At 53.6% G+C, this 49,537-nt stretch carries 45 protein-coding genes and 1 tRNA gene (1 of these 46 cut by a window edge); 15 read left to right on the forward strand and 31 right to left on the reverse strand.

The annotated features are described in order from the left end of the window. Nucleotides 1–327 carry the final stretch of a DsbA family protein gene (locus ABLV08_RS19660; protein WP_015704089.1) on the forward strand. 465 nt of this gene lie to the left of the window's left edge, so only the last 327 of its 792 coding nucleotides appear in the window; the start codon falls outside the window, past its left edge; the stop codon is at nt 325–327. Between the two features lie 57 nt (nt 328–384). On the opposite strand, the gene pgaD is transcribed toward ABLV08_RS19660, so the two are convergent. From pgaD to pgaA, 4 genes are read right to left on the reverse strand one after another with little or no spacing between them, the layout of a single operon-like run. After that, nucleotides 385–819 carry a poly-beta-1,6-N-acetyl-D-glucosamine biosynthesis protein PgaD gene (pgaD, locus tag ABLV08_RS19665; RefSeq protein WP_015704090.1) on the reverse strand — a complete coding sequence of 145 codons (435 nt, stop codon included), beginning with the start codon at nt 817–819 and terminating at the stop codon, nt 385–387. Beyond that, nucleotides 816–2,147, reverse strand: a complete 1,332-nt coding sequence (gene pgaC / locus ABLV08_RS19670) for a poly-beta-1,6-N-acetyl-D-glucosamine synthase (protein WP_015368679.1) — start codon at nt 2,145–2,147, stop codon at nt 816–818. Before pgaC ends, pgaD begins: the two co-directional genes overlap by 4 nt. After that, nucleotides 2,140–4,155, reverse strand: coding sequence for a poly-beta-1,6-N-acetyl-D-glucosamine N-deacetylase PgaB (gene pgaB, locus ABLV08_RS19675; RefSeq protein ID WP_047054346.1), 2,016 nt, complete (start codon nt 4,153–4,155; stop codon nt 2,140–2,142). Before pgaB ends, pgaC begins: the two co-directional genes overlap by 8 nt. An 8-nt stretch (nt 4,156–4,163) precedes the next feature. Then, nucleotides 4,164–6,611, reverse strand: a complete 2,448-nt coding sequence (pgaA, locus tag ABLV08_RS19680) for a poly-beta-1,6 N-acetyl-D-glucosamine export porin PgaA (RefSeq protein WP_058675929.1) — start codon at nt 6,609–6,611, stop codon at nt 4,164–4,166. Nucleotides 6,612–7,261: 650 nt separating this feature from the next. Here pgaA and ABLV08_RS19685 point away from each other — a divergent pair. Both ABLV08_RS19685 and ABLV08_RS19690 read left to right on the forward strand, forming a co-directional pair. After that, nucleotides 7,262–7,828: a LuxR family transcriptional regulator gene (locus ABLV08_RS19685; RefSeq protein WP_020079840.1), complete on the forward strand. Its 567-nt coding sequence runs from the start codon at nt 7,262–7,264 to the stop codon at nt 7,826–7,828. A 330-nt stretch (nt 7,829–8,158) separates the two neighbouring features. Next, nucleotides 8,159–8,446 (forward strand): PerC family transcriptional regulator, encoded by a 288-nt coding sequence (locus ABLV08_RS19690; RefSeq protein WP_020079839.1) that lies wholly within the window; start codon nt 8,159–8,161, stop codon nt 8,444–8,446. Nucleotides 8,447–8,816: 370 nt separating this feature from the next. On the opposite strand, the gene ABLV08_RS19695 is transcribed toward ABLV08_RS19690, so the two are convergent. From ABLV08_RS19695 to aspA, 7 genes are all read right to left on the reverse strand, one after another. Further along, nucleotides 8,817–8,892 (reverse strand) — tRNA-Phe (locus tag ABLV08_RS19695). A gap of 114 nt (nt 8,893–9,006) precedes the next feature. Then, a complete protein-coding gene (locus ABLV08_RS19700; RefSeq protein ID WP_348856189.1) occupies nt 9,007–11,094 on the reverse strand; it encodes a DUF1176 domain-containing protein in 2,088 nt (695 codons plus the stop codon). 65 nt (nt 11,095–11,159) lie between these two features. Beyond that, nucleotides 11,160–11,735 carry a transcriptional regulator gene (locus ABLV08_RS19705; RefSeq protein WP_015704143.1) on the reverse strand — a complete coding sequence of 192 codons (576 nt, stop codon included), beginning with the start codon at nt 11,733–11,735 and terminating at the stop codon, nt 11,160–11,162. Between the two features lie 35 nt (nt 11,736–11,770). Then, on the reverse strand, nt 11,771–13,492 hold the full coding sequence (locus ABLV08_RS19710) for a protein-disulfide reductase DsbD (protein ID WP_348856190.1): 1,722 nt from the start codon (nt 13,490–13,492) through the stop codon (nt 11,771–11,773). Then, nucleotides 13,468–13,791, reverse strand: a complete 324-nt coding sequence (cutA, locus tag ABLV08_RS19715) for a divalent cation tolerance protein CutA (protein WP_032715456.1) — start codon at nt 13,789–13,791, stop codon at nt 13,468–13,470. The genes ABLV08_RS19710 and cutA overlap by 25 nt, the downstream gene beginning before the upstream one ends. A 99-nt stretch (nt 13,792–13,890) precedes the next feature. Then, on the reverse strand, nt 13,891–15,192 hold the full coding sequence (locus ABLV08_RS19720) for an anaerobic C4-dicarboxylate transporter (RefSeq protein WP_015368669.1): 1,302 nt from the start codon (nt 15,190–15,192) through the stop codon (nt 13,891–13,893). Nucleotides 15,193–15,308: 116 nt separating this feature from the next. Then, the gene (gene aspA / locus ABLV08_RS19725; RefSeq protein ID WP_015368668.1) at nt 15,309–16,745 is read right to left on the reverse strand and encodes an aspartate ammonia-lyase; all 1,437 of its coding nucleotides are present in this window, start codon (nt 16,743–16,745) and stop codon (nt 15,309–15,311) included. A gap of 335 nt (nt 16,746–17,080) precedes the next feature. Between aspA and ABLV08_RS19730 the strand changes: the two genes are divergently transcribed. Then, nucleotides 17,081–17,551 (forward strand): FxsA family protein, encoded by a 471-nt coding sequence (locus tag ABLV08_RS19730; RefSeq protein ID WP_015368667.1) that lies wholly within the window; start codon nt 17,081–17,083, stop codon nt 17,549–17,551. A 31-nt stretch (nt 17,552–17,582) separates the two neighbouring features. Here ABLV08_RS19730 and yjeH read toward each other — a convergent pair whose 3' ends face one another. After that, complete coding sequence (yjeH, locus tag ABLV08_RS19735; RefSeq protein ID WP_015368666.1) at nt 17,583–18,830, reverse strand: L-methionine/branched-chain amino acid transporter; 1,248 nt, start codon at nt 18,828–18,830, stop codon at nt 17,583–17,585. 231 nt (nt 18,831–19,061) lie between these two features. Between yjeH and ABLV08_RS19740 the strand changes: the two genes are divergently transcribed. The 3 genes from ABLV08_RS19740 (at nt 19,062) to ABLV08_RS19750 (ending at nt 21,520) form a co-directional block, all read left to right on the forward strand. Then, complete coding sequence (locus ABLV08_RS19740; protein WP_003855929.1) at nt 19,062–19,355, forward strand: co-chaperone GroES; 294 nt, start codon at nt 19,062–19,064, stop codon at nt 19,353–19,355. A 37-nt stretch (nt 19,356–19,392) separates the two neighbouring features. Further along, the gene (gene groL / locus ABLV08_RS19745; protein WP_015368665.1) at nt 19,393–21,039 is read left to right on the forward strand and encodes a chaperonin GroEL; all 1,647 of its coding nucleotides are present in this window, start codon (nt 19,393–19,395) and stop codon (nt 21,037–21,039) included. Nucleotides 21,040–21,166: 127 nt separating this feature from the next. After that, a complete protein-coding gene (locus tag ABLV08_RS19750) occupies nt 21,167–21,520 on the forward strand; it encodes a DUF4156 domain-containing protein (protein ID WP_015368664.1) in 354 nt (117 codons plus the stop codon). Nucleotides 21,521–21,562: 42 nt separating this feature from the next. Here ABLV08_RS19750 and yjeJ read toward each other — a convergent pair whose 3' ends face one another. From yjeJ to ABLV08_RS19790, 8 genes are all read right to left on the reverse strand, one after another. Next, a complete protein-coding gene (yjeJ, locus tag ABLV08_RS19755; RefSeq protein ID WP_348856193.1) occupies nt 21,563–22,432 on the reverse strand; it encodes a YjeJ family protein in 870 nt (289 codons plus the stop codon). A 10-nt stretch (nt 22,433–22,442) separates the two neighbouring features. Further along, nucleotides 22,443–24,566 carry a peptidase domain-containing ABC transporter gene (locus tag ABLV08_RS19760; protein ID WP_048229749.1) on the reverse strand — a complete coding sequence of 708 codons (2,124 nt, stop codon included), beginning with the start codon at nt 24,564–24,566 and terminating at the stop codon, nt 22,443–22,445. Next, the gene (locus ABLV08_RS19765; protein ID WP_032713484.1) at nt 24,559–25,848 is read right to left on the reverse strand and encodes an HlyD family secretion protein; all 1,290 of its coding nucleotides are present in this window, start codon (nt 25,846–25,848) and stop codon (nt 24,559–24,561) included. Before ABLV08_RS19765 ends, ABLV08_RS19760 begins: the two co-directional genes overlap by 8 nt. Before the next feature lie 84 nt (nt 25,849–25,932). Continuing rightward, nucleotides 25,933–26,295, reverse strand: coding sequence for a hypothetical protein (locus tag ABLV08_RS19770; RefSeq protein WP_032713485.1), 363 nt, complete (start codon nt 26,293–26,295; stop codon nt 25,933–25,935). 265 nt (nt 26,296–26,560) lie between these two features. Continuing rightward, complete coding sequence (locus ABLV08_RS19775) at nt 26,561–27,577, reverse strand: fimbrial protein (protein WP_032713488.1); 1,017 nt, start codon at nt 27,575–27,577, stop codon at nt 26,561–26,563. 23 nt (nt 27,578–27,600) lie between these two features. Then, nucleotides 27,601–30,147 (reverse strand): fimbria/pilus outer membrane usher protein, encoded by a 2,547-nt coding sequence (locus tag ABLV08_RS19780; RefSeq protein WP_348856195.1) that lies wholly within the window; start codon nt 30,145–30,147, stop codon nt 27,601–27,603. Nucleotides 30,148–30,182: 35 nt separating this feature from the next. After that, entirely contained in the window at nt 30,183–30,869 is a 687-nt protein-coding gene (locus ABLV08_RS19785; protein WP_032713490.1) for a molecular chaperone, read from the reverse strand. Nucleotides 30,870–30,925: 56 nt separating this feature from the next. Beyond that, nucleotides 30,926–31,498, reverse strand: a complete 573-nt coding sequence (locus ABLV08_RS19790; RefSeq protein ID WP_032713493.1) for a fimbrial protein — start codon at nt 31,496–31,498, stop codon at nt 30,926–30,928. Between the two features lie 500 nt (nt 31,499–31,998). Between ABLV08_RS19790 and ABLV08_RS19795 the strand changes: the two genes are divergently transcribed. After that, nucleotides 31,999–32,550 carry a winged helix-turn-helix domain-containing protein gene (locus ABLV08_RS19795; RefSeq protein ID WP_032713494.1) on the forward strand — a complete coding sequence of 184 codons (552 nt, stop codon included), beginning with the start codon at nt 31,999–32,001 and terminating at the stop codon, nt 32,548–32,550. A 166-nt stretch (nt 32,551–32,716) separates the two neighbouring features. Here ABLV08_RS19795 and epmB read toward each other — a convergent pair whose 3' ends face one another. Continuing rightward, nucleotides 32,717–33,748 carry an EF-P beta-lysylation protein EpmB gene (gene epmB / locus ABLV08_RS19800; protein WP_032713495.1) on the reverse strand — a complete coding sequence of 344 codons (1,032 nt, stop codon included), beginning with the start codon at nt 33,746–33,748 and terminating at the stop codon, nt 32,717–32,719. 42 nt (nt 33,749–33,790) lie between these two features. Here epmB and efp point away from each other — a divergent pair, with 42 nt between their 5' ends. The 4 genes from efp to sugE all read left to right on the forward strand — a co-directional run bounded on the left by efp (nt 33,791) and on the right by sugE (nt 35,314). Beyond that, the gene (gene efp / locus ABLV08_RS19805; protein WP_003855940.1) at nt 33,791–34,357 is read left to right on the forward strand and encodes an elongation factor P; all 567 of its coding nucleotides are present in this window, start codon (nt 33,791–33,793) and stop codon (nt 34,355–34,357) included. A gap of 64 nt (nt 34,358–34,421) precedes the next feature. Further along, the gene (locus ABLV08_RS19810; protein WP_015368654.1) at nt 34,422–34,553 is read left to right on the forward strand and encodes an entericidin A/B family lipoprotein; all 132 of its coding nucleotides are present in this window, start codon (nt 34,422–34,424) and stop codon (nt 34,551–34,553) included. 158 nt (nt 34,554–34,711) lie between these two features. Further along, on the forward strand, nt 34,712–34,858 hold the full coding sequence (gene ecnB / locus ABLV08_RS19815; protein WP_015368653.1) for a lipoprotein toxin entericidin B: 147 nt from the start codon (nt 34,712–34,714) through the stop codon (nt 34,856–34,858). Nucleotides 34,859–34,996: 138 nt separating this feature from the next. Further along, nucleotides 34,997–35,314, forward strand: coding sequence for a quaternary ammonium compound efflux SMR transporter SugE (gene sugE, locus ABLV08_RS19820; RefSeq protein WP_015704154.1), 318 nt, complete (start codon nt 34,997–34,999; stop codon nt 35,312–35,314). Here sugE and ABLV08_RS19825 read toward each other — a convergent pair. The 5 genes from ABLV08_RS19825 to frdA all read right to left on the reverse strand — a co-directional run bounded on the left by ABLV08_RS19825 (nt 35,311) and on the right by frdA (nt 39,248). Beyond that, entirely contained in the window at nt 35,311–35,841 is a 531-nt protein-coding gene (locus ABLV08_RS19825; RefSeq protein ID WP_015368651.1) for a lipocalin family protein, read from the reverse strand. The two genes, sugE and ABLV08_RS19825, sit on opposite strands and share 4 nt — an antisense overlap. A 113-nt stretch (nt 35,842–35,954) precedes the next feature. Further along, nucleotides 35,955–36,314, reverse strand: a complete 360-nt coding sequence (gene frdD, locus ABLV08_RS19830; protein ID WP_015368650.1) for a fumarate reductase subunit FrdD — start codon at nt 36,312–36,314, stop codon at nt 35,955–35,957. A gap of 10 nt (nt 36,315–36,324) precedes the next feature. Next, on the reverse strand, nt 36,325–36,720 hold the full coding sequence (gene frdC, locus ABLV08_RS19835; protein ID WP_015368649.1) for a fumarate reductase subunit FrdC: 396 nt from the start codon (nt 36,718–36,720) through the stop codon (nt 36,325–36,327). 10 nt (nt 36,721–36,730) lie between these two features. After that, complete coding sequence (gene frdB, locus ABLV08_RS19840) at nt 36,731–37,465, reverse strand: fumarate reductase iron-sulfur protein (RefSeq protein ID WP_015368648.1); 735 nt, start codon at nt 37,463–37,465, stop codon at nt 36,731–36,733. Continuing rightward, nucleotides 37,458–39,248, reverse strand: coding sequence for a fumarate reductase (quinol) flavoprotein subunit (gene frdA, locus ABLV08_RS19845; RefSeq protein WP_032713498.1), 1,791 nt, complete (start codon nt 39,246–39,248; stop codon nt 37,458–37,460). Before frdA ends, frdB begins: the two co-directional genes overlap by 8 nt. A 277-nt stretch (nt 39,249–39,525) precedes the next feature. On the opposite strand from frdA, the gene epmA reads away from it, so the two are divergent. Further along, nucleotides 39,526–40,503, forward strand: coding sequence for an elongation factor P--(R)-beta-lysine ligase (gene epmA, locus ABLV08_RS19850; RefSeq protein WP_015368646.1), 978 nt, complete (start codon nt 39,526–39,528; stop codon nt 40,501–40,503). Between the two features lie 202 nt (nt 40,504–40,705). Beyond that, nucleotides 40,706–42,208: a glutamate/gamma-aminobutyrate family transporter YjeM gene (gene yjeM / locus ABLV08_RS19855; RefSeq protein ID WP_047057365.1), complete on the forward strand. Its 1,503-nt coding sequence runs from the start codon at nt 40,706–40,708 to the stop codon at nt 42,206–42,208. A 43-nt stretch (nt 42,209–42,251) separates the two neighbouring features. Here yjeM and mscM read toward each other — a convergent pair whose 3' ends face one another. The 3 genes from mscM to rsgA all read right to left on the reverse strand — a co-directional run bounded on the left by mscM (nt 42,252) and on the right by rsgA (nt 47,777). After that, nucleotides 42,252–45,578 carry a miniconductance mechanosensitive channel MscM gene (gene mscM / locus ABLV08_RS19860; RefSeq protein ID WP_032715465.1) on the reverse strand — a complete coding sequence of 1,109 codons (3,327 nt, stop codon included), beginning with the start codon at nt 45,576–45,578 and terminating at the stop codon, nt 42,252–42,254. Nucleotides 45,579–45,602: 24 nt separating this feature from the next. Beyond that, the gene (gene asd, locus ABLV08_RS19865) at nt 45,603–46,565 is read right to left on the reverse strand and encodes an archaetidylserine decarboxylase (protein ID WP_015368643.1); all 963 of its coding nucleotides are present in this window, start codon (nt 46,563–46,565) and stop codon (nt 45,603–45,605) included. 150 nt (nt 46,566–46,715) lie between these two features. Next, a complete protein-coding gene (gene rsgA, locus ABLV08_RS19870) occupies nt 46,716–47,777 on the reverse strand; it encodes a small ribosomal subunit biogenesis GTPase RsgA (RefSeq protein WP_015704160.1) in 1,062 nt (353 codons plus the stop codon). Nucleotides 47,778–47,871: 94 nt separating this feature from the next. Between rsgA and orn the strand changes: the two genes are divergently transcribed. After that, nucleotides 47,872–48,417, forward strand: a complete 546-nt coding sequence (gene orn, locus ABLV08_RS19875; RefSeq protein WP_015704162.1) for an oligoribonuclease — start codon at nt 47,872–47,874, stop codon at nt 48,415–48,417. A 41-nt stretch (nt 48,418–48,458) separates the two neighbouring features. Here the strand turns inward: orn and ABLV08_RS19880 are convergent, their stop codons facing one another. Next, nucleotides 48,459–49,190 (reverse strand): arginine ABC transporter substrate-binding protein, encoded by a 732-nt coding sequence (locus tag ABLV08_RS19880; protein ID WP_348856196.1) that lies wholly within the window; start codon nt 49,188–49,190, stop codon nt 48,459–48,461. Between the two features lie 130 nt (nt 49,191–49,320). Further along, on the reverse strand, nt 49,321–49,537 hold a 217-nt coding region (locus ABLV08_RS19885), incomplete at its 5' end, for a hypothetical protein (RefSeq protein WP_348856197.1).

Raw genomic sequence — 49,537 nt, forward strand, 5'->3', positions numbered from 1 at the left:
CTGCAGATTTATCAGCAGAAAGGGGCCGAGGCCTACCTGACTTACCACAACGGCGTTTACGCCACCGGGCATAACGAAGGTAAACTGACGGCGGCGGATATTCAGCAGCAGGCGAAGAAGGTGAACTTTGACGCCAAAAAAGCGGCGGATGTCGAACCGGCGCTGGAAAACATTAACCAGCTGGCGCAGGAGATTGGCTTAAGCGGTACGCCTGGCGTGATTGTCATGCCGACTACCGGCGCGACCGAAGCGACCATTACCGTCTTCCCGGGACTGGCTGACAAAGCCTCGCTGGATGCGGCGATTAAGAAAGCCGGCGGTCAGTAATCTCACCGGGCTGAAAGAGGAAAGGCCGCATGTGATGCGGCCTTTTTGGTGGTCCCGTTAGCGTTCGTCTTCCTCGTTCTGATTGATTTTTAAATCAATGATTCTGCCAATCTGGTCGTGGTATACCGTCAGCAGGTTATATTGGCTCATCTCGGAAATGATCTGCGGCGCGATATTAAAGCTCTCTGCCAGCTCTTCATGGCGCAGCGAGGCCATGCTGCCGTGCCGCCGGGCGTTATAACGGCGTAGATTGTACTGATACCACAAAATCAGCAGCCAGCCGTTAATTGCCGCCACCAGTAAATAGACCAGCACGGTATTAAACGACGCCATAATCGCGTCCCAGCTGTCGTTACCGCGCTCGGTAAACTGCATCAGCAGGTTGGCATACAGAAAAAAGGCGAAGCCGGCCCACGCGATAGCGGTTAATACGCCGTCAAAGATGCGCGGCAGCATACGATGCTCGGTTAAGATCAGGGTTTGTTCATTCATGACATTCTTCCTTTACCTCTATCGGGGCTGACCCAGCGAGCCCTGGCGCGTTTACGTTTCAACATGACTTTGGGGAAGGCGACGATGGTGGTTAACAGGCCGATCATCCAGTAAACCATCGGAAACCAGATCACCCAGAACAGCGAGCCGGCGACGCCGCGTTCATAGCGCCGTTCGATGTACAGGCTGGCGATAAACTGCAGCAGACACATCACCCCCAGCAGTAGCCCGGTAAATTCCGGCGGAAAAAGGCTGCGGACGGTCAGGTTTTCCGGCAGCGGGGCAAAATGGCTGGCGATGAACAGAAAAATGGTGACCGCATAGGCGAAGGCCCACAGCGTGGAGAGGGCATATTCGAGGAACAGCGGCCACATCCGGTGATGCTCCCAGCGAAACAGGCGGCGCAGATTGACCAGGAAAACCTCGGCGCCGCCCTGCGCCCAGCGTAACCGCTGTTTCCACAGCCCCTTCAGCGTCTCCGGCATCAGGATCCAGCACAGCGCCCGCGGCTCGAAGAAAATCGCCCAATGGCGTAGCTGCAGCTTCCAACTGATATCGATATCTTCGGTGATCATATCCGGGCTCCAGTAGCCGACGTCCGCCAGCGCCTGGCGACGAAAAGCGGCAATCACCCCGGACACGGTAAACACCCGGCCGTAAATACGCTGGGTACGCTTAATCAGCCCGATTATCGAAGAGAACTCGCCGACCTGAATGCGGCCAATCAGCGTCGAGCGGGTACGAATACGCGGATTACCGGTCACCGCGCCGACGTGGGGATACTGAATCAGCGGCGCCACAAGGTAGGCGGCGGTATCGCGATCGAGCAGGGCATCGCCGTCGATGCACACCAGCAAGTCCCCGCGCGCGGCGGCGGCGCCGGCTTTCAGCGCTACCGCTTTCCCCTGATTTTCGGCCAGATGAATCACCCGCAGCAGAGCGTACTCTTCCGCCAGTTGATTCAGCACCCTGGCGGTATCATCGGAGGAGCCGTCGTTGATGGCGATCACCTCAATGTTGCGATAGCGCTGCGCCAGCGCGGCTTCGATGGTCTCGCGGGCATTTTTCTCCTCGTTAAAGCAGGGAATCAAAATGGAGATCAACGGATTACCTGCCAGCTCCGGCGGCGGGGTCTCTTTACCCCACGGCCAGTGGCGCTCCAGTTGAAACCAAAAGTAGAGCCCGCCGGTTATCCACAGCACCGACATAAACAGCGGCCAAAAAAAGACGAAATCCAGTATCAACTCGCCGGTGAAAACGGCGGCCACGCCCAGAGGCAGCCCGAAAACCAGGCATAAAATCGAAAATGCGATAATGCGATCAGTCATTGTTGGGATACCAGTACGATGAAAACAGGGGCCTGATTTTCGAGATATCAGGCTGATTATTAAGGAAATCGTCGGGGTAGTAGCCGTAATTGTTGACGCCGTTGAGCTGTAATGTCCGCATCCAGTCGACCAGCTGTTGGTCAGGGATGGCGTTCTGCTGCGGGAGATTCCAGTCTTTAGCCTGCAGCTCAAAAATGGTTTTATTCAGTGCGCCTGGCCTGGCGCTGACGGCGCGCACCAGGCGAGCCAGCCACGCATCGCTTTCCGCGACCGGAACGGATTCCATCAGCGGCATCGCCATCGGCACCGTCCAGTCGTAGGCCGCCAGAAAATCATCCAGATTCTGCGCGAACCAGGCCTCGCTTTCCGGCTGCAGGATCGGCAGGGCGAAGATATTGCGCGCGGTTCTCACCTGCGGGCCGCGAATCGCTTTCACGCTCTGGCTGAGCGTGCGGGTGAAGTCGATAAGCGCCTGACTTTTAAACCGCGTCCAGGCGTGCAGCGCGGCGGGGTTTTGGCGGATCTGCGCGATATCCTCCCGATGGCCCGCCGCCCGCCAGGCGGCCATCGCCCCGGCGCCGGCATCTTCGTAATCCGTCAGCACCGCGTCGTCGTGGAACAGCACGCCGTCAAAGGTCGCGTAGCGGGCAAGGTCCTGATAAATATCGCGGATCTCATCGCGCACCTGGCTATTCCATGGCGACAGACGTACATAGGGGCGAGTGGCCTGGCGCAGCGTGTTGCTCTGTGCATCCCAGCGCTGTACGCGCGGTAGCGAACCGTCCAGATCGAACGCCAGCACCGGCATCCACGCATACACTTTGACGCCGCCGCGCGTCTGCAATTGCCAGGCGACGAAATTAAACAGATCGGCGCGCATCGGCAGGCGGCGGTTGGGGAAGTAGAGCGCTTTCACCGTGCCGTCGCCGAGCGGATCGGAAAAGGCCTGTAGGAAAACGTGAGTGATTTTCATGTCGTAGACGCGCTGGATCAGCTTATCGATATTTTTGCGCTGCTGAGCCGGGTCTTTATCGTAGACATAATCAAGATCGATGTGCATCACCCGAACCGGTTCACGCTCCTGGATTTGCGTCACCTGGCTGGCGAAAGCCTTGATCGACGGATTACCGGAGATAAGCAGACGGGGAATATTATCCAGATCGCGCACGTCGCCCAGACCATCGCCGAGGGTAAACGCCAGTTGATAGCCGCGATTTTTGGCGATAGCCAGCGATGTGCCGTTGGCGGCGCCGTAGGGCCATACCCAGGCGCGCGGCGCTTTGCCGGTGACGTCGGCGATTTTGTCGCTCACTTTGCGCACGTCGGTATCGATGCGTTGGTGAAACTGCTGGTCGCTTTCGTAGCGTCCGCTGGCTTTATCATAAAAGCGGTTGGCAACCGCCGGTTCGCGGCTGCCCTGCGGATTGGCCTGAATACCGTAGTGTGAAGCCCAGGTATGCGCACCGATTTCAACCAGCGGCGATTGCGCGAGCTCGCGCACCATCTCCCAGGTGGCGAAACGCTCGCGCGGAGTCATCAGACCGCCGAAATCGACTTTTTTCTGTCCCGGCGTATCGACCCAGCTGCCTACCGGCGCCCACAGAGCCGGTACATTCCAGGCTTTTAACAGCGGCCAGACCCGGGTGTAAAAACTGCTGTAGCCATCATCGAAACTCAGCAGAAATGCCTTCGGCGGCAGGGTGATTAACCCCGCGTTAGCGTCGAGAATATTTTGTACACTGACAGCTTTATAGCCATTGTGCAGCAGCCAGCCGATTTGATCGTTGAGCGCGCTGGTACGCACCGCCAGATAACGCTGATCGGCGGCATCGTCTTCTACATCGTGATAGGCCAGTACCAGAAACTTATTCTGCGGCCAGGGCTTATTCGCCTCCGGCTGCGGCCGCGCCTCCGGCGGCAGAAAAGGAATCGTCTCTGCGCGAAGCGCGCAGGTCATCAGGAGCCAGCCGATAACCATCAGGCTGATGCGGATACTTTTGTTGACCATGTTTATCCTTAAAACCGTAAATTCGCATCAAGGGCAATGGAGAGATTGCTTTCGCGTTTGCCGTCGTAAGGGCGCTTGTCCCAGTTCAGCATCACGCCGGTGTCGATCACGTTGTTCCAGCGAATACGCTGGCCGTAGCCGAACATGGCGATAGCGCCGGCCGAATACGCTTTTTGCCAGTAGGCGCCGCCGCCTGCCGCAAGCTGCTGGCTCCAGACGGTATCGTAGTGCTGATACATGACGTGATCGGCGACCAGCGCCGAGGTGGCGGAGAAGTCGCGTTTCGGGTTGTAGTAGAGGGTATCCGCCCGGCTGTTGGCGCTGGCGGAGAGCCCAGGTTCCAGATCGAGCGTGATGGTTGGCGATTGCCAGAGCCGCTCTTTGCCGGAGAAGGTATATTCCTGACGACGGTTGTGGTCGGAGAAGCGGCTGGCGGCGGCGCTAAAGCGATATTCGCGTCGCTCGTTTTGATACCAGCGAACCCACCCCTCGCCGCGGTTGGCGCTGATACCATTGCGCAGCGCGCGCAGCGGCGTCTGGCGCGACAGGCGTTCGACCTCGCCGCCAATCTGCCATCGGTCGTTGAAACTTTGCCAGGCGGATAGCCGGGCGCCGGGTTTGTTGTCGCCGGCGAAACTGTTATTGGAGATTTCCAGTTCAGCCCAGGCATCACGCGGTCGCCACTCGATGCCGCCAAAGAGCTGGCGGCTGGAGCCTTTTCCTTCATCAAAATTCCCTTTGGCGAAGCGATTACCGGCGAAAAGCCGCCAGTTATCAGCGATTGGCGGGCCGTAAATCGCCGCATCCCAGCTAAAATCGTGGCTACCGCTGACCGGGTTATCCGAGTGGATCCCCTGAGTACTGTTGAGACGCAATTCCGACATATGGTGCACCTCGCGAGCGCGGACTAATTTTTGCGTGCTCAGGTCTTCAGGGCTGCGCGCCAGCAAGTCATCGGTTAATAGCTCCATCTGCCGCCACTCCTGAAGATCCATCGCTACGTAGGCCTGCTGGCGCTCGAGGGGGATATTCGAAGGCTCCAACGCTTCCGCCGCTTTCAGTTCCCGTTCGGCGGCGCGGGGTAGACCGCGCGCCTGCAGTATCGCCGCGTAGTCAATGCGCAGCCCCTGATTACCGGGTGCGGTGGCGGCCAGCCGGCGGGAGAGACGCTCGGCTTCCGGCAGCGCATTAGTACTCAGTAGATACTGTACCTTCAGCGATTGGGCGTTCAGCCACGGATCGTTTGGCTGCGGCGTCGGCGAGCCGTAGAGGCGGCGGGTGTAGGGGACACCGTTAGTCACTATGGCGAGATAGTCGCGGGCGGCCTGATACTGGCCGCTGTCCAGCAGCGCGTAAAATAACTCATGCCGATCATCTTGCGGATCGGGGCGATAAAGGGGATGTTGGCGGGCGATCGCCAGCGCGGCCTCGACGTTCTGTTGCGCAAGGTAAGAGGAGATGACCCAGCCGATGGCCCAGTCAGGAACGGGCTGCTGAGCGGCGGTCAGCGACTGATATTCTTTGATGACCTGGGGGTAATCGCCGCGGGTGTATAGCGCACCGAGGCGGTCAATACGCGCGCGGGCAAGATCCTCTGCGGCCTGCGGATCCTGACGCCAACGGGCGAACAGCGCGTCGTAGCGGTTGAGCGCCGCTTGCGCCAGGCGAAAGCGCTCCTGTTCACCGCGGGTAGGGGTGTCCGCCAGCCGTACCCACTCCGCCGCCGCGTCCATTTCCAGCTTTCGCTGCTGCGCGGGCGTTAAGGTGGTTTTGGCTGACCATTGCAGCGCGGGAGTACTGATGCGATTGCTGCTCAAGCTCTCAAGCAAGCTATTGAGCGTTTCTCTGTTTTGCGGCGCAAGCTCCTGCGCGCGCATATCGGTGAGCAACTGGTCCCAGCTTTTTCCCTGACGTAAATAGACGTAGGAGAGCGTCTGCAGGTGAGCGGTGCTGGGTGTGGTGACGGCTAAGCGCCGGGCTTCACTTAGCGCCTGCCCGTCATGACGCGCATCGGCAAGCGTTTTAATCCGGCCAATAAGATAATCGTCGTTCATCGGCTGTTGGCTGAGCGCTTGATCCCAAAGCGCCAGCGCCGAAGACCACCGTTTTTGATTACGGTAAGCCTGCGCCGCTGCTGCCGTACCACGTGCCGGTAGCGCCATATAAACCTGATAGCGCTGCCAAACCTGGATAACTTCCTCGTCACGTCCAGCCCAGGAGGCAACTTGTAGCCAGTCGGCGACTTGCTCGGGCGTCAAGGCATGTTGTTGTTGATACTGCTGAAGATAATCGAGAAAAGGGGAGTAATTACCTTCACGCGCCTGTAGCACATGCTGATCATATATCGACTCAGCCCCCTGAGCCAGAATAGGCGTTAACAACAATAAACTAATTGAAAACGAGAATGTCGTGCGGCGATAAAAGAATAACTTATTGAAACGCGTTGATCTTCCCATAACTATTTACCATATGTCCATCAAGAATCCATTGCACAACACGTCGGCCTTTTAGCTGAATGCAAAAGGATGGGTAATGAGTTTTTACCTGACGGTACGCGACTGCGATTACTTATTTAAGGTAATAAAATATCTCCTCGCGATAACGGGGTGGCGATTAATGTACACCTGATATGTTTGCCTGAAAATATGTCAAATAATAGACCTGTGGTTTTAAGATAAATCTGGAAATTGTCTTTTTATAGAATAATTAATTGTCTGATGTTACGCATAACTAACTGAATTGGAAAAAGTTAAGGTATGTCCGAAATTCTGTTTTAATGTTTTTGGTTTGCTTTTCCATGCATAATGTTAGGCTGTTCTTGTAGATATTTAAGACGATTTTTGACAAAAAATCTCAATAGTAGAAAAGCTTCTTTTTTGTGCGAGTTTTTTATTTATAATTAGCCGAAGGGCAGATAATTAGGAAATGACGTAAGAGTCGTGGAGTGGAGCGTTCACTATAGATGGAGAGGTTGGAGGTTTACTAAAACGACAAACACATGCTTTATTTTGCTCGCCATAGTCAGCATGCCACCAGGCGCTGTGCATATTCTCCCTGGAGGGGTTTTGTTGCTTTATTGTTAAAGGGATGATTTGTGGCAACGACAATGTTTTTAGTTACTCAGGATCACTATCTCTTTGAAGGGGTAAGGATTTTCTTTCCAGATATCATCCAGTTACATTCGATTGAGCATAAGCTTTTTGAGAGTGATGCCGAGGAGTTTTCGGTGCTGGTGGATAGTCGGGCGCCGCTTTGTTTTTATGATTATCTTATTCCTGGCGCAGCGGAAGCGGGTAAACGTATCTGCTGTATTATGCTTGATATGCGCCATCGGGAAGAGCATTTGCTGAGCTTAAAGTGGTTTCTCAACATGTCTTTGACGCCGACGGATATGGCTAATTTATTTAGCTTGTTTCTTGATGTGAAGAGTAAGCGGCTGACCCGAGAATGGCTCAAGAATTTCAGTCTGAAACCACAGGAACATATGACGTTGACTTTGCTCAGGGCCGGAATGACCATGGATCAAATTGCTGGGGTGCTTAATACTTCAGTGAAAAGCCTGTATCGTAAACGCATTGAGCTTTATGAACGTCTGGGGCTGGCCAACTTTAATGAGGCCTGTTTGTTTATCTTTAAAAATAGACTGCTGGAGTGTCCCGCACAGAAGCGATAAAAAGGGAAATGAATACAGAGTAAGGTATCTACGACAAGCTACTCAACAACGGTATTATGTTAATTTAATCAATCATTGATAGGTATAACCGTAGTTCAGGAATAACTCAGATGATAATCCGCGGTATATGATAAAAATGCTCTTTGGAAGTACTTACTGCTTCGGCAGTTTTAATGCACACAGCAATTAATATTATAAATGCTCTCAATATTGAGCTGGCATAGATTTATCGTGGATCAAATTATCGGGGTTTTCTTTCATTATTTCTTCGGATGGCGTGGTTATATTTATATACGCAAATTAGCTAGCATATGTGAGAGAAATTATCGAATGATCAAGGACAGTATCGCCGAGTCTCTGGAAGCCCGTGGATTGTACCGTCGGGCCGCTTCGCGCTGGGTGGATGTGATGCAGACGTGCGTCGATGATAACGACCGTGAATGGATTAGGATGCACCGCAATAAATGCCTGAAAAAAGCGAAGCTGCCGCCGGCGCGTAAAGAAGAGTTTGCTGACATCCACAAGGCAGCCAGAGAGACGCAGTATCGTATGGGAATTGCTAAGCCGAATGGCGAAGTGTTCCGCCTTCCCGCTAAAAAGAAAGCGACGCGGCGCTAGCTCTGCGTGACGGCATTCCTTTCTCTCTCACCCGTTTCAGGAGGAGAGCATCTGTGCCCTGTGTGGGGATTAAATTCTGATGCATGGCGCTCCCTCCATTCCTCCTTCAGGCTCATTTTTTTTCATTTTGAAATCATACATTGGGTAGAGGAAAGGCTATCGATACAAGCGGGGATTTCTATGCCTGCATTCCGCCTGATGGCGCTGCGCTTATCAGGCCTACGGGTTTGCAGTCGACGTTGAACAGCGCGCTTGTTGCGCTGGCCCCGAAGGGGTGAGCCGCATTGCGGCGAATAATCGAACGCAGTTCGATGGAGAGTCCGGCCGCAGAAAAGCAAAAACCCGCCTTTTGGGCGGGTTCTTTAAATAGTGGTGCCCGGACTCGGAATCGAACCAAGGACACGGGGATTTTCAATCCCCTGCTCTACCGACTGAGCTATCCGGGCAACGGGGCGCATTAAACCGTAATCCGCCCACTGCGTCAATGAAATTTCTCTATTTATTGTTTGATTGCTTATCTTTGCGGCAATTCTGCGTCAAAAGGCGCGTTTTGCTTAAAATCACATCACTCCGTTATCGCCTTCGCGAACTTTCCAGCCGCTGGTGATGGCGATGGCATGGCGTTTTCCGGAGATATCGTAATCGCCAACGAGCTCTTCGTCATCCCGTGGCGAACTGATGGTTAAGATCGCATCCACTCCATGGCGGTAAGCGCCATGATGGCTGAAAATCGTGCCGATAAAGCATTTATCGTTGAGCCATACCGGGATCCACGCCACCGTTTCGACAGTGTAGTGTCCTGCAGCGCCGCCATAGTAGCTGTCCGCATCGTCTTTCGCAGTGCCAGGCGGGATCGGGCAAATCGGCTCATCGCTATCGTCAGAAGATTTATCCTTTAGCAGGCTACCTTGCATGACGTCCAATGACTTCAATAAGCCAGCTCTATCTTTATCGTTTAAGGCGGGGGTGGGGGTCTGCTCGTTTTCCGCAGCGCTAATGATATTGAGGTTATAACGGTAGCGGATGGTGATGGCCGGCGTCAGGTCGCTCTGGTTGAACGGACGCAGCAGATAGAGATTATCTTCCCCAAACACGCCGTTAAACCACAGGGCGTAAACCTGGCCGTTGATTCTGATCCAGCGGCCCCACTGGTTCGCTCCGCGATCGTTAATAGAGTAAAGGGCGCCGGGCACGCCGGCATCGAAGTTATCGTCGTCATTGCTGTCGGCATTGTTCACCGATTCAAAGGTGTTATCGCCGCGTTTCAGCACGCCGGTATAGCTGAACAGGCCGGTGCCGCCGACGTAGCTATCGATGATGAGGTCGCGTTTGCCGTCGCCGTCGAGGTCGATAAGCGTGAAGCTGACTTTGCCGTTTTCCGAATCGGCGCTGATATCGGAATGTAAAAACGCCTGCCACTCATCGTCGCTGATATCCGCCGCTGGCTTGGTCGTCGAGACCGGCGCGTCGTCGGCATAGGTGAGGGTAAAGTGGCTGATGTGTCCGCTGAGGGGAAACTGTTCCGCAATGTTCTCTAATGCGAGTTCCGGGTTGCGTTTTTGCTCTTTTAGTACCGCATCGTGCAACGTCTTCAGCGCGAGTATGTCGGCCTCTCGTTGCTGGCGGGGGATAACTTTGCTAACAAAGGTGGGAAGCTGCCAGGTTCCGCCAGGGGTGATTTCCCGGCACATGCCGGTACTGTACTTGAGGCTTTGCACAAAGGTTTTGCCATCCCACACACGTTCTTCCCCGTTAACGCAGTCGGCGACGCCGCGTCCTTTGTTGAAGAAGGTCATTACGCCATCGTTATAGCTGGAGGCATCAGTGGTTATCAGCTGTGGCCTGGCGGCCTGTGTGTTATCGACAACCCACATCGCGTAGCCGTCGTTATAGGCGGCGCGCCAGCATAGAGTCTGCAGCAGCGAGTGATTTTTATCCAGCGGGGCGACGGTGATCTGCCGTTCGTTGGCCGGAATTTCGGCGTTTTGCCAGTCATCACACTGGCGGTTGAGCGTGCTTTCCAATTGCGGCAGCCATTTCTGCTGTTGTTTCGCATTGAGCGCAACGGGCTGGGCGTTGTGAATAAACGACGCGCTCAGGATCTCCGGTGCGGGAATGGCGCGCAGGACGGTGCTGCCGTCACCGCCACCTTTACGTAACAGCGCATCGGCGGTACCGATCCGCTGCTGGAATTCATCGATCTTGAGGAACACCGCGCTGCTGCCCGCGTTAGACAGCCGTTTGCGCTGGCCATTGAGCGCCAGCTCGATTTTAGCGTTTTGCTCCAGGGCGGTAATAAGCGCGCTGGTTTGCGTACTGTCAAAATGAAAATGGCTGTCGTCGATAGCCTCAAGCGCTCCGCGATCGTTATCGTTGATAAACAGATTTACGCTGGCATCTGGCGGAATATCGTGCTCGGTCTGCGCAAACGTGACCTGCGTGGTTGCCTGCCGCCCGGGGCCGGCGCTACGGGTCAGCAGAACGCTGACTTCGCCCATTGTCGCGCCATAGCCCGCCGCCCGGCAGGTGCCGGTATTATCGCAGGCGACTTCCCAGTCTTTGTAGGCGAAAGAGAAACCGCGAGGAGGGGCGGCCATCAGCGAGGTCGAACAGAGCCCCAGTACGGCGGCCCAGAGAAGTGGACGCATAGAAATCCCTGCCACAGAAAGTGTCAGGGAATTATATGCGCCTTGCAGGGCTTGGGAAATCCGAATTACGTGAGCGCGCCGCCCATCCGGCAGCGGGCAAAGCGCAGGATATCTTCCGCCAGACGATGGGCGGTATCGACGTCGGCCTGGCTACGTTTGATCAGCATGCGGCTCAGGCAGCCTTCGACGATTAATTCCATCTGCTTGGCGACCATTTCCGGATCATCCACCTCAAGCTGAGTGAGCAGCTCGTGCGTGTAGGCCAGCGAAGCCTGCTTCTGCTGTTCCGCTAACTGGTGAATTGGGTGCTGGGCATCCGGGTAAAAGGTACAGGCAGCGATAAACAGGCAGCCGGGATAACGGTGGTTGCTGACGCATTTGGTCAGTGCGCTATAGCGCGCCAGCAGCTTTTGTTCTGCGCTCAGCGTCTCATCCAGCAATAGCTGGCGACGCCAGGCGTCTACCTGCTGGCTTAAATAACGCAGGGCGTCATAGAGCAACGCTTCGCGGTCAGGCCAAAAACGCTTGAGGTCATCAAGCGGATATGCGACGCGGTCGGCGACCATTTCCAGCGTGGTGTTGGCGATACCCTCGATTTCGAGAATTTGTATGGCTTCACCCAGGACATCTTCACGTTGCACGGTAGTCTCCTCCATTTATCCTCCTCAAGTGTCGTTCACGGTTGCCAATCGCGCAAATGGGCGCTGAATGCCGCGGCATCCATAAACCCGGTGACGCGCTGCGCGGGCTGTTCTTCTCCCTGCGCGTTGAAGAACAGAATCGTCGGCAAGCCGAGCACCTGTAAATGCTTCAGCAGGGCCGCGTCTTGCGCGCTGTTCTTGGTGACATCCACTTGCAGCAAAACGGTCTCTTTTAGGGCCTGTCGCACTTCAGGAGCGCTAAAGGTATATTTTTCGAACTCTTTACAGGCCACGCACCAGTCGGCATACAGATCGAGCATGACCGGTTTCCCTTTGGCCTGCGCCAGCGCCTGGTTGAGTTCATCAACGGTGCTGACGCGGGTAAATTCCAGATGCGCCTGCTGCTGGACAGTCGGCGCGCCAAAGGCCCAATCCTGCAGCGGACGCGCGCTAACCAGCGCAGCGCCCAGCATGACGATTTGCACCAGCCGTAGCCACGGTTTGCTCGCGCCAAGCAAGGTAATAAACGCCCAGCTAAAGAAGGCGACGCCAAGCAGCGACCACAGGCGTAAACCCCAGGCTTCGCCAATAACGCGCTCCAGTAAAAAAACCGGCAGCGCGAGGATCACGAAGCCAAACGCGGTCTTGACATGAGCCATCCACGGCCCGCTCTTTGGTAGCAGACGATTACCGAACACAGTCACCAGGATCAGCGGCAGCCCCATTCCCAGCGCGTACAGATACAGCGTGCCGCCGCCGAGCCACAGATTACCGCTTTGAGCGATATACAACAGAATGGCGCTAAGCGGGGCCGTAGTGCAAGGGGAACAGATAAGCCCGGCGATAGCGCCCATTGCAAACACGCCGCCCGGCGAGCCCCCCTGGCGCTTGTTGCTCATTAGCGTCAGTCGGGTTTGCAGTGATGAAGGCAACTGCAGCGTAAACAGGCCGAACATCGACAGCGCCAGCGCGATAAATACCACTGACAGCCCAATTAATACGTAAGGGTGCTGCAGCGCGGCCTGGAATTGCAGACCGGCGGCGGCCACGACCAGACCCAGCGCGGTATAGGTTACCGCCATCCCCTGGACATAAATAAATGCCAGCAGCAGGGCGCGCGCCGTCGATAAGCGCTGTTTACCGCCGAGGACAATCCCGGAAATCAGCGGATACATCGGTAAAACACAAGGCGTAAAGGCGATGCCGATACCAATCAGCAGCGCCCATAGCGCCGAAAATGGCAGCGACGCGGGTTCCGCGCCGGTCTGGCTGCCGCTGGCGGGGAGCGTGGCTGAAGAAGGTTGGTCCGCCTGCGCCTTGTCGGAATCGGCGAGCACCGCGCTGAGCGGCACGACTTTGGTCTCCGGCGGATAGCAGAACCCGGCGTCGGCACAGCCCTGATAGGTGACGGTCAGCGTGGCTGCTTTGCTGGCTTGCGTGAGGGTAATCGGCAACGTCAGGCGCTGACGATAAATTTCGCTTTTGCCATAAAACTCGTCTTCATGCCATTCGCCAGGCGGTAGAGAAGGGTCGACGATCGCAGCGTCCTTTGTCGTCAGCGTAATCTGCTTACGGTAGAGGTAGTAGCCATCCTTGATGTGCCAGCTCAGGTTGAGGTCGTGTTGATTCTGCTGAAAGTCAAAGGCGAAAGCCCGATCGGCAGGCACGAAGCTTGAGCGCCCGGGGGCGTCAAACAACCCGGCGCTGGCGGATGCGCTGCACAGTAGCAGGATCAGCGTAATGATGCGTTGAGCCATGAGAGGTAATCGTTGTCTCCGTGAGTAACCGGCAGGACCAGTAGTTCGGGGGTTTGATACGGGTGATGGGACTTCAGACAGTCCAGTAACGCCTGCTGATGGGCCAGGTTGGTTTTGAGCAGCATCTGGACTTCATACTCCTGCTCAAGCTTTCCTTCCCAGTAGTAGAGCGACGTCGCTCCCGGCAGGATGGTGGCGCAGGCGGCGAGTTTTTCCCCGAGCGCTTTGGCCGCCAGATCCTGGGCGGTCGCTTCATCCGGCGCGGTACAGAGTACAACAACAGCATCAGGCGTAGTCATCGTGAACCTCGTATCAGCGAAAAGAGGCACTATAGCATGCATGATGCGGGGAGATTAACCAAAGGGGCCAGTTACTTTACTGGCCCCTTTTTAACGATCTTACAGCATGAGGCCGCCGAAGATGAATCCGAGGATCACGCAAAGCGTAATGGCGATGACGCCCGGGATCAGGAAGGCGTGGTTAAAGACATATTTGCCGATACGCGTGGAGCCGGTGTCGTCCATTTCAACCGCGGCCAGCAGGGTCGGATAGGTTGGCAGCACGAACAGCGCTGAGACCGCGGCGAATGAGGCAATTGCCGTCAGCGGGGTGACGCCGAGCAGCAGCGCGGCGGGCATCAACGCCTTAGTGGTGGCGGCCTGTGAATAGAGCAGCGTAGCGGCGAAGAACAGCACTACCGCCAGCAGCCACGGATAGTTGTGCAGCAGATCGCCCGCTACCGTCTGGATATCGGCAATGTGCGCTTTGACGAAGGTATCTCCAAGCCAGGCGACGCCGAGCACGCAGACGCAGGCGCTCATCCCGGACTTAAAGGTGCTGGCATTCAGCACTTCGCCGGTATCGATCTTACAGGTGATGCTTATCAGCGTGGCGATGGTCAGCATGAAGACTACGATCGCTTCGTTACGCGGCAGTACCGGGTTCTGGATCAGGCCGACGGTGTCGCTGATGGCAGTAGCGTAGAACATGACCGCGACGATGCCGACGAGGAACAGCAGGACGGAGCGTTTAGCGTGCGGCTTCAGTTCGAAGACCTGACTGCCGCGCAGGCTCACTTCCCCTTTTGCCAGCCGTTCCTGGTAGACCGGGTCGTCTTTCAGCTCGCAGCCGAGGAAGTTACAGACCACGGCGGTCAGCATGACGGCAATCAGGGTAACCGGCAGGCAGATCGCCAGCAGCGTCAGGTAGCTGACGCCAAGCGGTTCGAGAATACCGGCAAAGAAGACCACTGCCGCGGAGATCGGCGAGGCGGTAATCGCAATCTGCGAAGCGACAACGGCGATGGAGAGCGGGCGGGAAGGGCGAATACCCTGCTCTTTCGCCACTTCGGTAATCACTGGCAGGGTAGAGAACGCGGTATGACCGGTGCCTGCCAGCACGGTCATAAACCAGGTGACCAGCGGCGCCAGGAAGGTAATGTACTTGGGATGGCGGCGTAGCATACGTTCGGCGAGGCTGACCAGATAATCCATCCCTCCGGCGACCTGCATCGCGGCGATTGCGGCGATAACCGCCATGATGATTTCAATGACGTCAAAGGGGATTGCGCCGGGTGGAATTTGAAAAATTAAGGTTAAGACGAGGACGCCGAGGCCACCGGCAAAGCCGATACCAATGCCCCCGAGTCGGGCCCCCAAATAGATTGCCAGCAGGACAACCACGAGCTCTGCACCAAACATATATGCCTTCCTTGTTTTTTAACAAGTTGATATTGAATTGTTGTCGTTTCGTAAACCCAAAAAAGCAAAAAGGCATGTCATCACTGACATGCCTTTGGTTAGTTTACCCTGAAAGCTTACTGTTCGCTTTCATCGGTATACCGTTTTGCTTTATAAGCCGGATGCATCAGGTTTTGCGGGGAGAAAATGTCATCCAGTTCGGCTTCGGTCAGCAGCCCGCGTTCCAGTACCACTTCACGTACGCTCTTACCGGTTTCGGCGCAAATCTTGCCGACGATATCGCCATTGTGGTGGCCGATGAACGGGTTGAGGTAGGTCACGATACCGATGGAGTTGTAGACGTAGCTTTCGCATACCGCTTTGTTGGCGGTAATGCCGTTCACGCATTTTTCCAGCAGGTTGTAGCAGGCGTTAGTCAGGATATGGATAGATTCAAACATCGCCTGGCCAATCACCGGCTCCATAACGTTCAACTGCAGCTGACCGGCTTCAGAGGCCATGGTTACGGTGGTATCGTTGCCGATAACTTTGAAGCACACCTGGTTAACCACTTCCGGCACCACCGGGTTAACTTTTGCCGGCATGATAGAGGAACCGGCCTGCAGCTCTGGCAGGTTGATTTCGTTGAGGCCAGCGCGCGGCCCGGAAGAGAGCAGGCGCAGGTCGTTACAAATCTTGGACAGTTTGACCGCCAGGCGTTTCAGCGAACTGTGAACCATCACATATGCGCCGCAGTCAGAAGTCGCTTCAATCAGGTCTTCCGCCGGAACGACCGGCAGGTTGCTGACTTCCGCCAGTTTCTGTACCGCCAGCTGCTGGTAGCCGTCAGGGGTGTTCAGGCGAGTCCCGATTGCGGTCGCGCCGAGGTTCACTTCCAGCAGCAGTTCTGCAGTACGCAGAATGCTTTTGGTTTCTTCGTTCAGCAGAACGTTAAAAGCGTGGAATTCCTGGCCGAGGGTCATCGGCACCGCATCCTGTAACTGCGTGCGGCCCATTTTCAGGATGTCCTGGAACTCGACGGCTTTCGCCTGGAAGCCTTCGCCCAACTGTTTGATGGCATCGATTAATTTGAGAATCGAAGCATAGACCGCAATGCGGAAACCGGTGGGGTAGGCGTCGTTAGTGGACTGGCATTTATTGACGTGGTCATTAGGGTTGAGGAACTGGTATTCACCTTTCTGGTGGCCCATCAGTTCCAGACCGATATTCGCCAGCACTTCGTTGGTGTTCATGTTGACGGAGGTGCCCGCGCCGCCCTGGAACACATCAACCGGGAACTGGTCCATGCATTTACCGTTGTTCAGCACTTCATCGCATGCGGCGACAATGGTGTTCGCTACGCTTTTAGGAATGGTTTGCAGTTCCTTGTTAGCCAGCGCGGCGGCCTTCTTCACCATCACCATGCCCCGAACAAACTCAGGGATGTCGCTAATCTTGTTGTTGCTGATGTAGAAGTTTTCAATCGCTCTCAGAGTATGAACGCCATAGTATGCGTCAGCTGGAACTTCCCTGGTGCCCAACAGATCTTCTTCGATACGAATGTTGTTTAACATGTGAACCTTCTTTTTCAAGCTGCCAATGAATTCACCAAATACACAGAATTTATAGGATTTAGCGTATTTTCAGACCGAAGATTATTTCCTTAACCGGCCCGGTGCCCACGATCATATGCTGATGATAGCGAAGTTCAGTAACCTTGATCACTTATTATATAGCGCGGCGGATAAGAATTATTAATCTGTGAAATGAGTCACCGCTTTACTATTTTTGAAAAAAATGCCGTTACCGTTGATTGAAAAATGGCGCGCCAACCCCACATTCCTATGACGCGAATAGCAAATTTATCACTACGGGCGTCTGCGACGACGGCCGAATGAAGGAGACGCCGGTGCGTTGGATCCCATTTATTGCCTTTTTCTTATACGTTTACGTCGAGATCTCGATCTTTATTCAGGTCGCGCACGTGCTTGGCGTGCTGCTGACGCTGATTCTGGTTATCTTTAGCTCGGTGGTGGGGATGTCGCTGGTGCGCAACCAGGGCTTCAAAAACCTGATGCTGATGCAGCAGAAAATGGCGGCTGGCGAAAGCCCTGCCGCAGAAATGATCAAAAGCGTGTCGCTGATTATCGCCGGGCTGCTGCTGTTGATCCCGGGCTTCTTTACCGACTTCCTCGGCCTGCTGCTGCTGTTGCCGCCGGTGCAAAAGCTGATGACTTTAAAACTGATGCCGTATCTGCGCTTTAGCCGGATGCCGGGCGGCGGTTTTAGCGCTGGTGCCGGCAACGGAGACACCTTCGAAGGGGAGTTCCAGCGCAAAGACGACGAACGCGACCGTCTGGATCACAAAGACGACCGCTAAAACGACAAAACCGGCCTGCGCCGGTTTTTTGTTATCGGCTTGCTGAGGATGACCGTGCAGGTAAGGCGAACCACAGCACCGCCAGCATAATAATGGCGTACAAGCTCTTCCAGCCGACCATTGCCAATAGCAAAACGCAGAGCACGCTGCCCACAATGGCCAGCACGCGGTATTTACCGTGCAGGAGTCGGCATCCCGCCAGCATGCACAGCAGATAAATCATGATGAAAATGCCGTTGGCATAGACGATCAGCGCATCGAGATTAATGTTCAACCAGTAAATGCACAGCGTACTGAGTACGCAGCAGCCTAAGACCGCATTCAGCGCATTGCGTGGTACCTGACGCGGCGACAGGCGGGCCAGATAACCTTCCGGCTTGAACTGCGCCTGCGACCAGACCAGGCGGGCAAAACTTTGGATATAGATATTGAGGCTGGCGAAGCAGGCGAGATAGCCGATCACGCAGGCGACCCACAGCGCCTGCACGCCGAACAGCCGTACCACGATGTTTGGCAGCGAGGCCGCCGCCGCCATTTCCGCACCGAAGGCGCGAAAATGCAGTACCACCACGGTACAGCCCCAATAAACGGTTCCTGCCAGCAATAAGCCAATCATCAGCGCTCGGGGGAAGTCGCGCTCCGGACGTTTAAACTCTGATGCCAGATGAGCAAAGGCTTCAAGGCCGACGAAGCACCAGAACATTACCGATAGGGCAGCAAACAGCTGCGACGTGTCGACATCTTTAGGTTCCGGGAAAGGGATCTGCGCCGGGTTTATGCCGCCGCGCCACCAGATAGCGACGATCAGCGCGACAATCATTACCGCGACCAGCGTCTGTAGATTGGCGCTGGAACTGGCGCCGCGCGAGCCCACCCACCAGACGATCGCCAGCGTGCCGAGCTCGGCAAGCAGCAGTTGAGTATCGTGCCAGCCAAACAACGCCTGGCCAAACCCGGTAGCAATATGGAGGGCGGCGGGTAAACCCACCGGGATGACTGATAAAAACAGCCAACCGGTTACCCGCGCCAGACGCGGGCCAAACGCCATATCCACAAAATGAGCCACGCCGCCAGCGCTGGGAAAGTGGCGCCCAAGCACGGCAAACACGATAGCGATGGGAAAGACCAGGAGAATCAGCGCTGGCCACGCCCACAGGCTGTTATCGCCAGCGACCAGCGCCGCCAGCGCCGGTACGGCGAACACGCCGGTTCCCAGTAGTGATGTTGAAAGCAACCCGACTCCCTGACCTAACCCCAGCTCCTGTTTTAACCCACTCATGACTCAACCCTGCGCGCGGCAAAAAAACGATGTTATCACAACCCTTTGCGCCAGATAGCGCAGCCGCCGCGGGAATATTTTTGCGCGTCAGCGCACAGGCGGAAATTTTTTTTTAATTTTCCCCTTGAAGCCGTAAATGGCCATCCCCATCTCTCTCTGCACTAGTCGGAAACCGTTTACGGCCCGGCGCCATCCATAACTGATAATGACTTTCTCGAAGGAGAGCTATCAATGAGTATTCGTCCGTTACATGATCGTGTGATCGTCAAACGTAAAGAAGTTGAAACCAAATCTGCAGGCGGCATCGTTCTGACCGGTTCTGCGGCAGCTAAATCAACTCGTGGCGAAATCATCGCTGTCGGTAAAGGCCGCATCCTGGAAAACGGAACTGTGCAGCCGCTGGACGTTAAAGTTGGTGACATCGTGATTTTCAACGATGGTTACGGCGTGAAGTCTGAGAAGATCGACAACGAAGAAGTGCTGATCATGTCCGAAAGCGACATCCTGGCAATTGTTGAAGCGTAATTCGCACGACCCTGAACGAATTTGAGGAATAAAAGAAATGGCAGCAAAAGACGTAAAATTCGGTAACGACGCTCGTGTAAAAATGCTGCGCGGCGTAAACGTACTGGCAGATGCAGTTAAAGTCACCCTGGGCCCGAAAGGCCGTAACGTTGTTCTGGACAAATCCTTCGGCGCGCCGACCATCACTAAAGATGGCGTTTCCGTTGCTCGTGAAATCGAACTGGAAGACAAATTCGAAAACATGGGCGCGCAGATGGTGAAAGAAGTTGCCTCTAAAGCGAACGACGCTGCAGGCGACGGTACCACCACCGCAACCGTACTGGCTCAGGCTATCGTTAACGAAGGTCTGAAAGCCGTTGCTGCGGGCATGAACCCGATGGATCTGAAACGTGGTATCGACAAAGCTGTCGTTGCCGCTGTGGAAGAACTGAAAGCGCTGTCCGTACCGTGCTCTGACTCTAAAGCCATTGCTCAGGTTGGTACTATCTCCGCTAACTCCGACGAAACCGTAGGTAAACTGATCGCTGAAGCGATGGATAAAGTCGGTAAAGAAGGCGTTATCACCGTTGAAGACGGTACCGGTCTGGAAGACGAACTGGACGTCGTTGAAGGTATGCAGTTCGACCGCGGCTACCTGTCCCCTTACTTCATCAACAAGCCGGATACCGGCGCTGTTGAACTGGAAAGCCCGTTCATCCTGCTGGCTGACAAAAAAATCTCCAACATCCGCGAAATGCTGCCGGTTCTGGAAGCCGTAGCGAAAGCTGGCAAACCGCTGGTTATCATCGCTGAAGACGTTGAAGGCGAAGCGCTGGCGACCCTGGTTGTTAACACCATGCGCGGCATCGTGAAAGTTGCAGCGGTTAAAGCGCCGGGCTTCGGCGACCGTCGTAAAGCTATGCTGCAGGACATCGCAACTCTGACTGGCGGTACCGTTATCTCTGAAGAGATCGGTATGGAGCTGGAAAAAGCGACTCTGGAAGACCTGGGTCAGGCGAAACGCGTTGTTATCAACAAAGACACCACCACCATCATCGATGGCGTTGGCGAAGAAGCTGCGATTCAGGGCCGCGTTGCTCAGATCCGTAAGCAGATCGAAGAAGCGACCTCTGATTACGACCGTGAAAAACTGCAGGAGCGCGTGGCTAAACTGGCCGGCGGCGTTGCGGTAATCAAAGTCGGTGCTGCTACCGAAGTTGAAATGAAAGAGAAAAAAGCGCGCGTTGACGATGCCCTGCACGCGACCCGTGCTGCGGTTGAAGAAGGCGTGGTAGCTGGCGGCGGCGTAGCGCTGGTCCGCGTGGCGGCGAAAATCGCTGGCCTGACCGGTCAGAACGAAGATCAGAACGTCGGTATCAAAGTTGCGCTGCGCGCAATGGAAGCGCCGCTGCGTCAGATCGTTTCCAACGCCGGTGAAGAGCCGTCTGTTGTTGCCAACAACGTGAAAGCAGGCGACGGTAACTACGGTTACAACGCGGCTACCGAAGAGTACGGCAACATGATCGACTTCGGTATCCTGGATCCGACTAAAGTCACCCGTTCTGCGCTGCAGTACGCGGCATCCGTTGCTGGTCTGATGATCACCACCGAGTGCATGGTGACCGACCTGCCGAAAGGCGACGCGCCTGACTTAGGTGCTGCTGGCGGTATGGGCGGCATGGGCGGTATGGGCGGCATGATGTAATCGTGCGCTATATGGCATAAAAATGCAGAAACCCCCGGTCAGAAATGGCTGGGGGTTTTTCTTTTTGCTGGCTTTTTAGTATAAGGTTTACATCCGGGCCAGTGCGTCCAGCTCATTGGGGAATAACATGCAGGTAAAATATTTAGCAGGGATTGTCGGCGCAGCATTATTGTTAGCGGGTTGCAGTTCCAGCAACGAATTAACCGCAGGCGGCCAGAGCGTGCGTTTTGTTGAAGATAAACCGGGAACGGAATGCCAGCTGTTAGGAACGGCAACCGGCACGCAAAGCAATTGGCTGTCCGGGCAGAATGGCGATGAAGGCGGCTCGATGCGCGGCGCGGCGAATGCGCTGCGTAACCAGGCGGCGGCCATGGGCGGTAACGTTATTTATGGCGTGAGCAGCCCGACGCAAAATCTGCTGTCGAGCTTTGTCCCGACCGATAGCCAGATGAACGGCCAGGTTTATAAGTGCCCGAACTGATGCGTTAAGCACTCTCTGCCTGCGCAGAGAGTGCTTAACAATTTATGCCTCAAGCGCTGCTTTGGTAGCCACGTAGAATTCGTGCAATGACTTTAAGCATTCATCCTTAGTCAGCATTTGTCCAGGTGCGGATGGAATCACCTTGCTGAAGATTTGATGCGGCGTATGCTGGTTGTGAACTTGTTTTAGCTTCTGGCTCTTTTCAATCAGACGTAGCGCGATACTTTTTTCAAAATCTGACTGATGCGCGGCGCTGGTTTTAATCACCGCGCCAGAGAGTACTTTTTTACCCTCTTCCTGCTCGTAGCTATACAGCACGCCAAGATGATGGTTGAACAGATTCAACTTCCACTCTTCCTGAGCGTATTGCTGGTACTCGATATTAGGTTGGGTCGTTAAATCGACGGTATACAGCAGTACGAAGTCCAGAGCCAAAGCTAAATATTCATTCAGTTTCGTGTCCGCGGCCATGGCGAGAGATTGTTGGATCCCCAATATCAGCGCTTCGACCTGGCGGTCATCAATCCGTAGAGTTGCTATTTGCTCGTTCTGCAGCATTAATATCAGCGTCGATTCTGTTTCCCCTGGTTTCAGGGTGATCGACATGATTCGCAGCTCCGGGTTGGGGTTTTGTACCTCCAACATATCTATCTCTGGCGTGTTGGCTATTAGCGTTTCATTGTAGGCAAGAAGCTCCACTTTCTGAGCCTCATTCTCGCCATCCTGCTGTAATCTCTGCAAGAAAATAGACATCCGGTTTGCCAGGACCATGAGCAGGTCAGCCAGCACCGGTGCCTGCAGATAGTATGTCTGACACAGGCCATTCTGCTTTTGTACTTTCAGCAGCAGCGCCATGAAATGGTCTTCGTAGGTAATTCCGGCGGTGTTAAAACCAATAAACGTTCCTTGCATACTCTTCTCCTTACGCTGGCATTGGTATTCTTGACTGCGATAAATCAATAACCCGATCGGCAGAGGCGATGGTTGACGGGCGGTGGGCGACGATGACGCGGGTAATACTGAGGCCTGAAATAGACTGGTTGATAACCGACTCGTTTCGTAAATCGAGATGGCTGGTGGCCTCATCCATAAACAGAATGCTCGGTTTACGGTAAAGCGCGCGGGCAATCAAAATACGTTGCTTTTGGCCCCCGGAAATCCCCAGGCCCAACTCACCAACGATGGTTTCATAGCCCATCGGCATTTTCATAATTTCGTCGTGAATGTTGCAGCGTTTGGCGCATTCGACGACAAAATCCACATCGGCGTTATCTTCAAAACCGCTGATATTATCGATAAGCGACCCGGAAAAGAGGCGGTCCTCCTGCAGCACGCAGGCGGTTCCCTGGCGATAGTTATTTAGACCTATCTTCTGGATATCGAGATTATCGGCGAAGACGTCGCCGCTGGTGGGCGAGAGCAGCCCGCACATCACTTTCAATAGCGTGGTCTTACCGACGCCGGACGGGCCGACCAGCGCGACGGATTCCCCCGGCTCAACGGTGATGTTCAGATTTGAGAAAATCGGCTGCGAAAAGGGATCGTATTGATAGCTGAGATTTCTGACTTCAAGCCTGGCGCCGGCATCCTTCGAAAAGACTTCACGTGACGGTAGCTCTTGCTCTGGTTCGCTGAAGACGATCTCTGAAAGACGCTCGTTATGCAGCGAGAGCATGCGTAGCTGCATGGTAAGATCAACCAGGCTGGATGCGCGCTGGGAGAACTGACCGCGGTAGGCGTTAAAAGCCATAAACATACCGAGGGTCATTTCATTATCAATAACCATAATGGCGCCCAGCCACAGTACCGCAACCTGATCGATGGCGGTAATAAAGGTATTGATACCGCTAAACATCATGTCGAAACGGGTCTGTTTGATCCCCGCATTACAGGCGTCGATGTTGATATTCAGCCAGTGCTGAGAGCGGCGTTCTTTCAGGTTCAGCGCTTTGATGGTCGAAATACCGTATAGCGACTCCATAAAGTGTGAACTGGAGCGCGCGCCTTTGATTACCTGTTCTTCAGCAACGCGGCGATAGAAGCGATAAGTTCCCAGACGCATAAGGGCGTAACATAAGGTAAAGCCAACGACGACCCATGTTAGCCAACCGCCGTACAGGGTGAGCATAATCAGCAGGCCGATCGTCATGATCGAGTCGATAATGCCGCTGACGATGCTATTAGTGAACGTGGAGCGAATGGTATCCAGCGAAGAGAAACGGGACTGAATATCCCCCAGATGACGCTTTTCGAAAAATGCCAGCGGCAGGCTAGCCAAATGATCGAATAGAGTGGTTTTCCACTGAATATTGGTTAGCGTGTTGAGCGTCAGTGAAGTCCATGCGCGCAGCATACTGATAAAGGTGCGGAAGAGGGTAAAGAAGACCAGACCAATACAGATAACCGAGAGCAGGCTTTGATCGTGGGCCATGATCACGTGGTCAGTGACCAACTGCGTGCCTATTGGCAACAGTAGTCCAATCGCTTCAACGACGACGGAAAAGGCGAAAATTTTCAGCAGCGCTGATTTTAAGCCAACAATATTACGCATCAGATCTAACAAACGCAGGCGAGATTTGGCTTTTTCCTGCTGGAAGTTCTGATCGGGCCATAACTCTAACGCGATGCCGGTAAAGTTGTTCGACATTTCCTGAATGCCGATAATGCGTTTACCCAGCGCCGGGTCGTGAACCATAAAGCTAGATTTGCGTACTTTGGTGAGCACGACGTAGTGGTTCATTCCCCAGTGGATAACGCAGGGCAGCTTTAATTGTCTGATTTCATCAAGATCGAGCGACAGCGCGCGGCTTTTTAAGCCAGCATGTTCTGCCGTTTTGCTCAATGACATCAACGTTACCCCCTGGGAGGGGCTGCCAAAGCGTTGACGGAAATTGAACAGATCAATATCGAGACCATAATGGCCGCAAACCATTGCCAGACAGGCAATGCCACACTCGGCGGCTTCCGATTGCAGTATTACCGGCGTCTTTCTCAATATCGAAAAATTAACTTTCGCCGTAATTTTTTCAAACAGTTCATTAGTCATGAATCGGGCCGCTCACGCTTTGAGTAATCTTATAAACTGGAGTAAACATCCACATGTAGAGAGGGCGTTCTTCAAGGAAGACAACAGCCTGTGCTTTAAGCCCATTGGAGAGGCTTAGCTTTTTCCCGTCATATTCGAACTGTTTATCTTTAATTTTGACAATCGCTTTATACAGCGCCAGTTCTTGTTGCTGATTGGTACCGTTACTGACGTTGGTGTATTCAGACATTTCTTGCCGTGACGCCGGCATTGATGATATGGATATAATTTTTCCTGGGAATTGACCAAATTTATCCGATGGGAAGGCATCATAGCGAATATTGATGGTATCTCCCGTTTTTAAATACGGAATGGTATTGTTGGGTAGCCACAGAATGAGATAATACTCAACGTTTCCGGTCGGTTTTATCTGGGCCAGGCTACTTCCATTATCAACGGTTTGCCCTTGGGTAGCCGACAGTGACTCAATCCTGCCATCGCTGGTCGATTTGATAATAATATTACCGTTAGCATTAGATTCCACTAACTGATTTTTATAATCATTGGCCTGGTTGTATTGACTGGAAATTTGGTTGTCAAAATCAGCAGCTTTAGTGATTATATCGCTATTAAGTTGTGTAATTTGCGATTCGAGTTGCATTTTTTGGCTAACTAAAGACTGGTAGGCACTCTGCTGCTGAAAGTATAAAGAGTGCTGATAGTTATACTGATCTTTTGTTATCAGGCCGTTGCTAAGGTATTTATCGTAGCTGGAAAGGTTATCATGCATTTTCTTCAGGCCTACCTGGGTGTTGACCAGCATACGGTTGGTCTCCTTCAGGGAGGCAGTGGTAGTTTTTAACTGCGCATTCAGCGCATTTAACGTCTGGTTTTTATTATCTTCCAGTTTTTTAATAATATCTTCAGAGTTGGCGATTTTTTCATTGATAACTTCTATCTGTGCCGCGCTAACATTGCCACTGGTGGTGCTGCGGGAAACATCAATCTCGTATAGCGGTTGGTTTTTTTTTACGACGTCACCAATTTTTACGAATTGCTTGACGATAAACCCCTGCTGTGGCGCAAAGACGTTAATTGAGTGAGGCAGGGTAATGACTTCGCCTTTAACATCGACACGCTGGGTAAACTTGCAAAATATCAATGCGCAGATAAGCGCAATGAGAAATAATGCCGACAATAAGGCGATTAACCAGGCGGGTAAGCCAGCGAGCAACAAGGCTTTCCCTTTCCAGTGATGCCTTTTGTATTCGATCGCTTCCTTGCGATATAGCTTATTATTCATGTTAATAGTATTTTACTGGTTCTGGCTGACATTGAATATAGAGCAACAAAGGCCTAAAAGGCCTTTGTTATTATTTCATTATTTTTACCACGGAGCGAAAGTGCCGTTAAGCGTGCTCTCAATCAGTGATTGCAGAGCCTCAACGGAACCTTCCCAACCTAATGCGACAGCGCCTACGGCTCCGCCGATAGCACCTAAGATAAAGCCTGCGACAGCGCCAACGGCATTGCCAATTAGACCCAGCCCGAGGACGCCACCGTTAGAACCACCCTGAAAGCCGCCAAGTCCCGCTCCGACACAGGCCGTAATGACAGAGCCGAGGATACCAGCACCGAGCGCTTCTACTGCATTACTAGCCAGAGAAGTGAACGCTGCTGAAGCGGAGGAAAAATCCCACGTATATCCACCGGAGATTGCTTCCATTTCAAAAACTGTTAATTCTTTCATTACTCTAATTCCCTTAAGTAAACGTTGACTAAACTACTGGTCGATGTAATCGCCCGGTGGCAAACAATAGAGGTGAAAATGAGTGTAATCAACGAAATGACGTGTGAATAATTTATGAAGTTCTTTCATATTAGATAATTCATAATTATTCTGGCATTCATATTGTATTTGTGAATTTATTTATATGCAAAAGTACCGCAACCCTTTTGTATACAAAGAGAATGAAAGAGAGCCATTACTGGCTCTCTTGTTACATTCAGTATTTCTACTGTTCCTGGATCACTACTTCTAACATAGCCTTAACTTTACCGTTTGTGATGCTATCACTGCTATTACTCTGGCGATAGTAATCAGCGGTAAGGTTGATAACCTGTGACGTAGCGGCGCTATTAAAGCTGTAGCTATCCATATCATAAAAGACTAATGGGGTTCCGGTTTGCTTGAAAATGATGCCAACGTTTTTGGCACCAGAATCATCGGTTATCATATTATCAATGATACCATCACCAGATGTACTTGCTGTACCTACCGGGTTAAACCAATACATCAGTGTATTACCAATTGACCCCGCAGGGCAGGTAATCGTTAATAGAATATTTTTCTGCTCCGGGGTGACGCCGCCGCGAGAGACCGACATTAACGTACTTTTCTTAATCCGGTTTAGCGTTATCTGTGAACTGGATGGTGAGATATCACAGGAGGTTGCCTGATATTTAGTGCTTTTGAGCTTAATGCTAGTCGTGTATAAGAGTTTTTCGGTGGTGCCAGGGTTAGTAGTCGGATTACCGACAGAAAAGCTGATTGATGGGTTTGAGTCCGAACCTGAAGTATCAATGACCTGCTTGGTTTTGATAAACCACACGGTGATGAATTTATAGTAATTATCTGACGTATTCTCAAACGGTATCAGTACTGAACCCGCCACGGCAGGGACCAATGCGCCATTTTTACTTTCCAGAAGATCGGATACCTGGAATCCAATACCATCAATACCGGTTTCATATACCGGCATTCCCTGAATTCCGGTTACACCAGAAACCTCCGGCGTACTAATAGTAGTAATATACTGATCGTTTGTTTTCTGGCTACATGAGAAGTTTTTATATGTGCCGGTACCGTATTTAGTTGAATACAATATGCTTCCCACCGGAATAGAATCATCTGTTGGAATTTTAGCGCTGATAGTAAATGCTTGCCGCTGGATGCTGCCTGAGTAACTACATTTTGCAGCCGCCTCACCACAGGTAACTAAAAGCATTAATAGAATAAACATTCTCTTCATCAATATTCGTCCTTAAATAATGGCTAGCGACACACCGTTTCGACCTGGCTTAAGCCAGCGGCTTTGCCTTCCCGTGGCGGTAACGTGAAGGGGGCATTACACTGCTGGGAACTACTTTTTCCCCACTGCACGTTGAGCGTCCCGGTTTGCTGCAACCCGGACATATAGACCATCCCGGCATCACTCACGATGCTGGCCTGGCTTTTCGCATCCCCCGCCAGTAGGACCATAGCGCCATAAGGAACATCATTGCCGCTGGCAGTTTTCAGGTGAATAAAGGCGCGCTGTCCTATCTTGCCTTCGTAGTTGGCTCGGACGATGGCGCCGCGGGTAGGTACTACGCTTTGCGTGGTTTCCGGCAATTCCATATCATCACCGAGCGTGGCGCTATCAAGGGTAATATCGGTGCGGCGATATGGGGTAACGTAAGGTACGATGGCATAGCCGCGATAGTCGGTCGAGATGGTGTTATCGGTCGTCAGTTTGACGTCATCCAGCCCCGGAGCTTTAACCAGCACGGCGGCATCGGTGATATCCTGACCTAAAGTGATGCCATCAGCATGGGCGATGATACTGCCGCTGGCGCCATAATCGACACGCTGGCTATCGCGGTCATAGCTGTAACCGGCGTTAAGGCTGCCCTGGGAGCTGTTATAGGTCGCACGCATGTCGCCGCTGTAATATTCACGGTTGCTATATCCCTGCTGAATACTCCAGTCGAGGCTATCGTTTTCCAGCCCAACCCCTCCGATGGCGACGGACTGATCCGTTGAGCCAGGGTTACTATTGGTGAGCTGATAGCTGGTGTAGGTACCAGGAAGCCAGTTGCTGATTGGCAGCGTGACGGTCAGCGTAATGCGCTGATCGTCCTGCGCGTCGCTGTCGGAGCTATTGTTACTCCAGGTATAGCGGCTATAGCTATAGCCCAGATAGAAGTTCACATTTCTAAAGCCACCGTTATAACCGACGCTGATAGATTTATTGGTGCGTTTATCATCCCAATAATCCTCAACCAGCCCGCTAATAGATATGCTACCGAGTCCTTTACCCAGGCTTTGGTTGAGTGTCAGGTTGGTTCGATTGCGTAATGAACGGGTGGTATAGCTACCGTCATTAGCATAGCTATCCAGCACCTCAGATAAGGTGTTAAATCCCTCAGTAGAGTACCGGTAGCCAGCGATGGTAATGTTGGTTCCGGTATCAAGGATGTTTTTACCGTAGCGGATGCGCCAGGACTGTCCCGAAGTCTTTTCCCGATCCTGCATTTTTGACCAAGCCTGGGTGACATCCGCTGACGCGGCGCCGAAATCACCAAGGTTATAGCCGAGACCGGATGACAATGCCTGATAATGTGAGGCCATTTGCATCCCGCCGTAGGCCGTCAGGCTACTGGATACCCCATAGCTGGCCGTTGCCTGGGTAAATGGCGTTTCATGGACGCCGTCATCATATGGGCGATATTTACCTGAAGTGATTTCATATTGCAGCTGGCCTTCACGTACCATGACCGGCAGCGTGGCGAACGGCACGATAAATTCTTGTTTTGAGCCATCCGACTCTTCTACTGTTACATACAGGTCGCCGCTACCGCCGCTTGGGTACATATCGGTGATTTCAAAGGCGCCGGGGGCTACGTAGGTCTGATATACCTGGTAGCCATTCTGCTTAACGATCACCCTGGCATTGGTTTTTGCAATTCCTCGGATAATTGGCGCATAGCCGCGAAGGCTCTCCGGCAGCATGGAGGTATCCGTCGCGAGTTGGAGCCCAGTAAATGGTACGCTGTCAAAGATCCCGGAAAGCGAGGAGCTTTCACCCATTACCAGGTTACTGTTAATAGGGCGTATGCTGCGCTGCATGTACAGGTATGCCGACTCCCAGTCGCCGCTATCACCTTTACTTTTGTTCCAAGTACTCAGGTTTCGTATGCGCCAGGGGCCAAGGTTTAAGCCGGACTGAAGGTTAAGACTGTAGTATTCATCTTCGGTTTCGAAATCATCCGAACCGCTGAACTGGTAATTTACCAGTAGCGCGTTGATACCGTCATCAAATTGATCCTCGGGAATAAATCCCTGCACGACAGTGGATAATGCCGCCTGAGGAATGGAGACATTTAAACGCTGGGCGTTAAAATCAAAATCCGCTTTGGTATCCGGAATAATCGTGAGGTTAGTGCAGCCATTAGCATCTTCTTTCAAGGCCGGAAATGCTTTGATTCTTACGCCATATTGCGATAAGTCTTTCAGACTGAAACAGGGTGCTAGTTTAATCTCATCACTCGCAAGACTTTCACGGCTATTATCAATCACAAATTTTATAGTTTGGGTATCGAGGTATTGACCATTAAAGACGATATCCACCCGGTAATCACCGGGGGCCTGCGCATTCCTGGCTTCAAATACAGATAAGTCTGGGGCGTTTGAAGGATCGCTACCATTCAATGAATTTATGAATGAGGGATCGAAAAAATCTCGTGCTTGCGCATTCTTATCCAAACCACAAAAAAGCGCGGGCAATAATGCGATGCCGAGCGCTGATAGTTTGAATAGGTCTTTATTTTTATTTTGCATAAACACATCCCTATAATATTAACAAGAACTTCCAATTACAGCGGTGAGGAATAGAGCGAACCGGCTCCTCCATAATCGTTGACTATCTTCCATGTAATACTTGATGCGTTAATACTTTCTTTTAATGTCACTTCTTTTGTAGCCATCGGAGGGATAGCATTCACTTCATTTTTTATCTCGGTATTACCGATTTTTATCGTATTGAAGTAGTAGAAAAATGGCGTAGGATTTTTAATGGATAATTTATTACCAGACTTTCGCCACTCGAGTTTTGCCGCTTCGGTGTTTGGTTTCATATCAAATAGCGATTTTGGTCGATACACCAGACGCATACGATGGCGAACCGCCAGTTGAATGGTATTGTTTTTGGCATTTGCCTCATCTGCGGGTGGTATAGCCATAACGTTAAAATAAAACATCGATTCGCGATCGGTTGGCACAGCGACATTACCCGTTGAAAACAGGCGTACGGTATTTTGCTGTTTCGCTTCCAGACGGAACAGTGGCGGCGTGGCCATGAAGGACGGCGCTTGTCCTTTCGGGGTCTCGATCCAGGACTTAATTAAGTAGGGAATACCGTCTTTGTTTTCTATTTGTGCGGTTATTTCGCGGGAACCCTCTTTGTAAAGATAACGGGTAGATTCAATGACAATGCCGGCATGTGCAATGCCGCTTATCAGTAAAAAGCAGGGGAAGACAAGTTTAAATAAAGTCCTGAGCATAGCGGTTCTCTAAACGAAAAAAGGGCTCGCCGGACAGCGAGCCCTTCGGGATAAAATTAGGCGTCGGCGCTGGTGTAGTCGATAGTAAAGGTCGCTACGCCTTTAACCGGACCTTCGGTTACAGTAGTCGCGTCGTTTACTTTCACATAACCAGCGTAGTAGTTCAGAGAAGTGACTTCGCCGTCAGTGTAGGTTTCATCCATGGTTTGGGAACCATCGAAGGCTACACGAGAACCGTCGCTGACTTTCGCGATGCCGATACCGATGCCGGCAGCGCCGTCGTCAGCGGTGTTGTCCAGAATTGTTGCGTTGGTGCTAGTGCTACCAGTAACTGCAACGGTCAGGCCGGTTGCTGGTTTGTCGCTGCCTTTGGCGCAATCAGAAACGTCAAAACCAAACTTCTGGCTTTTGAACAGAGTGTTAGCAGTCTGTGCGTTCGCTTCGCTGGTGGTAACAGAAGTCAGACGAACGATGCCATTGTTCAGAGTACCAGTCGGAGTGACTACGCAAGAAGTGGAAGAGTCGTTGACTTCGCCAAGAACGGTCACTTCAGCAGTGTTAGCGGCCATTGCCTGTGCGCTCAGAACTGCAGATGCAGCAACCATTACAGCTACGATTGTTTTTTTCATTTATTTGTCCATGTATAAATACGTAATCCCTGAAATAGATGTTGCCTCAGTTTTAATTAATGAATCACTGAATAATCCTTAATTGCCGCTGAGTCTTAACACTATCCCGTTCTTTACTCCTTTGGTGTCCCTTGTAATATGCAGGTACTTGCCCGCAATTAGCTTAAGACGGGAGCAGAGAGGAATTTAATTGGCAAGCCGGTAAAATGCATGTGAATTTTAATTGAATAACCTATTTTAATGATGAGAGAAACGTTTCACATTTTAATCTTTGGGAATAGTGGTAGCGTTAACGTGATGAATGTTGAACAATATGGCTGGCTTCCTTTTTGTTTAAATATCATGATAGTCTTATCGCCGCTCGAAAATGGCGAGCCAATGATTGATATGTGAAGCTATCTAATGGTGGGCCTGCCTAGGGCTATTTGCTCAATTTCAAAGATGGAATCTCATTAATTTCATGTTTAGTTCACATGACTAATGAAAAAAGGAAAAGCATTATGGCATTTAGCGAATTCATTATTAATGATGAAGTTATATTCGATGTGAATATGAGTGAGTTACGACCTGTTAATGAAAATGGTGAAAGCGTTAACTTGAATGGTCCAACTGCACGTTGTTTACAATTGTTAATTGAAAGTAATGGGCGAATCATTTCTCGAGAGGAATTTCTGGAAACAGTCTGGAAAACAAGGGGAGTCGTCGTCGCGCAAAATACTTTTTATCAAAATATATCATTGCTCAGAAAATCACTGCTGAAGGCTGGATTATCACAGGATATCATTGTTACCGTCAGGCAGCGTGGGTTTATTCTTGCTGCAGGTTCCGCGATCGTACCGGTTGTTAAAGCTGAGGAAGAAATTTCTACTCCCCCGATAATCCCCTTAATAAAAGAGGTTGTATCAATAGAAGATAGTGTACCAGAGGTCAATACAAACGAACGTCAAAATCATATTGAAAGCAAAAGAGATGGAACATTTAAATTACCCACGTGGTTTATCCTCATGTTCTTTCTTATGGCGGTAACTAATATACTTTCATTGCTGTTTTAGAAACATTATTACTACATTATTTGAATATTTTCACATTGTATATAACTATAAATATGAAGAAAACACCGTCCACAGACTAATGTTGGCGAGATAATAGTATGTTATTTATGTGTCAGGAAAATATAGTTTTAAAAGTATCTGCCGGACAGGGCCGGCAGAGAGGGGCCTAGGGCTGTTGTTTCAAACCTAAATCCAGCGGCGTTTTACTCGGTTCGCCGCCGATTTCACGTGCCAGTCTTGGCACCATATAACCAGATACCAGCGTTAATAGCTCACGCATGATCGCCCGTGCTTCCTCATCTTCTACCATGAAGTGGGCTGCGCCCTGGACTTTATCGAGCACGTGCAGGTAGTAGGGCATTACCCCGGCGTCGAACAATGCATTGCTGAGGTCCGCCAGGGTTTGCGCATTGTCGTTAACTCCGCGTAACAGAACACTTTGGTTGAGTAGTGTTACGCGCGCTTGCCGCAGCCGCGCCATCGCTGCCCGGAACTCCGGGCCGATCTCGTTGGCATGATTAATATGGTTGACCAACAGTATCTGCAGCGATGAGGCGTTAAAGCGAGCCGCCAGCCCTTCGGTGATCCGCGCCGGTATGACAATCGGCAAGCGGCTATGGATGCGTAACCGTTTAATATGCGGGATCGCTTCCAGTTCCGTCAGCAACCAGTCAAGCTCATGGTCTTTGGCCATGAGCGGATCGCCGCCGGAAAAAATAATTTCATCAAGCTGCGGATTGGCGGCTATGTACTCGAGCGCCGCCTGCCAGTTGCGTTTATTGCCCTGGTTCTCGGCATAAGGGAAGTGGCGGCGGAAGCAGTAGCGGCAGTTGACCGCACAACCGCCTTTCACCAGCAATAGCGCCCGGTTGCTATATTTATGCAACAGGCCAGGTACAACGCTGTGTTGTTCTTCCAGCGGATCGGTGGAGAAACCTGGGGCGGCAACAAACTCTTCTTGTGCGGTAAGTACCTGACGAAGAAGAGGATCGTTTGGGTTGCCTTTTTCCATACGCGCGATAAACGCGCGCGGTACGCGCAGCGCGAAGAGACGCTTCGCATCGCGTCCCGCCAATAGGTTTGCATCTGTTTCCAGATCTAAAAGATGCAATAGTTCATCGGGACTGGTCACAACATCGGCAAGTTGCGTGATCCAATCTTCTCTGGATGGGGTATTTAGGGTTACAATATGCGCCATTTTGTGGCTTAGCTACCAAGTTAAACAATTTCAGAGGGCCTTATGGCGACTTACTATAGCAACGATTTTCGTGCTGGTCTTAAAATCATGATGGATGGCGAACCGTATGCGGTTGAAGCCAGCGAATTCGTTAAACCAGGTAAAGGCCAGGCATTCGCGCGCGTTAAGCTGCGCCGCCTGCTGACCGGCACCCGTGTAGAAAAAACCTTCAAGTCCACCGACTCTGCAGAAGGCGCGGACGTTGTCGATATGAACCTGACTTACCTGTACAACGACGGTGAGTTCTGGCACTTCATGAACAACGAAACCTTCGAACAGCTGTCTGCTGATGCTAAAGCTATCGGCGACAACGCGAAATGGCTGCTGGATCAGGCTGAGTGCATCGTTACCCTGTGGAACGGTCAGCCTATCGCTGTCACGCCGCCGAACTTCGTTGAACTGGAAATCGTTGAAACCGATCCAGGTCTGAAAGGCGATACCGCAGGTACTGGCGGCAAGCCGGCGACTCTGTCCACTGGCGCAGTGGTTAAAGTTCCGCTGTTCGTTCAGATCGGCGAAGTCATCAAAGTAGATACCCGCTCCGGCGAATACGTATCTCGCGTGAAGTAATTCATGCTTTGAGACGGTGGGCGCAGCCTGGTTGCTGCGCCTTCAGTTTCACGCCGGGACTAACATGAACCAGACGCTCAAACTTCTTGCCTTGCTGCTGCTCAGCGGCGCGTTGCTTACTGGATGCAATACCGCCCGCGGTTTTGGCGAAGATATCCAGGGGTTGGGGCATGCCATTTCTCACGCCGTTAGCTAATCTCATTTCATTAGATCATTCTCATTCTCTGAATTCATCTTGCTAAGTTCCGCCTGAACCTCTTTTTCTCTTAAAAAACGCGACTATCCCTTCATTCTGAATCAGTTTGGCTATGCTTATAGGGCAAGAAAACAAAAACTGTTTATAAGGATGATATTATGGTGAAAAAAACGATTGCGGCGTTCTTTACTGTTTTGGTCCTTTCTTCTGTGCTCACCGCATGTAACACCACGCGTGGTATCGGTGAAGACATTTCTGACGGCGGCAGCGCTATCTCTGGTGCGGCGACCAAAGCTCAGAATTAAACATTACCGGTACGGCCTCGCGCCGTACCGGTCTTCACATTACCGGCGCCGTTGTTTATAATCCCGACGTTTTCAACCACCTTGCGGGACGACCCGTGAGCGTATCTCATCCGGGGACGGCCCCATTACTGGAGCCTTATGTCCTGGATCATTCTCTTTATCGCCGGTTTGCTGGAAGTCGTGTGGGCCGTCGGCCTCAAATATACCCATGGATTTAGCCGCCTGCTGCCAAGTGTGATTACCATAGCCGCTATGGTCGTCAGTATGGCGCTGTTATCGTGGGCGATGAAATCACTGCCGGTGGGTACCGCCTATGCGGTGTGGACCGGGATCGGCGCCGTTGGCGCAGCGATAACCGGCATCGTGCTGCTGGGCGAATCCGCAAGCCCGATGCGTATCGCGAGCCTCGCCTGTATTGTGATCGGCATTATCGGGCTGAAACTCAGCGCGCATTAATAGCGCTGGTTAACCCAAATCAGTTTGCTTACGTCGAAGCCCTGCCGGGTGGCGATATCCAGCATCTGCTGTTTCACCTGTGGCGAAATCTTCGGCGTGCGCGCCAGTAGCCACAGGTAATCGCGATCCGGCCCGCAAACCAGCGCATGGCGGTACTCTTTATCCAGCGCAATCACGTTGTAGCCGCCATAGAAGGGGCCGAAGAAAGAGATCTTCAGCGCCGCGCGGTTGGGATCGCCGGTGAACCAGGCAACGCCGTCTGTTTTCTGCCAGATCCCACGCTCGGGGTTATAACCTTTATTAACCACATCAATGCCGCCATCGCCGCGCAGACTGTAAGTCGCGGTAACCTTTTCCAGCCCGCTTTCGAAATGATGATCGAAGCGGGCGATTTCATACCAGGTGCCGAGGAAGCGTTGGCTTTCAAATGGGCTGACGACGGTCACGCCAGCGGGAGGAACGGGATTGCTGCACGCAACGCTCAGCAATGACGCGATAACCACGGTTAACACTGGCAGCAGACGCATAGGTATCTTCCTTACCGCTTTTTCTCTAAGTGTAGATAGCGGCAGGAAAAAAGTAGGGCGATTTTGTCGATAAGCGAGCCCGGTAACAGATTGCTACCGGGCGAGATGTTGCATCAGATAAATAACACGCCGACCAGGGTGACGACGGTTAAAATCGCCGCCAGGCCATAGAAGACCCATTTGCCGTTCGGCACGTGGATTTTCAGGTCGTGCATCGCATGGTGGATACGGTGCAGGCCGCACCACAGCGGCAAAACAATCATCAGGAAGATAAAGAGGCGACCGATGAAGCTATGGGCGAAGGCGTAAACGCGTTCGTAGCTGAAAGCATCGCCAGGCGCGAGCCCCAGCGGCAGTAGAATGCCGACCAGCAGCACCATCACCGGCGCGATAATCGCCCCCCACATACCGCCTGCGCCAAACAGCCCCCAGAACACCGGTTCATCGGAACGTTTTGGATTGGGATTAATCATATCAGCCTCCTTACCAGAACAGCGCGACAAACAGGATCACGATGCTAACCAGCGCCGTAACCGCCCACAGCCCTTTAATCAGCGGCTCAGGCCCCATTTTCTCGCCTTTAATAATGATGTTGGCGGCTTTCGGCGCCAGCTCAAACCAGGTTTTGGTGTGCAGCAGCGCCGCTGCAAGGGTGATCAGGTTGAGGATCACCACAATCGGGTTTTGCAGGAATGCCACATAGCCCTCCCAACTTTCAGCGCCGTGCTTGAGGGCGAACAAGCCGTAAATCAGCACGATGCTGAACCAGACCGTTGGCACCGCTGTCCCTTCACGCAGCATATAGAAGCGATAAAACGGCAGCTTCTTCCACCAGGTGGAGGTCATGGGCCGCACGTAGGGTTTGCGTTTAGTCGTCATAGTGCACTCCTTAGCGTGGTTTCAGGGTGGCGATCAGGAAGTCTTTCGAACTTTCTACCTTGCCCTGCTGAATGGCGGCCGCCGGGTCGACATGCTTCGGACAAACTTCGGAGCAGAAGCCGACGAAAGTACAGCTCCACACGCCGTTCTGGGCATTGAGCTGCGCCATACGTTCCTTTTTGCCGTGGTCGCGGCTGTCTTCGTTGTAGCGATGGGCGAGGGTGATCGCCGCCGGGCCAATGAACTCCGGGTTCAGACCAAACTGCGGACAGGCGGCATAGCACAGACCGCAGTTGATGCAGCCGGAGAACTGATGGTATTTCGCCATCTGCGCCGGGGTCTGTTTATTCGGCCCCTGATCCGGCGTGCGCGCATTACCGATGATGTACGGCTTAATCGCTTCCAGACTTTCGATAAAGTGGGTCATATCGACCACCAGATCGCGCTCAATCGGGAAATTAGCCAGCGCTTCAACCTTCAGACCCTTGCTGTAATCGCGCAGGAAGGTTTTACAGGCCAGTTTTGGCACCTTATTGACCATCATGCCGCAGGAGCCGCAGATCGCCATGCGGCACGACCAGCGGTAGCTTAAGTCCGGCGCGAGGTTATCTTTGATATAGCCCAGCGCGTCGAGCAGCGAGGTTTGTTCGTCGTAAGGGACTTCATAGAAGGCGCTGTGCGGCGCGGTGTCGACTTCCGGGTTGTAGCGCACCACTTCAATTTTCAGTTTTTTCATCTCAGCCATGGGTCGTCTCCTTCTTCTCAGCGGCTTCCGCTTCGGCGCCATACACGCGTTTAGCCGGCGGCAGAGTGGTGATCTTCACATCGCCATACTCCAGGCGCGTGCTGCCGTCAGCCTCACGGAAGGCGAGCGTATGCTTGAGGAAATTGACGTCGTCGCGTTCAGTGCAGCCTTCATCGAGACGCTGATGGGCGCCGCGAGACTCTTTACGCGCGATAGCGGAGTGCGCCATGCATTCGGCGACGTTGAGACCATGACCCAGCTCAATGGTGTAGAGCAGGTCAGTATTGAACACGCTGGAGGTGTCGGTGATACGCACGCGCTTAAAGCGCTCCTGCAGCTCGGCCAGCTTATCGATGGTTTTTTGCATCAGCTCCGGCGTGCGATAAATACCGCAGCCTTCTTCCATCGACATACCCATTTCATCGCGGATTTTGGCCCAGTTTTCATTGCCTTGTTGATTGACGAGGTCTTTCAGACGGTTTTCCACGTCGTTGACCTGCGCATCCAGCGCCGCGTTGTTGGCTTCGCCCGCGGCCATTGCGCGCTGCATAGCTTGCTCACCGGCAAGGCGGCCAAAGACCACCAGCTCGGCGAGCGAGTTGGATCCCAGACGGTTGGCGCCGTGCAGGCCGACGGAGGAACATTCGCCCACGGCGAACAGGCCCTTGATGCGGGTTTCGCACTGCTGGTCGGTCTCGATACCCCCCATGGTGTAGTGGGCGGTCGGGCGCACCGGAATGGGCTCTTTCACCGGATCGACGCCGACATAGGCTTTCGCCAGCTCGCAGATGAACGGTAGGCGTTCAAGCAGTTTCTTCTCGCCAAGATGGCGCAGGTCGAGATAAACCACATCGCCGCGCGGCGTCGGAATGGTGTTGCCTTTGCGCCACTCGTGCCAGAAAGCCTGAGAGACTTTATCGCGCGGGCCGAGTTCCATGTATTTGTTTTTCGGCTCGCCGAGCGGCGTTTCCGGCCCCATACCGTAATCCTGCAGGTAGCGATAGCCGTTTTTATTCACCAGAATACCGCCTTCGCCGCGGCAGCCTTCGGTCATCAGGATCCCCGATCCCGGCAGGCCGGTTGGGTGATACTGGACAAACTCCATGTCGCGCAGCGGGACGCCGTGGCCCAGCGCCATGCCCATGCCATCGCCGGTGACGATGCCGCCGTTGGTGTTATAGCGATAGACGCGGCCAGCGCCGCCGGTAGCCATGACGACCGCATTGGCGCGAATTTGCACCAGCGTGCCTTCCATCATATTCATTGCCACCAGGCCGCGGGCCTGGCCGTCATCGACGAGAATATCCAGCACGAAGTGCTCGTCGAAACGTTGAATTTGCGGGAACTGGAGGGAGGTCTGGAAGAGGGTATGCAGCATATGGAAGCCGGTTTTATCGGCGGCGAACCAAGTACGTTCGATTTTCATCCCGCCGAAGCGGCGAACGTTGACGCTGCCATCCGGGCGGCGGCTCCACGGGCAACCCCACAGCTCAAGCTGGGTCATTTCCGTGGGGCAGTGATGTACGAAATAGTCTACAACATCCTGTTCACAGAGCCAGTCGCCGCCGGCGACGGTGTCGTGAAAATGGTATTCAAAGCTATCGTGATCCTGCGCGACCGCCGCAGAACCGCCTTCGGCGGCGACGGTATGGCTACGCATTGGATAGACTTTTGAAATCAGTGCGATTTTGGCTTTTGGATTAGCCTGCGCAGCGGCGATGGCTGCGCGAAGACCTGCTCCGCCTGCGCCAATGACGACAAGATCGGCTTGAAAAGTTTGCACGACATTCCTCCAGTTTTTGTGTATTTCGCCGCCGGGCTGGCGAAAAAGTATCACTGCTCCTTTATAGGTAAATGAGTATAGCCATAGGGATGGTGGGGAAAATTGACGCGTTCGATTTTTTTATCAATCCGTGCGCTAATTTATCAATTTTATTTATGCAATTAAGTTAGCAATAAATTATCAGGATGTAATATCGCCGCCGGATTGCACAAAATTTGTTTCACTCGACGGTTGCGAGTAGACTTCGTGCCCTTGTATGAAATCGGAGAAAAGTACCATGAGCGAGACGGCAACCTGGCAGCCGAGCGCATCCATTCCAAATCTGTTAAAACGTGCGGCTGTAATGGCGGAAATTCGCCGTTTCTTTACCGACCGCGGCGTGCTGGAGGTGGAAACGCCTTGTATGAGTCAGGCAACGGTGACCGATATCCACATGTTCCCGTTTGAAACCCGTTTCGTCGGCCCCGGCCACTCTCAGGGTCTGAATCTGTATCTGATGACCAGCCCGGAATACCACATGAAGCGGCTGCTGGCCGCCGGGTGCGGGCCGGTATTTCAGCTGTGCCGAAGCTTCCGTAATGAAGAGATGGGCCGTCACCACAATCCAGAGTTCACCATGCTGGAGTGGTACCGTCCGTGCTACGACATGTATCGTCTGATTAACGAAGTTGACGATTTACTGCAGCAGGTGCTCGAGTGCCAACCCGCGGAAAGCCTCTCTTATCAACAGGCCTTCCAGCGCTATCTGGAGATCGATCCGCTCTCGGCAGATAAAACCCAGCTGCGTGAAGTGGCGGCAAAGCTCGATCTCAGTAATATCGCTGATACGGAAGAAGATCGCGATACGCTGCTGCAGTTGCTGTTTGCCATGGGCGTAGAGCCGCACATCGGTAAAGAACGTCCGACGTTCGTCTATCACTTCCCGGCAAGCCAGGCTTCGCTGGCGCAGATCAGCACTGAAGATCACCGCGTCGCCGAGCGCTTCGAGGTCTACTACAAGGGGATGGAACTGGCGAACGGTTTCCATGAATTGACCGACGCGCGCGAACAGCAGCAGCGTTTTGAGCAGGACAACCGCAAACGTGCGGCCCGTGGCCTGCCGGAGCAGCCCATCGACTATAATCTGCTGGCTGCGCTGGAAGCCGGCCTGCCGGATTGTTCCGGCGTCGCGCTGGGCGTCGATCGCCTGGTGATGCTGGCGTTAGGTGTAGAGACCATCGGCGAAGTGATCTCATTCACCGTCGATCGCGCCTGATTAACTGCGCTTCCCTTTCATGAGGAGAGGGAAGCGGTTTCCCGCCGTTATCGTTTTCCCCTTCATTCAAAGATTTTTACAGTTCTCCCCGCTGCATTAGCCCTAATAACCACAATTTCAAACTGGATTATTGCTAGGATCCGCGTTCAATTTCTGCTTACCTGGCGACGCCGTTCGGCGACGCTCACGTTTGGATCGATTTATGCCTCAACAAATCAAGAAGATGAGCCTGATTGGGCTGATATTAATGATCTTTACTTCGGTGTTTGGCTTTGCCAACAGCCCTTCGGCGTTTTATCTGATGGGTTATAGCGCGATGCCGTTTTATCTTTTCTCGGCGCTGTTTTTCTTTATTCCTTTCGCCTTAATGATGGCGGAGATGGGCTCGGCATATCGTAAGGAAGAGGGCGGGATCTATTCGTGGATGAACCGCAGCGTCGGGCCGCGCTTTGCGTTTATCGGTACCTTTATGTGGTTTTCCTCTTATGTGGTGTGGATGGTCAGCACCGCGGCGAAAATTTGGGTCCCGTTTTCGACCTTTCTCTTCGGCGCGGATAAAACCCAGAGCTGGGCTTTTGCCGGCTTAACCTCGACGCAAACCGTCGGCGTGCTGGCCGCCTGCTGGATGGTGCTGGTGACGCTGGTAGCGGCGAAAGGAATAAATAAGATTGCCAAAATTACCGCCGTCGGCGGCATCGCGGTGATGTGCCTGAACCTGGTGCTGCTGCTGGTGAGTGGGGCGATTCTGCTGCTGAACGGCGGCCATTTCGCACAATCGCTGGATTTCACCGCGTCGCCGAACCCAGGATATCAATCGGGGCTGGCGATGCTCTCTTTCGTGGTATTCGCCATTTTCGCCTATGGCGGGATTGAAGCGGTCGGCGGGCTGGTGGATAAAACCGAGAAGCCGGAAAAGAACTTTGCCAAAGGTATTATTATCGCCGCGCTGGTGATTTCGATCGGCTACTCGCTGGCCATCGTGCTGTGGGGCGTCAGCGCCAACTGGCAGCAGGTATTGAGCAACCACAGTACCAACCTCGGCAATATCACCTATGTGTTGATGACCAGCCTTGGCGCAACGCTTGGACAGGCGCTGCATCTGTCGCCGCAGGCGGCGGCGCTGACCGGCGTATGGTTTGCGCGCATTACCGGGCTGTCGATGTTCCTGGCCTATACCGGCGCATTCTTCACCCTGAGCTATTCGCCGCTGAAGGCTATTATTCAGGGGACGCCGAAAGCGCTGTGGCCGACGATGATGACCAAAGTCAACGCCAACGGTATGCCGGCTAACGCCATGTGGCTGCAGTGTCTGCTGGTGAGTCTGTTTATTCTGCTGGTCTCCTTCGGCGGCGATACCGCCTCGGCGTTTTATAACAAGCTGACGCTGATGGCTAACGTCTCGATGACCTTGCCGTATCTGTTCCTGGCGATCGCGTTCCCGTTCTTTAAGGCCAAAGCCAATCTCGATCGTCCATTTGTGATGTTCAAAAGCCGCATAAGTACGCTGCTGGCGACGACGATAGTGGTACTGGTGGTAGCGTTCGCCAATATCTTCACCGTTATTCAGCCGGTGATGGATTCCGGCGACTGGAACAGTACGCTGTGGATGGTCGGCGGGCCGATTTTCTTCTCGCTACTGGCGCTAGGGATCTACGAGAACTATCGTCAGAGAACGGCGGTACAGGTAGCGCTGGCGGAGGGTTAAGAAAGAGAATGCCCGGTGAAGCGCTCACCGGGCTAGTTAGTGCTTACAAACTTCCTGGCGTACGGCTGCTTTTACCCGCTGAGTTCAGCGGCTGGCTGCTGCGTAGGCCATCGAGGCTTTCCAGACGCATCTGGAACGGCGGGAACGGCATGTCGATGCCATGCGCGCGGTAACCCGCCAGAATCAGCTGATGTAGCTCATGACGCAGCGGCATACGGTGTCCCATCTCGGCGGCGTAAATACGCAGCTCGAAAATCTGAATCCCCTGCTGCAGGTCAACGAGAAACGCTTCCGGCGCCGGGGTATCAATCACCAGCGAGCAGCGATGAGCGGCGGTCAACAGAATCTGCGTGACCTCTTCCGTATTGGCCTCCGCGGGTGCCGGGATAGTCAACACCACACGAGTGACCGAATCCGACAGCGACCAGTTGATGAACTGTTCGGTGATGAACGCTTTGTTCGGCACAATGATCTCTTTGCGGTCCCAGTCGCTGATGGTGGTGGCGCGGGTATTTATTTTCGTCACGCTACCGGTCAGGCTGCGGATAGTGACCGTATCGCCGATACGGATCGGTTTCTCAAACAGGATGATCAGGCCGGAGATAAAATTGGCGAAAATTTCCTGTAGACCAAAACCAAGACCGACGCTGAGTGCCGCCACCAGCCACTGCAGTTTCGACCACTCAATACCAATCATCGAGAAGCCGACCAGCCCGCCAATTAGCATCAACAGATATTTGGTGATGGTGGTGATGGCGTAGCCGGTACCCGGCGTCAAATCCAGATGTTGCAGAATCGCCAGCTCCAGCAGCGCCGGGAGATTGCGCACCAGCTGGGTGGTGATAATCAGCACCAGAATGGCAATCAGTACGGCGCCGAGGGTAATAGGCTCAAGACTTTCGACGCCCTGTACCGTGGAGGTCACATCCCATAGCGAGATATTTTCGAGGAAGCCGAATGCCGAGTGAATTTCCGACCACAGAATAATCACCGACAGCAGGGCTATCAGCATCAGCAGCGAGCGGACCAGGCGCAGGGACTGGGTACTGATGGCGTCGAGGTCGACTTCGCTGACTTCCGCTTCGACCGAGCCTTCGGTGCTGGTGGAGTGGGCGGTATCTTCTTCGCCGCGGGCGCGCTGGGCGAGGATTTCCGCACGGCGGTGTTTGGCGCGATCGAAGGCCAGACGCCGACGCTGAATCAACATCCAACGGCGAATAATATGGTAAACCACCAACAGCAGGAACCAGATGGCGACCGAGGTTTCCAGTCGCGCCAGTAGCGCCTGCGAGGTGGCAAGATAGCCCACCGCCGCCGCCAGCATCGCGATTAGCGGCGCGCCGAGCAGCAGGTTCCACAGCAGACGGTTCACCATGTTCTCGCCGTCGCCCGCTTTATCAAGATACAGCGGGATCCCGGCGTGTTTCAGGCTCAGCGTAACCAGCGCCAGCGCGCCGCATATTAGCATGAAGCACAAGCGGCCCAGCGAGGCGGAGAATTCGCGGTCGTTGAGGTTATCAAACATGATCAGCGCCATTATCAGCGGCACAATTAGGCCAATGCTCATCAGGTAGTAGCGCATGGCTTTGGCGACGCGGTTACGCGGCCAACCGAAGTGGGCGATGAACAATCCATTCGGCCGGGCGAAGGTAGCGCAAATCATCACTACCCACAGCAGCGGCACGGTGGCGGTCACGCCGTCGCCAATGGCGACCGCTAGCGGGAAGGGCCAGGCCGCCTGCAATCCGTAGCCGAGCGTCATCCACAATACCGGCAGCGGCGAAGCCACCAGAATTGACCAGAACACGGTACGCAGCGTCAGCCAGAAGTGATCCTGAGTCACCTTGCCAATCCGCGCGCTGGAGCGCTCAAGGAAGCGGGTAAAGTGGCGGCGCGAATAGATACTGAAGCCCACCAGCACCAGCGCGCCAAACAGCGGGAACAGCGTCTCTTTGCTGGTCAGCATCATGACGCTGGCCTTGCCGAGTTGGTTGATGGTATCAAGCGAGATCAGACGACGCAGATCCTGCACCACTTCCAGCGGCCAGGAGAAGCCAATTGGGCTGACGTCCGAGGTCCAGAACAGATAGCGGTGGGTTGCTTCGTTAATTTCTTTCAGCGCGTCTTCTAACTGGCCGTTGGCGACTTTCAGTTTCGTCAGTTCGAGCAGCAAGGTATCGCCGCCGCGCAGCAGCGAGTTAAGCAGCTCGCTCTGGGTGCGCAGTTGCGCCTGCAGGATGCGGTTTTGTTCCGCGGTGAGCGGTTCGCCGTCGGCCTGGCGAATCAGCCGTAGCTGCGCCTGCTTGCTGAGCAGGTCTTCGTAATGCAAGCGCTGCACGCGCAACTGGGCCGTTTCAGTATCTAACTGCTGTGGGCGCGGGCGCTCGGGCAGACGGGCGACCTGAGCGCGCAGCGCTTCGCCCAGTAGATTCGATGATCCCAGCCACTGCGACTGTTCGCGCAGGGTGTTCAGCGCCTGGCGCACCTGGAGCGTTTGATTAGTGGCTTGTCGCTGCTGCGAGGCTACCAGATCCAGGCGCTGGACCTGCTGATTGAGCGCCTGCGACAGCTCGCGGTTGATTTTGAACTGGTCGATGATCCCCGGCGGCAGATTTTCGCTGTTTTCCGCCAGCAGCTCGGTACTTTCCAGCGCCTTTTCCGCTTCGCGTTGGCGCTGGCTGTTTTGCTGATTACGCAGCGCCTGCAGGTAGGCATCGAGTTGTTCGCTCTGTTTCTGCGCCAGCTCAGAGCGGATGCGCGACAGCTCCTGGCGGTTGTTGGCGGAGAGTTGGGCCAGATCCAGCTCGTCGACCAGCGCTTTCAGACGCGCGGATTCCGCCTGCAGACCGAGATTTTGCGCCTGCGCCAGCGGCGTATTGCCGGGCTGCGCGCCGACGCGGCGTTCAATCTCATTAAGCTTGCGGCGGGCGTCGGTTTGCTGCTGCGGTAATTGATTAAGGGAGTCGGCGATTTCCCGCGCCCGATCCTGCTCCTGCTGCGCCTGGCGGCTGGCTTCCAGCAGTTGGCTGCTGACCTGCAGGATCTCCTGATTCAGCGCTTCGGCGGTGAGAGCGGTAGGCACCTGGTGCGGCGTATCGCCGACATTCGCTAACTGGGCGCGGAGAGTTTGAAACAGTTTGGGGAAATTATCGATGACGTCCTGGTACTGGCGAGCGCGCTCAACGGAGGCATTGCGTTCCTCAAGCGCATTCAGCGCGGCTTGCAGGACTTCGACGGTTTCAGGCTGGGCGGGTTTCGCCGCCTTCGCCTGTTCCAGTTCCTGGGTGATTTGTTTGACGTCCGGGGCCGTCGCTGCGTACGCCCCGAAGCTGAGGCTCAAGGCCAACAGAAAAGTGTATATCAGGCGCACGGCGTAACCCTTTGTCGTCAGGAATTAACCTTCGTCTTGTTTATCGTCAACCAGCGGGCTGGCGCGGTGTTCGGCGCGGATCTCTTCTTCCGGCAACGGCGCAGGTTCCACGGAGATATCAGTTTCTACGGCCGTTGCCAGCGGCTCGCCGATTTTGGTGACTGACAGGCTTTGCAGTTGTTCAACCAGCTTCACCTGGCCCGGCGCAAACAGGTTAATCACCGTTGAGCCCAGTTTAAAGCGACCCATCTCCTGGCCCTTCAGCAGCGCAACGGAGCCTTCGCTTTCGCCTGCAGGCCAGGTCCAGCGCTTGATAATGCCTTCGCGCGGCGGCGTCACGGTGCCGGACCAGACGGTCTCGATGCTGCCAACAATCGTTGCGCCGACCAGAATCTGCGCCATCGGGCCAAATTCAGTATCGAACAGGCAGATGACGCGCTCGTTGCGAGCAAACAGGTTCGGTACGTTTTGCGCGGTCAGGTGGTTTACCGAGAACAGATCGCCCGGGACATAGATCATCTCACGCAGGATACCGTTGCACGGCATATGCACGCGGTGATAGTCGCGCGGCGACAGGTAAGTGGTGGCGAAACTACCGTTACGGAACAGGTCAGCCATCTGGTAGTTACCCGCCAGCAGGGCTTCCAGGGTGTAATTGTGGCCTTTGGCCTGCAGAATTTTGTCATCTTCGATAGCGCCAAGCTGGCTGATAACGCCGTCAGCCGGCATCACCAGCACGTTAGGATCGGTGTTGAGCGGGCGAACATCGTCACGCAGCGGGCGAACGAAGAAGTCGTTAAAGGTGCGGTAAGCGGCGGTATCTGGCTTCTGCGCCTCTTTCATATCGACCTTGTAGTATTTGACGAACAGATCGATAACCAGTTTAGTCAGCCAGCCTGCTCGTTTACTTGCCCCCCAGCCTGCGAGGCGGGTGAGCCACAGTTTAGGCAGAATGTATTGTAGTGAGAGTTTAAACGAGTTTAACAAGGTAGCCTCCAGGCCGTTAATTGTCGTTCCTGACCCCGCTTTGGTGCGGGGTACTGAAAAGGGGGACGATTCTATACGTAAACTTCAGCGAATTGTATCCGCGCCGTTGTGCTGGCAAAGCGAGTACGTATAGCGACGACAGCTTAAATGTCAGTCGTCGGTTGATGAAAAGCTTTTACGCGTTTTTACCTGCACCTGTTCCATACTTTCCAGGATGCGGTGATAGTTGGCGAAACGGCTTTCGGCGATGGCGCCTTTTTCTACCGCTTCGCGAATGGCGCAGCCCGGATCGGTGTCGTGCTTGCAGTCGCGATACTTGCAATGGCCTAAATAATCATGGAATTCGACAAAGCCGTTGGTGATTTGTTCCGCATCAAGATGCCACAGGCCAAACTCGCGGACGCCCGGGGAGTCGATCACATCGCCGCCGTGCGGGAAGTGATAAAGACGCGCGGCGGTGGTGGTGTGCTGGCCGAGCCCTGACACATCGGAGACGTCGTTCGTCAGGATTTGCTCCTCCCGCAGTCCCAGCAGCGTGTTCAGCAGGCTGGATTTACCCACCCCGGACTGGCCGGCAAAAATACTGATGCGCCCGGTCAGCGCCTCTTCAAGCGGCTTCAGGCCGTCCTGAGTATGGCTGGACACCATCAATACCGGATAACCGATCTGGCGATAGATATCCATCTGCTCGTTGACGAAGGCCATGCCGTCATCGTCCAGCAGATCTATCTTATTCAGTACCAGCAGCGGTTCGATATTCTGTGCTTCGCAGGCCACCAGATAGCGGTCGATAATATTGAGCGACAGTTCGGGTAAAATGGCCGAAACCACCACGATTTGGTCGATATTTGCCGCGATAGGCTTCACGCCGTCGTAAAAATCCGGGCGCGTCAGCACCGAGGCGCGTTCATGTACCGCTTCGACGATACCTTTGACGTTGACCCCGTCGGCGGCGTCTTTACCTGGCCGCCAGACCACGCGGTCGCCGGTCACCAGAGAACGAATGGTCCGGCGAATGTTGCAGCGGTGGGTCGTGCCATCCGCGGATTCGACATCGGCATGCATACCAAAACGGCTGATGACGATACCTTCAGAAGGCTCGCCAAACAGGTTGTCATCGTAGTCGGCCTTCTCCGAAGTCGTTTTCAGGCGGCGCTGGTGGTTGGCCTTGACGCGGCGCTGCTGGCCTTTGGAGAGCTTATTTTTACTCAATCGAACTGGCTCCTGGTCGCCCTGATGGGGCAAAACCTCTATGATACACGCTATTTTAGATGAATATAGTCACGCAAGAAGGGTGGAAAATAGCATGAGTGCAGATGAAAACAACCTGATTTGGATCGATCTTGAGATGACGGGGCTGGATCCCGAGCGCGATCGCATTATCGAAATCGCCACCCTGGTCACCGACGCGAATCTTAATATTCTGGCAGAAGGCCCGACCATTGCCGTGCACCAGTCTGATGCTCAGCTGGCGCTAATGGACGAATGGAACGTGCGCACTCATACCGGCAGCGGGCTGGTCGATCGCGTGAAGGCCAGTACCGTGGGCGACCGCGAAGCGGAACTGGCCACTATTGAGTTTCTCAAGCAGTGGGTGCCGGCGGGGAAATCGCCAATTTGCGGCAACAGCATCGGTCAGGACCGCCGCTTCCTGTTCAAATATATGCCGGAACTGGAAGCTTACTTCCATTATCGCTATCTCGACGTCAGCACCCTGAAAGAGCTGGCGCGCCGCTGGAAGCCGGAAATCCTTGATGGCTTTAAAAAGCAGGGCACTCACCAGGCCATGGACGATATCCGCGAATCCGTCGCCGAGTTAGCCTATTATCGCGAGCATTTTATTAAGCTCTGAAGCGTAAACGGGGCCGACATGGCCCCGTTCTTTTTGCTGCCTTACTTAAACCATTTCTGTTCCATCTGCTGGAACTCCGGCGACGCTTTTACCACCTCCAGCGCGTCGTTAATCTGCTTAAGCAACTCCGGATCGTCTTTGCGTACCGCGATGGCATATTGTTTGCCGTAGTAGGCCGGGTCGGTGGCGCGTTCTTTCATCTCGGCGTAATCAGGATTCTCCGCCAGCCACTGGTCCATCGTCGCTAAATCGCCGATCGCGCCGTCGACTTCGCCGCTTTTCAACGCCGCCAGCGCGTCGCTATCGCTGCCAAAGGCGACGGCTTGAATGCCTTTTTGTTTATCGCGTAGATAACGCTGATGAACGCTGCCTTTGACCACGGCGAGCTTTTTACCCTGCAGGTCGGCAAACCCGTGAGCGGCGTCTTTTGCCGTGACTACCACGCCGGATAGCTCCTGGCGATAAGGTTGGCTGAAGGCGACCTGCTTTTCACGCATCGGCAACACTTCAATGCCGGCGATTATGGCGTCGAACTTTTTAAAGCGCAGCGCCGGAATGAGGGTATCAAAGCGCTGCGGCGTGAATTTGCATTCCGCTTGCATCTGCTTACACAGCGCATTGGCCAAATCAATGTCGAAACCCGTTGCCTGGCCTTTGCCTTTGACGGTCTCAAACGGCGGATTGGCGGTTGTGGTGCCAAAATGGAGAGTCTCGGCAGAAGCCGTTCCGATGAAGGATGTGGTCAGCAGCAGGACGGTAAGCGCTTTTTTCATTCTGAATCCCTGATTGTCGTCATGGTGGACCTTATCGCGGATAACCTCCGCGGTGTAATGCGGGCGATTTTGCGCCAATCGCGCGGGGGTAAAAAGATATTTTGCTAATTATGGCGGTTATTTATACAATTCAGAGGGCTGCGTGGCGAGAAAATGTCCATTCAAACAAAAAACGAAAAAAAGTGCTCGCCAGGGGGTTGCAGGTGAATCGAATTCTCGTATAATGCGCCTCCCGTAACGACGCAGAAATGCAAATTACGACGCCATCGAAATATGGCAAAATAGCAGTAACGCGGGAATAGCTCAGTTGGTAGAGCACGACCTTGCCAAGGTCGGGGTCGCGAGTT

It is taken from the genome of Klebsiella sp. CN_Kp088, assembly GCF_040064335.1.
Classification (GTDB): domain Bacteria; phylum Pseudomonadota; class Gammaproteobacteria; order Enterobacterales; family Enterobacteriaceae; genus Klebsiella; species Klebsiella aerogenes.

Bases quoted from the DNA above. Each gene is read 5' to 3' on its own strand.
- pgaD (WP_015704090.1), bottom strand. From the start codon at position 819: ATGAATGAACAAACCCTGATCTTAACCGAGCATCGTATGCTGCCGCGC.
- pgaC (WP_015368679.1), bottom strand. From the start codon at position 2,147: ATGACTGATCGCATTATCGCATTTTCGATTTTATGCCTGGTTTTCGGG.
- pgaB (WP_047054346.1), bottom strand. From the start codon at position 4,155: ATGGTCAACAAAAGTATCCGCATCAGCCTGATGGTTATCGGCTGGCTC.
- pgaA (WP_058675929.1), bottom strand. From the start codon at position 6,611: ATGGGAAGATCAACGCGTTTCAATAAGTTATTCTTTTATCGCCGCACG.
- ABLV08_RS19685 (WP_020079840.1), top strand. From the start codon at position 7,262: ATGTTTTTAGTTACTCAGGATCACTATCTCTTTGAAGGGGTAAGGATT.
- ABLV08_RS19690 (WP_020079839.1), top strand. From the start codon at position 8,159: ATGATCAAGGACAGTATCGCCGAGTCTCTGGAAGCCCGTGGATTGTAC.
- ABLV08_RS19700 (WP_348856189.1), bottom strand. From the start codon at position 11,094: ATGCGTCCACTTCTCTGGGCCGCCGTACTGGGGCTCTGTTCGACCTCG.
- ABLV08_RS19710 (WP_348856190.1), bottom strand. From the start codon at position 13,492: ATGGCTCAACGCATCATTACGCTGATCCTGCTACTGTGCAGCGCATCC.
- cutA (WP_032715456.1), bottom strand. From the start codon at position 13,791: ATGACTACGCCTGATGCTGTTGTTGTACTCTGTACCGCGCCGGATGAA.
- ABLV08_RS19720 (WP_015368669.1), bottom strand. From the start codon at position 15,192: ATGTTTGGTGCAGAGCTCGTGGTTGTCCTGCTGGCAATCTATTTGGGG.
- aspA (WP_015368668.1), bottom strand. From the start codon at position 16,745: ATGTTAAACAACATTCGTATCGAAGAAGATCTGTTGGGCACCAGGGAA.
- yjeH (WP_015368666.1), bottom strand. From the start codon at position 18,830: ATGAGTGGGTTAAAACAGGAGCTGGGGTTAGGTCAGGGAGTCGGGTTG.
- ABLV08_RS19740 (WP_003855929.1), top strand. From the start codon at position 19,062: ATGAGTATTCGTCCGTTACATGATCGTGTGATCGTCAAACGTAAAGAA.
- groL (WP_015368665.1), top strand. From the start codon at position 19,393: ATGGCAGCAAAAGACGTAAAATTCGGTAACGACGCTCGTGTAAAAATG.
- ABLV08_RS19750 (WP_015368664.1), top strand. From the start codon at position 21,167: ATGCAGGTAAAATATTTAGCAGGGATTGTCGGCGCAGCATTATTGTTA.
- yjeJ (WP_348856193.1), bottom strand. From the start codon at position 22,432: ATGCAAGGAACGTTTATTGGTTTTAACACCGCCGGAATTACCTACGAA.
- ABLV08_RS19760 (WP_048229749.1), bottom strand. From the start codon at position 24,566: ATGACTAATGAACTGTTTGAAAAAATTACGGCGAAAGTTAATTTTTCG.
- ABLV08_RS19765 (WP_032713484.1), bottom strand. From the start codon at position 25,848: ATGAATAATAAGCTATATCGCAAGGAAGCGATCGAATACAAAAGGCAT.
- ABLV08_RS19770 (WP_032713485.1), bottom strand. From the start codon at position 26,295: ATGAAAGAATTAACAGTTTTTGAAATGGAAGCAATCTCCGGTGGATAT.
- ABLV08_RS19775 (WP_032713488.1), bottom strand. From the start codon at position 27,577: ATGAAGAGAATGTTTATTCTATTAATGCTTTTAGTTACCTGTGGTGAG.
- ABLV08_RS19780 (WP_348856195.1), bottom strand. From the start codon at position 30,147: ATGCAAAATAAAAATAAAGACCTATTCAAACTATCAGCGCTCGGCATC.
- ABLV08_RS19785 (WP_032713490.1), bottom strand. From the start codon at position 30,869: ATGCTCAGGACTTTATTTAAACTTGTCTTCCCCTGCTTTTTACTGATA.
- ABLV08_RS19790 (WP_032713493.1), bottom strand. From the start codon at position 31,498: ATGAAAAAAACAATCGTAGCTGTAATGGTTGCTGCATCTGCAGTTCTG.
- ABLV08_RS19795 (WP_032713494.1), top strand. From the start codon at position 31,999: ATGGCATTTAGCGAATTCATTATTAATGATGAAGTTATATTCGATGTG.
- epmB (WP_032713495.1), bottom strand. From the start codon at position 33,748: ATGGCGCATATTGTAACCCTAAATACCCCATCCAGAGAAGATTGGATC.
- efp (WP_003855940.1), top strand. From the start codon at position 33,791: ATGGCGACTTACTATAGCAACGATTTTCGTGCTGGTCTTAAAATCATG.
- ABLV08_RS19810 (WP_015368654.1), top strand. From the start codon at position 34,422: ATGAACCAGACGCTCAAACTTCTTGCCTTGCTGCTGCTCAGCGGCGCG.
- ecnB (WP_015368653.1), top strand. From the start codon at position 34,712: ATGGTGAAAAAAACGATTGCGGCGTTCTTTACTGTTTTGGTCCTTTCT.
- sugE (WP_015704154.1), top strand. From the start codon at position 34,997: ATGTCCTGGATCATTCTCTTTATCGCCGGTTTGCTGGAAGTCGTGTGG.
- ABLV08_RS19825 (WP_015368651.1), bottom strand. From the start codon at position 35,841: ATGCGTCTGCTGCCAGTGTTAACCGTGGTTATCGCGTCATTGCTGAGC.
- frdD (WP_015368650.1), bottom strand. From the start codon at position 36,314: ATGATTAATCCCAATCCAAAACGTTCCGATGAACCGGTGTTCTGGGGG.
- frdC (WP_015368649.1), bottom strand. From the start codon at position 36,720: ATGACGACTAAACGCAAACCCTACGTGCGGCCCATGACCTCCACCTGG.
- frdB (WP_015368648.1), bottom strand. From the start codon at position 37,465: ATGGCTGAGATGAAAAAACTGAAAATTGAAGTGGTGCGCTACAACCCG.
- epmA (WP_015368646.1), top strand. From the start codon at position 39,526: ATGAGCGAGACGGCAACCTGGCAGCCGAGCGCATCCATTCCAAATCTG.
- yjeM (WP_047057365.1), top strand. From the start codon at position 40,706: ATGCCTCAACAAATCAAGAAGATGAGCCTGATTGGGCTGATATTAATG.
- orn (WP_015704162.1), top strand. From the start codon at position 47,872: ATGAGTGCAGATGAAAACAACCTGATTTGGATCGATCTTGAGATGACG.
- ABLV08_RS19880 (WP_348856196.1), bottom strand. From the start codon at position 49,190: ATGAAAAAAGCGCTTACCGTCCTGCTGCTGACCACATCCTTCATCGGA.